This window comes from Lactobacillus pasteurii DSM 23907 = CRBIP 24.76 (genome assembly GCF_000297025.1).
GTDB classification, from domain to species: Bacteria; Bacillota; Bacilli; order Lactobacillales; family Lactobacillaceae; genus Lactobacillus; species Lactobacillus pasteurii.
The window spans coordinates 57,672-115,342 of sequence record NZ_CAKD01000001.1; the positions used below are offsets into that span (position 1 = coordinate 57,672).

Annotated in this window: 58 protein-coding genes (2 of these 58 cut by a window edge); 10 read left to right on the top strand and 48 right to left on the bottom strand. The window is 39.8% G+C overall.

The window, feature by feature from the left end:
- The 5 genes from cydD to BN53_RS00300 form a co-directional block, all read right to left on the bottom strand.
- A protein-coding gene (gene cydD, locus BN53_RS00280; RefSeq protein WP_009558855.1) for a thiol reductant ABC exporter subunit CydD crosses the window boundary here: on the bottom strand, positions 1 to 1,119 show its 5' portion. The gene continues 597 nt to the left of window position 1, outside the view; the window shows 1,119 of its 1,716 coding nt (coding positions 1–1,119); the start codon lies at positions 1,117 to 1,119; the stop codon falls past the left edge of the window.
- On the bottom strand, positions 1,119 to 2,144 hold the full coding sequence (gene cydB / locus BN53_RS00285; RefSeq protein ID WP_009558856.1) for a cytochrome d ubiquinol oxidase subunit II: 1,026 nt from the start codon (positions 2,142 to 2,144) through the stop codon (positions 1,119 to 1,121). The genes cydD and cydB overlap by 1 nt, the downstream gene beginning before the upstream one ends.
- Before the next feature lies 1 nt (position 2,145).
- Positions 2,146 to 3,582: a cytochrome ubiquinol oxidase subunit I gene (locus tag BN53_RS00290; RefSeq protein WP_009558857.1), complete on the bottom strand. Its 1,437-nt coding sequence runs from the start codon at positions 3,580 to 3,582 to the stop codon at positions 2,146 to 2,148.
- 170 nt (positions 3,583 to 3,752) lie between these two features.
- Complete coding sequence (locus BN53_RS00295; protein ID WP_009558858.1) at positions 3,753 to 4,445, bottom strand: DUF554 domain-containing protein; 693 nt, start codon at positions 4,443 to 4,445, stop codon at positions 3,753 to 3,755.
- A gap of 51 nt (positions 4,446 to 4,496) precedes the next feature.
- Positions 4,497 to 5,708, bottom strand: a complete 1,212-nt coding sequence (locus BN53_RS00300; protein WP_009558859.1) for an LCP family protein — start codon at positions 5,706 to 5,708, stop codon at positions 4,497 to 4,499.
- Between the two features lie 162 nt (positions 5,709 to 5,870).
- Between BN53_RS00300 and pepF the strand changes: the two genes are divergently transcribed.
- The gene (pepF, locus tag BN53_RS00305; RefSeq protein WP_009558860.1) at positions 5,871 to 7,670 is read left to right on the top strand and encodes an oligoendopeptidase F; all 1,800 of its coding nucleotides are present in this window, start codon (positions 5,871 to 5,873) and stop codon (positions 7,668 to 7,670) included.
- 133 nt (positions 7,671 to 7,803) lie between these two features.
- Here the strand turns inward: pepF and BN53_RS00310 are convergent, their stop codons facing one another.
- From BN53_RS00310 to BN53_RS00345, 8 genes are all read right to left on the bottom strand, one after another.
- Entirely contained in the window at positions 7,804 to 9,036 is a 1,233-nt protein-coding gene (locus BN53_RS00310; protein ID WP_009558861.1) for an alpha-hydroxy-acid oxidizing protein, read from the bottom strand.
- 243 nt (positions 9,037 to 9,279) lie between these two features.
- Positions 9,280 to 10,077 carry a metal ABC transporter permease gene (locus BN53_RS00315; RefSeq protein ID WP_009558863.1) on the bottom strand — a complete coding sequence of 266 codons (798 nt, stop codon included), beginning with the start codon at positions 10,075 to 10,077 and terminating at the stop codon, positions 9,280 to 9,282.
- Positions 10,078 to 10,725 carry a metal ABC transporter ATP-binding protein gene (locus BN53_RS00320; protein WP_009558864.1) on the bottom strand — a complete coding sequence of 216 codons (648 nt, stop codon included), beginning with the start codon at positions 10,723 to 10,725 and terminating at the stop codon, positions 10,078 to 10,080. It abuts the gene before it with no gap.
- Between the two features lie 20 nt (positions 10,726 to 10,745).
- The gene (locus BN53_RS00325; protein ID WP_009558865.1) at positions 10,746 to 11,633 is read right to left on the bottom strand and encodes a metal ABC transporter solute-binding protein, Zn/Mn family; all 888 of its coding nucleotides are present in this window, start codon (positions 11,631 to 11,633) and stop codon (positions 10,746 to 10,748) included.
- 165 nt (positions 11,634 to 11,798) lie between these two features.
- Positions 11,799 to 13,751: a PTS fructose transporter subunit IIABC gene (locus BN53_RS00330; RefSeq protein ID WP_009558866.1), complete on the bottom strand. Its 1,953-nt coding sequence runs from the start codon at positions 13,749 to 13,751 to the stop codon at positions 11,799 to 11,801.
- An 18-nt stretch (positions 13,752 to 13,769) separates the two neighbouring features.
- Positions 13,770 to 14,684, bottom strand: a complete 915-nt coding sequence (gene pfkB / locus BN53_RS00335; protein ID WP_009558868.1) for a 1-phosphofructokinase — start codon at positions 14,682 to 14,684, stop codon at positions 13,770 to 13,772.
- Between the two features lies 1 nt (position 14,685).
- Complete coding sequence (locus tag BN53_RS00340) at positions 14,686 to 15,444, bottom strand: DeoR/GlpR family DNA-binding transcription regulator (RefSeq protein ID WP_009558869.1); 759 nt, start codon at positions 15,442 to 15,444, stop codon at positions 14,686 to 14,688.
- Between the two features lie 195 nt (positions 15,445 to 15,639).
- A complete protein-coding gene (locus BN53_RS00345; protein WP_009558870.1) occupies positions 15,640 to 17,622 on the bottom strand; it encodes a sucrose-specific PTS transporter subunit IIBC in 1,983 nt (660 codons plus the stop codon).
- Positions 17,623 to 17,847: 225 nt separating this feature from the next.
- Here BN53_RS00345 and BN53_RS00350 point away from each other — a divergent pair, with 225 nt between their 5' ends.
- A complete protein-coding gene (locus BN53_RS00350; RefSeq protein WP_009558872.1) occupies positions 17,848 to 19,278 on the top strand; it encodes a sucrose-6-phosphate hydrolase in 1,431 nt (476 codons plus the stop codon).
- A 10-nt stretch (positions 19,279 to 19,288) separates the two neighbouring features.
- Positions 19,289 to 20,284, top strand: a complete 996-nt coding sequence (locus BN53_RS00355) for a LacI family DNA-binding transcriptional regulator (RefSeq protein ID WP_009558874.1) — start codon at positions 19,289 to 19,291, stop codon at positions 20,282 to 20,284.
- Between the two features lie 50 nt (positions 20,285 to 20,334).
- Here the strand turns inward: BN53_RS00355 and BN53_RS00360 are convergent, their stop codons facing one another.
- The 15 genes from BN53_RS00360 to rsmG form a co-directional block, all read right to left on the bottom strand.
- Entirely contained in the window at positions 20,335 to 20,652 is a 318-nt protein-coding gene (locus BN53_RS00360) for a hypothetical protein (RefSeq protein WP_009558875.1), read from the bottom strand.
- A gap of 8 nt (positions 20,653 to 20,660) precedes the next feature.
- Positions 20,661 to 20,855, bottom strand: a complete 195-nt coding sequence (locus BN53_RS00365) for a hypothetical protein (protein WP_009558876.1) — start codon at positions 20,853 to 20,855, stop codon at positions 20,661 to 20,663.
- 163 nt (positions 20,856 to 21,018) lie between these two features.
- Positions 21,019 to 21,768, bottom strand: coding sequence for an aspartate/glutamate racemase family protein (locus tag BN53_RS00370; RefSeq protein WP_009558877.1), 750 nt, complete (start codon positions 21,766 to 21,768; stop codon positions 21,019 to 21,021).
- Between the two features lie 8 nt (positions 21,769 to 21,776).
- Positions 21,777 to 23,348: a UDP-N-acetylmuramoyl-L-alanyl-D-glutamate--2,6-diaminopimelate ligase gene (locus BN53_RS00375; protein ID WP_009558878.1), complete on the bottom strand. Its 1,572-nt coding sequence runs from the start codon at positions 23,346 to 23,348 to the stop codon at positions 21,777 to 21,779.
- 50 nt (positions 23,349 to 23,398) lie between these two features.
- A complete protein-coding gene (locus tag BN53_RS00380) occupies positions 23,399 to 24,550 on the bottom strand; it encodes a sensor histidine kinase (protein ID WP_009558879.1) in 1,152 nt (383 codons plus the stop codon).
- Positions 24,551 to 24,553: 3 nt separating this feature from the next.
- Positions 24,554 to 25,240, bottom strand: coding sequence for a response regulator transcription factor CroR (gene croR / locus BN53_RS00385; RefSeq protein WP_040537224.1), 687 nt, complete (start codon positions 25,238 to 25,240; stop codon positions 24,554 to 24,556).
- 168 nt (positions 25,241 to 25,408) lie between these two features.
- The gene (locus tag BN53_RS00390) at positions 25,409 to 27,253 is read right to left on the bottom strand and encodes an ABC transporter ATP-binding protein (RefSeq protein WP_040537225.1); all 1,845 of its coding nucleotides are present in this window, start codon (positions 27,251 to 27,253) and stop codon (positions 25,409 to 25,411) included.
- A gap of 19 nt (positions 27,254 to 27,272) precedes the next feature.
- Positions 27,273 to 29,006, bottom strand: a complete 1,734-nt coding sequence (locus tag BN53_RS00395) for an ABC transporter ATP-binding protein (RefSeq protein WP_040537212.1) — start codon at positions 29,004 to 29,006, stop codon at positions 27,273 to 27,275.
- 105 nt (positions 29,007 to 29,111) lie between these two features.
- A complete protein-coding gene (locus tag BN53_RS00400) occupies positions 29,112 to 29,888 on the bottom strand; it encodes a DUF1129 family protein (protein ID WP_009558883.1) in 777 nt (258 codons plus the stop codon).
- Between the two features lie 9 nt (positions 29,889 to 29,897).
- Complete coding sequence (gene ychF, locus BN53_RS00405) at positions 29,898 to 30,998, bottom strand: redox-regulated ATPase YchF (RefSeq protein WP_009558884.1); 1,101 nt, start codon at positions 30,996 to 30,998, stop codon at positions 29,898 to 29,900.
- A gap of 1 nt (position 30,999) precedes the next feature.
- Positions 31,000 to 31,290 carry a DUF951 domain-containing protein gene (locus BN53_RS00410; protein WP_009558885.1) on the bottom strand — a complete coding sequence of 97 codons (291 nt, stop codon included), beginning with the start codon at positions 31,288 to 31,290 and terminating at the stop codon, positions 31,000 to 31,002.
- Positions 31,283 to 32,167 carry a ParB/RepB/Spo0J family partition protein gene (locus tag BN53_RS00415; protein ID WP_009558886.1) on the bottom strand — a complete coding sequence of 295 codons (885 nt, stop codon included), beginning with the start codon at positions 32,165 to 32,167 and terminating at the stop codon, positions 31,283 to 31,285. The genes BN53_RS00410 and BN53_RS00415 overlap by 8 nt, the downstream gene beginning before the upstream one ends.
- Complete coding sequence (locus BN53_RS00420; RefSeq protein WP_009558887.1) at positions 32,145 to 32,924, bottom strand: ParA family protein; 780 nt, start codon at positions 32,922 to 32,924, stop codon at positions 32,145 to 32,147. The genes BN53_RS00415 and BN53_RS00420 overlap by 23 nt, the downstream gene beginning before the upstream one ends.
- Before the next feature lie 12 nt (positions 32,925 to 32,936).
- Entirely contained in the window at positions 32,937 to 33,776 is an 840-nt protein-coding gene (noc, locus tag BN53_RS00425; RefSeq protein WP_162129748.1) for a nucleoid occlusion protein, read from the bottom strand.
- A 14-nt stretch (positions 33,777 to 33,790) separates the two neighbouring features.
- Positions 33,791 to 34,513: a 16S rRNA (guanine(527)-N(7))-methyltransferase RsmG gene (gene rsmG / locus BN53_RS00430; protein ID WP_009558889.1), complete on the bottom strand. Its 723-nt coding sequence runs from the start codon at positions 34,511 to 34,513 to the stop codon at positions 33,791 to 33,793.
- 153 nt (positions 34,514 to 34,666) lie between these two features.
- On the opposite strand from rsmG, the gene BN53_RS00435 reads away from it, so the two are divergent.
- Complete coding sequence (locus tag BN53_RS00435; RefSeq protein ID WP_009558890.1) at positions 34,667 to 35,203, top strand: CvpA family protein; 537 nt, start codon at positions 34,667 to 34,669, stop codon at positions 35,201 to 35,203.
- Between the two features lie 40 nt (positions 35,204 to 35,243).
- Here the strand turns inward: BN53_RS00435 and BN53_RS00440 are convergent, their stop codons facing one another.
- From BN53_RS00440 to BN53_RS00465, 6 genes are all read right to left on the bottom strand, one after another.
- Positions 35,244 to 36,173: an FAD:protein FMN transferase gene (locus tag BN53_RS00440; RefSeq protein ID WP_040537226.1), complete on the bottom strand. Its 930-nt coding sequence runs from the start codon at positions 36,171 to 36,173 to the stop codon at positions 35,244 to 35,246.
- A gap of 17 nt (positions 36,174 to 36,190) precedes the next feature.
- Positions 36,191 to 36,985 carry a tyrosine-protein phosphatase gene (locus BN53_RS00445; RefSeq protein ID WP_009558892.1) on the bottom strand — a complete coding sequence of 265 codons (795 nt, stop codon included), beginning with the start codon at positions 36,983 to 36,985 and terminating at the stop codon, positions 36,191 to 36,193.
- 95 nt (positions 36,986 to 37,080) lie between these two features.
- Positions 37,081 to 37,617 carry an NADPH-dependent FMN reductase gene (locus BN53_RS00450; protein ID WP_040537213.1) on the bottom strand — a complete coding sequence of 179 codons (537 nt, stop codon included), beginning with the start codon at positions 37,615 to 37,617 and terminating at the stop codon, positions 37,081 to 37,083.
- A gap of 12 nt (positions 37,618 to 37,629) precedes the next feature.
- The gene (locus BN53_RS00455; protein WP_009558894.1) at positions 37,630 to 38,169 is read right to left on the bottom strand and encodes an NADPH-dependent FMN reductase; all 540 of its coding nucleotides are present in this window, start codon (positions 38,167 to 38,169) and stop codon (positions 37,630 to 37,632) included.
- Between the two features lie 76 nt (positions 38,170 to 38,245).
- On the bottom strand, positions 38,246 to 38,836 hold the full coding sequence (locus BN53_RS00460) for a TetR/AcrR family transcriptional regulator (protein WP_009558895.1): 591 nt from the start codon (positions 38,834 to 38,836) through the stop codon (positions 38,246 to 38,248).
- A 104-nt stretch (positions 38,837 to 38,940) separates the two neighbouring features.
- Positions 38,941 to 39,147, bottom strand: coding sequence for a hypothetical protein (locus BN53_RS00465; protein WP_009558896.1), 207 nt, complete (start codon positions 39,145 to 39,147; stop codon positions 38,941 to 38,943).
- Positions 39,148 to 39,275: 128 nt separating this feature from the next.
- On the opposite strand from BN53_RS00465, the gene BN53_RS00470 reads away from it, so the two are divergent.
- Positions 39,276 to 40,682: a C69 family dipeptidase gene (locus tag BN53_RS00470; RefSeq protein WP_009558897.1), complete on the top strand. Its 1,407-nt coding sequence runs from the start codon at positions 39,276 to 39,278 to the stop codon at positions 40,680 to 40,682.
- Between the two features lie 231 nt (positions 40,683 to 40,913).
- Here the strand turns inward: BN53_RS00470 and BN53_RS00475 are convergent, their stop codons facing one another.
- The 9 genes from BN53_RS00475 to yaaA form a co-directional block, all read right to left on the bottom strand.
- Positions 40,914 to 41,279: a hypothetical protein gene (locus BN53_RS00475; protein ID WP_009558899.1), complete on the bottom strand. Its 366-nt coding sequence runs from the start codon at positions 41,277 to 41,279 to the stop codon at positions 40,914 to 40,916.
- A gap of 151 nt (positions 41,280 to 41,430) precedes the next feature.
- On the bottom strand, positions 41,431 to 41,730 hold the full coding sequence (locus BN53_RS09775) for a hypothetical protein (protein ID WP_236695129.1): 300 nt from the start codon (positions 41,728 to 41,730) through the stop codon (positions 41,431 to 41,433).
- Between the two features lie 24 nt (positions 41,731 to 41,754).
- Complete coding sequence (locus BN53_RS09780; protein WP_236695128.1) at positions 41,755 to 41,949, bottom strand: hypothetical protein; 195 nt, start codon at positions 41,947 to 41,949, stop codon at positions 41,755 to 41,757.
- Positions 41,950 to 41,976: 27 nt separating this feature from the next.
- A complete protein-coding gene (locus BN53_RS00485; RefSeq protein ID WP_133286384.1) occupies positions 41,977 to 42,219 on the bottom strand; it encodes an ATP-binding cassette domain-containing protein in 243 nt (80 codons plus the stop codon).
- Positions 42,220 to 42,352: 133 nt separating this feature from the next.
- On the bottom strand, positions 42,353 to 43,027 hold the full coding sequence (locus BN53_RS00490; protein WP_009558903.1) for an ABC transporter ATP-binding protein: 675 nt from the start codon (positions 43,025 to 43,027) through the stop codon (positions 42,353 to 42,355).
- 2 nt (positions 43,028 to 43,029) lie between these two features.
- The gene (locus BN53_RS00495; RefSeq protein WP_009558904.1) at positions 43,030 to 44,091 is read right to left on the bottom strand and encodes an ABC transporter permease; all 1,062 of its coding nucleotides are present in this window, start codon (positions 44,089 to 44,091) and stop codon (positions 43,030 to 43,032) included.
- A 1-nt stretch (position 44,092) separates the two neighbouring features.
- Complete coding sequence (locus BN53_RS00500; RefSeq protein WP_009558905.1) at positions 44,093 to 44,617, bottom strand: TetR/AcrR family transcriptional regulator; 525 nt, start codon at positions 44,615 to 44,617, stop codon at positions 44,093 to 44,095.
- A gap of 96 nt (positions 44,618 to 44,713) precedes the next feature.
- A complete protein-coding gene (locus tag BN53_RS00505; RefSeq protein ID WP_009558906.1) occupies positions 44,714 to 45,313 on the bottom strand; it encodes a histidine phosphatase family protein in 600 nt (199 codons plus the stop codon).
- A gap of 17 nt (positions 45,314 to 45,330) precedes the next feature.
- The gene (gene yaaA, locus BN53_RS00510; protein WP_009558907.1) at positions 45,331 to 46,092 is read right to left on the bottom strand and encodes a peroxide stress protein YaaA; all 762 of its coding nucleotides are present in this window, start codon (positions 46,090 to 46,092) and stop codon (positions 45,331 to 45,333) included.
- A gap of 55 nt (positions 46,093 to 46,147) precedes the next feature.
- Between yaaA and BN53_RS00515 the strand changes: the two genes are divergently transcribed.
- On the top strand, positions 46,148 to 46,789 hold the full coding sequence (locus tag BN53_RS00515) for a hypothetical protein (protein ID WP_009558908.1): 642 nt from the start codon (positions 46,148 to 46,150) through the stop codon (positions 46,787 to 46,789).
- Between the two features lies 1 nt (position 46,790).
- Here the strand turns inward: BN53_RS00515 and BN53_RS00520 are convergent, their stop codons facing one another.
- Positions 46,791 to 47,594, bottom strand: a complete 804-nt coding sequence (locus BN53_RS00520; protein WP_009558909.1) for a DUF4931 domain-containing protein — start codon at positions 47,592 to 47,594, stop codon at positions 46,791 to 46,793.
- 145 nt (positions 47,595 to 47,739) lie between these two features.
- Between BN53_RS00520 and BN53_RS00525 the strand changes: the two genes are divergently transcribed.
- Positions 47,740 to 48,948, top strand: coding sequence for a L,D-transpeptidase family protein (locus BN53_RS00525; RefSeq protein ID WP_009558910.1), 1,209 nt, complete (start codon positions 47,740 to 47,742; stop codon positions 48,946 to 48,948).
- Positions 48,949 to 49,003: 55 nt separating this feature from the next.
- Here the strand turns inward: BN53_RS00525 and BN53_RS00530 are convergent, their stop codons facing one another.
- Both BN53_RS00530 and BN53_RS00535 read right to left on the bottom strand, forming a co-directional pair.
- On the bottom strand, positions 49,004 to 50,497 hold the full coding sequence (locus BN53_RS00530; RefSeq protein ID WP_009558911.1) for a peptide MFS transporter: 1,494 nt from the start codon (positions 50,495 to 50,497) through the stop codon (positions 49,004 to 49,006).
- Positions 50,498 to 50,638: 141 nt separating this feature from the next.
- Positions 50,639 to 52,087, bottom strand: a complete 1,449-nt coding sequence (locus BN53_RS00535) for an acyl carrier protein (RefSeq protein ID WP_009558912.1) — start codon at positions 52,085 to 52,087, stop codon at positions 50,639 to 50,641.
- A 68-nt stretch (positions 52,088 to 52,155) separates the two neighbouring features.
- On the opposite strand from BN53_RS00535, the gene BN53_RS09785 reads away from it, so the two are divergent.
- Entirely contained in the window at positions 52,156 to 52,380 is a 225-nt protein-coding gene (locus tag BN53_RS09785) for a hypothetical protein (protein ID WP_009558913.1), read from the top strand.
- 107 nt (positions 52,381 to 52,487) lie between these two features.
- Here BN53_RS09785 and BN53_RS00545 read toward each other — a convergent pair whose 3' ends face one another.
- On the bottom strand, positions 52,488 to 55,013 hold the full coding sequence (locus BN53_RS00545; RefSeq protein WP_009558914.1) for a M1 family metallopeptidase: 2,526 nt from the start codon (positions 55,011 to 55,013) through the stop codon (positions 52,488 to 52,490).
- A 186-nt stretch (positions 55,014 to 55,199) separates the two neighbouring features.
- On the opposite strand from BN53_RS00545, the gene BN53_RS00550 reads away from it, so the two are divergent.
- Positions 55,200 to 55,565: an aggregation-promoting factor C-terminal-like domain-containing protein gene (locus BN53_RS00550; RefSeq protein ID WP_040537215.1), complete on the top strand. Its 366-nt coding sequence runs from the start codon at positions 55,200 to 55,202 to the stop codon at positions 55,563 to 55,565.
- Positions 55,566 to 55,648: 83 nt separating this feature from the next.
- Here BN53_RS00550 and BN53_RS00555 read toward each other — a convergent pair whose 3' ends face one another.
- Positions 55,649 to 56,605, bottom strand: coding sequence for a hypothetical protein (locus tag BN53_RS00555; protein ID WP_009558916.1), 957 nt, complete (start codon positions 56,603 to 56,605; stop codon positions 55,649 to 55,651).
- 127 nt (positions 56,606 to 56,732) lie between these two features.
- Here BN53_RS00555 and BN53_RS00560 point away from each other — a divergent pair, with 127 nt between their 5' ends.
- Positions 56,733 to 57,671, top strand: the 5' portion of a protein-coding gene (locus BN53_RS00560) for an MFS transporter (RefSeq protein WP_009558917.1). It continues 291 nt past the right edge of the window; only the first 939 of its 1,230 coding nucleotides appear in the window; its start codon is at positions 56,733 to 56,735; its stop codon lies beyond the right edge, outside the window.

Genomic DNA, 57,671 nt, shown 5'->3' on the forward strand with positions numbered 1-57,671 from the left:
GTTGATCAAACTACTCTTGCCTGATCCACTCATGCCGATGATACCAACTTTTTGATATCCTTTGAGCTTCAAAGCGATTGGCCCGATCTTGCTGCCTTGTGCATAAGCAAAGTTCAAATCGTCAATTTCAAGTTCTGAATCAGCGCTCCAGTTAGTCAAAACAAGTTCTTGAACTGGTTCTTTTGGTGCGTCAATCAACTGATTAATTCGCTTAAAGGCATTTTTGCCATCAAGAGTGGCATGATAGTCCCCGGCAAAATTTCTAATTGGCAAGAAATATTCTGGTGCCAAAATCAAAATTCCTAAAGCTGGGAAAAGCGTGATTTCGCCTTTTAGCAGACCAAATCCTAAATAAACGGCCACAACCGCAATTGACAAAGTAGTAAAGAAATCCAAGGCAAAAGTTGAAAGCATCGCTACTTTAAGCACATTCATAGTCTTCTTGCGGAAGTCTTCGCTCAAGTTGAAGATACTCTTTGAGTAACGCTTGCTTAGGCCAAAATACTTCAAAGTATCGATTCCTCTAAGCGAATCAATGAAGTTATTAGACAAACGCTGGAAATTGCCAAATTGACGGTCTGCCTTGCTTTGCGCAGCATAACCCAAAATGATCATAAATAGCACAATCAATGGATACATGATCAGCAAAATTAGGGCCGATTGCCAATTTAGAATAAACATGGCGATCAAGATCAAAACCGGCACAGCCATCATGGTTAGCACTTTGCTGTAGATCAATTTAATATAGTTTCGAACTTCATCTATTCCATCTAGCGCCATTGTAATCAAGCTACCAGTTCCTTGCTTTTGAACTAAAGCTTGGCCTTCATTGAAGACCTTAACTAATAAATCTTTTCGCAATTCTTCTGATACTTGGCTTGAATAATTTTCCAACCAGCCTCCTCTTAGCCAATCCAAAAATTGTCGTCCAGAAAAGCAGATGGCAAAGGCCAATAATAAAAGCCAATCAATTGCATGTCCTTGCCAAAGCTTGGTTAATACTGCTGTCAATGAAAGTGCCTGTCCGATAATTAAAAAGGCCTGCAGAACCTCAAGCACTGCAAGCCTTCTTACGATCGAGCCAGCACCTGTTAAGTGAAATAGGTGTCGATCAATCATTAATATCCTTCTCCTGCTTCTCCCACTCTTGGCTTTTCAATCCGCCGGCGGAAAATCCAATATGACCAAGCAGTATATGCCAAAACAAGTGGGACAAAAATTACAGTCGCAATAGTCATAACTACTAATGTATAGTGTGATGATGATGCGCTTTGGATAACTAAGTTGTATTTACTGCTGATTGAAGAAATCATCAATCTTGGGAATAAACCAGTAAATAATAAAGCAACCAAAGCAACCAAAGTCAAACCACTAGCAATAAAGGCGTGACCTTGGTGGTTAGTAAAGGTAGAACTATGAGCGTAAATTGATAATGCCACAATTACTAGCAAGCAGATCAAAGTTGACGCTGGGTGAACGCTAATAAAGTCTGTTTGGAAAATCAAAAGCAAAGCAAAAATCAATTCGCCCACGTAGAGTACCCAGTAAAGAGCTTGAGCATAGTTTTGTGCTCTTTGTGAAACTGGGCCTTTTGTCTTTAAAGTAATGTAGTTCAAGCCGTGCAAGTAGCAAAGCAAAGTCAAAGCAATTCCGCCCACAACTGAGAACCAATTGAAGTAGTCAAAGAAGTGTGCGCTCATGTTGCCTTGAGCATCGATTGGCATCCCTTTAACCATTGAAATAAACATTACTCCAAATAGAAATGGTGCCAAAAAGCTACCTAGGGCCATCATATTTTCCCAAAGATCCTTCTTGTTTTCTGGACTCTTAGCACGGAATTCAAATGATACACCGCGAATAATCAAGCAGAGCAAAATCAACAATAGGATTAAGTAGTAGCCGGAAAATAGTGAAGCGTACCAGTATGGGAATGATGCAAACATTGCACCACCAGCAGTAATCAACCAAACTTCGTTACCATCCCAAACTGGTCCAATAGTAGAAATTACCTGACTTCTTTCTTCACGATTGTGGGCTACGGTTTTAACCGCCATTCCAACGCCAAAATCAAAGCCATCGAGGAAGAAAAAGCCTGAGAATAATACTCCGATTAAGATAAACCAAACGATTTGTAATGCTGACATTTTAGAAGGCCCCCTTTGCAAATGGATCAGTTGCCTTGCTTTCAGCTTCCTTAGCCATGTATGCTTCTGGGTCGTTGCTCTTCAAGAAACGAACAACTAAGCCGATCATCACGATTGCCAAACCAGTAAAGAGGCAGAAGTAAACGATGTTTGAAGTTAACAATGACGCAGCTGAAACGTTTGGCGAAACACTTTGTTCAATTGTAAATAATCCATAAACAGTCCATGGAGCACGACCAAGTTCAGTGATAAGCCATCCACACGTATTAGCAATAAATGGGGTAAAGGTCATCAAAGCCACTACCCAAAGCATCCAGCGGTGTTTGTAGAGAGTTTCTTTCTTCTTTCTAGTCGTAATCAAACCGACGATTGCAACTAGAATCATCAATGCACCAAATCCTGCCATAAATCTAAATGACCAAAATAGAGTATTAACTGGAACGTAGTAGTTCATCTTGTGGCCGTCGATAGTAGTACCATACTTCTTTTCAAGTTCGGCATTAACTTCTTCCATACCCTTAACTGAACCGGTAGTCTTGCCATATGAAAGCAAACTAAGCATGTATGGAACTTCAATCTTTCCCTTAACTTCATGAGTCTTAGTATCAGCAATACCAACTACAGTCCATGGAGCACTCTTGCCAGTAGTCTTGTAAAGAGCTTCAGTAGCAGCGAACTTCATAGGTTGTTCGTTGATCAAGTACTTCATTTGCAAGTCACCAGCAGTTACTGAACCGATTGAGAAGATCAACATCATGATCAAGCCCAAACGCATTGACTTCTTGTAGATCTTGCTATCAGCTTCTGACATACTTCTCTTCTTCAAGAATTGGAAAGCTGACAAACCAGCAATAATAGTTGCACCGGTTAACAAAGCACCGATAACTACGTGGCTGTATTCAAACATTAATTGCTTATTGGTAAGCAAAGCCGCAAAGTCAACCATTTCTGCACGGCCATTGCGGATAGTAAAGCCAACTGGATGTTGCATAAATGAATTGGCAGCCAAAATCCACAAAGCGGAAGTCATAGTACCAATTACTACCATCCAGATAAAGAATACGTGGAGTTTCTTGCCCACTTTATTCCAAGTAAACATCCACAATCCAATAAAGGTTGATTCCATAAAGAATGACAATAAAGCCTCAAATGCTAATGGAGCACCAAAGATGTCACCCATAAATCTTGAATAATCTGACCAGTTCATACCGAATTGGAATTCTTGGATAAGCCCTGTAACAACACCCACCGCGAAACTTAGCAAGAAGACATTGCTCCAAAACTTAGCCATTTTCTTATATTCTGAATTGCCAGTATGAACATAGATAGATTCCATTACGGCAACAACGAAGGCTGTTCCGATTGAAAATGGAACAAAGAAAAAGTGGAAGATCGTTGTCATCGCAAACTGGAATCTTGCTAAACTAACAATGCTCATTAACTACACCTCCAAAAAGTAATTGAGCTGTCCCATTAAATAACAGCTATTATTTAATGACCTACTTATAGTTTATAGCTAATAGTCTGCACTTACAAGTGATAATCTAAATCGCTTTCAAAAAATTTTCGATTATCCCTTTACGGCCTACATCACTATTATAGCAATTTTCACAAAAAAAGCCGGAATATAGTCTTGAAAATAAAGAAAATAATTGGAATAGCCAAAGCTGGTAAAAAATTCAATGACTTTATGTCTTTAATTTTCAGCAATGCTAGACCCGTGCATGTGATTAAAAAACCACCTACGATAGAAATTTCCACAATGACCGCCCCGGTAAAGAAACTAGCAGATAAATACTTGGCAATCAGATATATCATCCCCTGCCAGCAAAATAAGACTGGCGGCACAACCAGCATCCCCCAGCCAAAGCTAGCACCAAAGACAATCGAAGTCACAAAATCCAAGGTCGCATTGGTATAAAGCATGGTATTGTCGCCTTTGACTGCTGCCATGACTGGCCCAACAATCGACAAAGCCCCAATGCAGCAAAGCAAAATTTCTGTCGCTAAGCCCTTGCCTAATTCTGATTTGCCCATTTTAGCCACTAAATGATTGAAATGACCGTCAATATCCAATTTATGGCCAATGATCGCGCCAAGCGCCAGACTAATAATAAACAAGACATGATACTGGCTTTTGGGCAAATTATTGACTACATTCTCTAAGCCGATTCCTAAAGCTGCTAGTCCCATAGCTTGATAAAGGACATTTTCGTATTCTTTTTTCAAGCCATGCTTGATTAAGGCACCAATACTAGTTCCCACCACTAGCGCTAATGTATTAGCAATTGTTCCTAACATTGTTTTCTCCTTTTTTCCAAAAAAATATCACGTCAATCGACGTGATATTGACTATTTAAACAAGCCACCAAAAAGACCCCCATTTGATGAGCTGGATGATTGCTCTGCATTTGTATCCGCAGAACTGCCATTAGTATCAGATGAGCTCTTGTCGTAAACCTGATAAGTGGTAAAGGCATTTGGATCATCCCAGTTTACGTTGTTTTCGTTTAGCTTATTTTGTCTAGTTTCTTCATTATTCAAAGTTTCGGTTTCAAGATTCAAGTTCTTGCGAACCATGTTTGAAATCTTTTGCAATTCAGATGTTGGCGCAACTTGAATCGATGAGCCATCGATCCACGCATCGTGGCCTTGAATGTAGCCGCTCTTCAAGTTCTTCATAACTCCGCGGTAGTTGAGCGCTAAGAAGATCATATCGTTAAAACTCAAGTTAGTCTTAACGTATTTAGAAAAGATCGTCACAAGCTTGCGGTAATTGCTCAAAGTATTGACTGACATTGCCTTCTTGGCAATAGCTTCAATTACTTGACGCTGGCGCAATTGGCGGCCATAGTCACCACGTGGGTCTTCTTTTCTCATTCTGACATAAGCTACTGCATGGCGGCCATTTAAGTGCTGCTTACCCTTGTGGAAGTCGCACCAATCATAGCTAAAGTCAAATGGGACCTGAACATCTACCCCGCCAAGCGCATTAACTAGGCTCTTTAGAGCTTTCATGTTAACCTCGACATAATATTGAACTGGCACATTTAACAAACTGGAAACCGTCTTGACAGCGGCTTGGCTGCCGCCAAGTTCATAAGCAGAATTAATTCTAAAAATATAATACTTGTCGCCAGGATCGCCCTTGATATCCGCCAAAGTATCACGAGGAATCGAAGTCATCGTGGCAGTATTTTTGCCAGGGTTAGCGGTGGCCAAGATCATCGTGTCGGAATTACCGCGGTCGTGTCTGCCTTCAATTCCTTGATCAACTCCCAAAACCAAAATTGAAATCGGCTGCTTGGCTGCAATCCGGGCTGAGGTTGCTGTATGGCCACTTACCTGATCGATTCCGCTATGAATTGCAAAATATAAGTGAGCTGCCCAAGCAACGGCAAAACTAACTGCTAACACAGCAGTCAAAGCGATTATTCTAGCAACTAAATTCTGTGGTGCTTTCACACCATCAGCAAGAGCAAATGCCTGATTGCGACTCAGACTAGCTGATGAGCGCAAATGATGTTGCTGTTGATATTCTCTACGTTTAGGATGTTGCTCCATACCTACTCTCGTTTCCTTTTAAAAATTCCATAGATCTATTATTAGCACTTTTAGCGCCATGTTAACAGTTCTACTTGCAAAAATTTACCATTATTTAGATTTTGTCTTTTCGATCTCAATCAATTAGAATTAGGTCAAAGACTAATATAAAGGAGATTTTTTATGACTATTCCAACTAGAAATGAAGTTCCAGAAGAATTAACCTGGGATCTTACTCGCATCTTCAAAACTGACCAAGATTGGGAAAACGCCTTGGCTGAATCCAAGGATGAAATCGCTGGTCTTAAGGATTTGCAAGCTAATTTTACCCAATCTGGCAAACAACTTTACGCAGCACTGACTAAAATTTTAGCAGTTAAGCGCAAATTTGAAAATATCTATGTCTATGCTTCAATGTCAAGCGACGTTGACACTGCTAACACCCATTATCTAGGCTACGTAGCTAGAGTGCAATCTTTAGCATCACAATTTGAAGCCAATACTTCTTTTATCAATCCAGAAATCTTGTCTTTGACTAAAGAACAACTGGCTGAATTCAAGGATGAAGAACCACGCTTAGCCGAATACGAGCACTTGATCGAACAAATCACTCGCAAAAAGCCACACACTTTAAAGGCTGAAGAAGAAAGATTGGTTGCCGATGCTAGCGACGCTTTATCCAATGCCGAAAATACTTTTGGCGTTTTGACCAATTCAGATATGGAATATGGCTATGTGCTAGATGAAGATGGCGAAATGGTTCAATTATCAGATGGTCTTTACTCACTTTTGATTCAATCACCTAACAGAGAAGTTCGCAAGAATGCCTTTGACGTAATGTATGCTTCTTATGACCAATTCCAAAACACTTTGGCTTCAACTTTGTCTGGCGTAGTTAAGGCGCACAACTTCCAAGCTCGCGTCCATAACTACAAGTCAGCTAGAGAGGCTGCTTTAGATAGCAATGGCATTCCAACTGTGGTTTATGATACTTTGATTGAAGAAGTCAACAAGCATCTAGACTTGCTTCACCGCTACGTAGCCTTGCGCAAGAAGCTTTTAGGTTTGAAAGACTTGCAAATGTGGGATATGTACACGCCTTTGACTGGTGAGTCTACTCTGACTTATAACTTTGAAGAAGCTAAGGCTGAAGCTAAAAAGGCCCTGGCACCACTTGGACAAGACTACTTGGAACATGTAGATTACATTTTCAATAATCGAGTAATCGACGTAGTCGAAAGCAAAAACAAGCGTACTGGTGCATACTCTGGCGGAGCTTACGATACTGATCCATATGAATTGTTGAACTGGGAAGATACTCTCGATAATCTTTATACCCTAGTTCACGAAACTGGTCACTCCATGCATTCTTGGTACTCTCGCCACTACCAACCATATGTTTATGGCGATTATCCAATTTTTGTGGCTGAAATTGCTTCAACTACTAACGAAAACATTTTGACAGAATACTTCTTAGATCACGTAACTGATCCTAAGACCAGAGCCTTCATCTTGAATCACTACTTAGATTCATTCAAGGGAACCCTCTTCCGTCAAACTCAATTTGCGGAATTTGAGCAATTCATTCACGAAGCCGATGCAAATGGCGAACCACTTACGGCCGAAGTATTAGATAACTTCTATGGCGAATTAAACCAAAGATACTACGGCGATGCGGTTGAACCAGGCGGCGACATTGCGCTTGAATGGTCAAGAATTCCGCACTTCTACTACAACTTCTACGTTTACCAATATGCGACTGGCTTTGCAGCAGCTACTGCTTTAGCTAACAAGGTCGTTCACGGCAAGCCTGAAGATGTTGAAGCTTACCTCACTTACCTTAAATCAGGTTCTAGCGCCTACCCAGTTGACATCATGAAAAAGGCCGGCGTTGATATGACCAAGAAAGACTATCTAGAAGATGCCTTCAAGACCTTTGAAAAACGATTAAATGAATTTGAATCATTGATTGAAAAGCTTTAATTTTCAACCTGATAAAAAATTAATTTGACTATCGGCCCAAGTAAATATATAACAGTAAAGGAAAGAAATTTTCTCACATCACAATAAAAGCTCAGGACATCTATCCTGAGCTTTTTTGTTTGTTCATGTCAAATTAGTGTTTTGATGCACCTGAAGTTGCATCTGCATCTGCTTCAACCTTGATTTGGTTTTCAGCAGTCTTTGGATAAGCTTCTCTTCTAGTTGGGTCAGTGTTTGAAGGTAAGTTATCAGCTGTGTAGCGAATGTTAGAGATTTTTGCATGCTTTACATCTTCAATGGTCTTGCAACCAGTCAATTGCATGTTGATAATCAATTCTTCGTTCAATTCATCAATTACGCTTTCAACACCCTTAGCGCCACCAAGTGCCAAGCCGTACAAGTAAGGACGACCAATACCTACTAAGTCAGCACCCATAGCTAAAGCCTTGAAAATGTGTGAACCACGACGTACACCTGAATCAAAGATGATTGGAACGCGGTGGTCAACAGCTGCAGCAATTTCTGGCAAAACGTCGATAGTTGCTGGAGCAGTATCAACTTCACGACCACCATGGTTAGTTACGTAAATACCATCTGCGCCGGCACCCATAGCAAGGTAAGCATCTTCTGCACACATTACACCCTTAACAAAGACTGGCAAGCCTGATTCTTCCTTGATTCTTCTTACATCAGCAGGACCAATCTTTTGAGCTGATGAAGCGTACATTTGGGCAACACTTTGACCTTCGCCCTTGCCACCTAAGTAACGAGTAAAGAAGTCTAATGGAACTGGGTAAGTAAAGTTGGTTCTTAAGTTAGCCTCACGGTAACCTGAAATTAAAGCATCAACAGTCAAGAAGATTCCCTTGTAGCCAGCCTTCTTGATTGCGTCAAAGACCATGCGGTTGAATTCCCAGTCTTTACTCAAGTAAAGTTGGAAAAAGCGTGGTGCTTCAGGAGCAGCTGCAGCGATTTCTTCAACGCTCTTGTTAGCGTAAGTACTTGATGAGAATAATGCCCCAGCAGCGGCAGCACCTTGTTGAGTAGCTATTTCGGCATCTTTATGTGCAATACCATGGCAAGCTATTGGTGAAATCATAATAGGGGTCTTGAGCTTCATACCCATAAATTCAGTTTCAGTTGATGGGTTGTCCATATCAGTTAAAGCTCTAGGCACGATTTGATAGTGGTTAAAGGCAGCAGTGTTGTTACGCCAAGTCCATTCATTTTCTGAACCTGAAGCAATGTAGTAATATGCACCTTCTGGCATGACGTCTTTTACACGTTCTTCAAGTTCTTCAACGTTAACCATGTCAAGTTTTTCATTGCGATCGCTTTGTGGGAAACCATTGTAATAATATGTCATTTCAAAAACCTCTTTTTACTAAATTTTAGTACCTTTCACAAACCATTATACATGAAAGCGGTTATAATAGTTAGTGAAATTATAAAAAAATATCTCTTATACTGCGATACTATTTGTTTTATAATTCACAAAATATAGCATAATCTTCGCTATACCACTTTTTAAAAATAAAAAAATCGGCTGGAATCATCGGATTCACGCAAGCGAACCTATTGATTTTAGTCGATTTTTAATTAGTTAACTTTATAATTTGTGCCTTATCAAATGAATAAAATAAACTACTAAATAAATTACTACTTCGATCATTGCAATAAAGAAAGTTACTGGCCAATTGGTGATAAAGCCAAGATATAATCCTAGCCAAACCCCAACTAAAGCAATTCCTACTGCCCAAAGCAACATTGAAGGCACCGATTTGCCTAAATAGCGTGCAGATGAAGCTGGCAAAGTTAGCAAAATAAATACCAGCAACGATCCAACAATCTGGGATCCAATTGAAACAGCCATTGCCAAAGAGATCAAAAAGACAAAGCTGACTAATCCTACTTTTACGCCATGGGCAACTGCGCCGATGTGATCAAAAGAATCAAAATTAAGTTGTCTTTGAACTAGGCCTAACAGCAGCAATACAATGACTGATAAGGCAACTAGTCGAATTACTCCTTCTTTGTCAACGCCGATAATGCTACCAAACAAAATACTGGTAGCGTAGCGACTGTTGGCATTGGAGATTGCTAAAAATAGCACACCTAGCCCAATAAATAAAGCAGAAATCGCACTGATTGATGATTCTTTTTGGTCGCTATGCAAGGACAATTCGCCAACGCTAACTGATCCTAGCAAAGTAAATAAGAGCATCCCCCATAAAGGATCAATCCCTAAAAATACGCCAAAAGCTGCACCGGCAAAGCCAATTTCTGACAAAGTATGGGCCAAAAAGCTATAGTTGCGCGCAACAACATAAACACCAACTACCCCGCAGGTAATAGCAATAAAAGTACTTGCTAAAAAAGCGTACCGCATAAATACAAATTCAAACATCTATTCATAATCCCCCACAAAATCGCCCATTTTTCCTTGTTCAATCTTGCCATGATTCAAATAAAGATATTCCTTCATGAATCTTTTGGCTAAAGGCAAATCATGAGTCACGAATAAAACAGTCATTTGATGCTTTTGATTTAAATGGGTAATCAATTGCATTAATTCTTCTTTAGCAACCGGATCCAAACTAGCTGTTGCTTCGTCCAAGATAATCATGTTTGGCTTGTCTAATAATGCTTGCGCTAGATATGCTCTTTGTTTTTGACCACCGGAAGCTTCACCCATTCTGATATTTTGGATATCGGCTAAATGCACTTCTTCTAGTTCTTCTTGAATTGTTTGCTTTACCTGCTTATTTTTGAAAAATGGCGTATTCAAAGCTACGAAGGACTTGATTGACAGCGGATATTCCGAATCGATATTTCTAAATTGTGGCACATAGCCTAATTTGACATCATCTGAAAATTTAAAGCTGCCACCAGTTGGAATCAAGAGCTTCATCAAAATATTGATCAAAGTCGTCTTTCCTGTACCGTTTGGGCCAAGCAAGGCGGTCATTGAACCTGGTTCAAGTTTAAAGTTGATATCTCGAAAAATTTCTTTGTTGTCGAACTTCATCGTTAAATTTTTTACTTCTAGAATCAACTCTCCAGCCCCCTTTCTTGCTATTTATGCATCTTTGCAGCTGCTGCCAGATTTTGGTAATTTTGCTTCATCCAAGCCAAATAAGTCGTATTGTTTGGAATGGTTTCGCGCACGTTTAAAACTGGAATGTCATGTTCTTTGGCCAATTTAACAAAGCTTTTGACAGTTGAACTGCTTGCTTGAACATTGTTAACGAAGAAGGCAATCTTTCTTTGCTTAATAGCCTTAGTCATTTGATTGATTACTTTAGCTGATGGGTCGGTTTCTTTTTCGATTGCTTCTTCAAATTCTTGGTTGCCAATCTTAATGCCAGCTTCTTTTAAGCCATAGTCAAAGACTGGCTCGCTGACAAACACTGGCTTGTTGCCTTTAGTATCGATACCTTGGGCAATTTGCTTAATTTCGTTAATCTTAGCTAAGTATTTTTGGCCTTGAGCTTCAAAATATGCTCGATGCTTTGGCTGAAGCTTGCTTAATTTCTTTACTAAGTAGTTAACGTACTTGTCTGGCATACTCAAATTGTACCAAATATGTGGATTGTCACCGGACTTTAAATGCAATAAGTCTTCGCCAACTAACAGTGGCTTCTTATTAACTGAGCTAGCTAGCTTATTCATCCAAGAATCGTAGCCTAAGCCGTTAGCCACAACTAGATCGGCTTGCGACAAAGTCTTGGCATCATTGCTAGTAGGCTCAAAGTCATGTGGATCAATGGCGCTATTGTTGATAATTGCGACCGCTGTACCATATTTTCCAACAATATTTTTGGCAATATCAGCATAAACATTAGTTGTAGTTACGACTGAAATTTTGCCATTACTTGAATTATTTTTAGTTTTGCCACAGGCAGCTAAAGTAAGGCTAATTGCTAGTAGCAATAACAGGGTAAAAATTCTCTTTTTCTTCATTGATATAAGAACACCTATTTCTAATTTTTAATGATTATAATTTATAAAAAGTGGGCAATATTATAAATTAGAATATACCCCCTCTACTTCGGCTCTGTCAACTAATTGCATCCAAAAAAAATAGCCCGAAGGCTATTTTTTCGATCTAGAGTAATTTAAGTTAAGTTATTTTTCAACTGGTTTCTTCCAGAGACTAAGTACAAGAGCAGCTACGATTGAGCCAATGATAGTTGCTGCAAAGTAAAGGCCAATGTTGTTGGCAAGTGGTGACACCCAAAGTCCACCGTGAGGAGCAGGAACTTGGATATGCCATAAACCAACTAAAGCACCTGAAACAGCTGAACCAAGAACACATGAAGGAATTACGTGAGCTGGGTCGGCAGCAGCAAATGGAATGGCACCTTCAGTAATGAATGAGAAACCTAAGATCCAGTTTGAAACACCTGCACGACGTTCGTCAGCAGTGTACTTGTTCTTAAAGAAAGTAGTACCGATAGCAGTTGCAAATGGTGGAATCATACCACCTACCATAACTGAAGCCATCAAAACAGCAGCAGTTGCTGAATGTGGATCGTTAGCAAAGGCACCTGAAGCAAAGACGTAAGCAGCCTTGTTGAAAGGTCCACCCATATCGATTGACATCATACCTGCCAAAACTGCAGTCAAGACTGCTAAGTTAGCAGTACCCATGCCGTTTAGGAAGTGGCTGATTGCCAAGTTCAATGAACTAAAGATTGGGTTAACGATGTAGAACATGATTGCCGCAATCAAAAGCAAACCTAAGATTGGGTAAATAAGCATTGGCTTCATACCTTCAACTGACTTAGGCAACTTGCTAAAGAGCTTCTTCAAGCCAACCATTAAGTAACCTGCGATAAAGCCGGCTGCAATACCACCTAAGAATCCAGCTGGAGAAGTTGCGTGAGATTGAACGTTAACTTGAACGCCGCCAGCTACGTTAACAATTGAAGCCATGTAACCACCGACTAAACCAGGCATCAAAGCTGGCAAGTCGCCGATTGATTCAGCGATGTAAGCTGCCAAGATTGGAACCATGAAGGCAAATGACAAGTTACCAGCTGAGTTTAAGAAGATGAAGGCTGGTGACTTTGGACCACCGGCATAGTTTTCCACGATGAAGGAGATAGCCATCAAGATACCACCACCGATAACGAATGGCAACATGTGACTAATACCGCTCATCAAGTTCTTGTAAATTGAACCCCAAACGCCTTGCTTAGTTTCAGTAGCACTTTCGCTTTCTGAAGCGTCTGAGTGGTAAACGCCTGCAGTTTCATTAACGATTGAATCGATCAATTCATCTGGCTTGTTGATACCATCTACTACAGGGTGGTTAGTTAAACGCTTGCCGTCAAATCTAGGCATGTCAACCTTCTTATCTGAAGCAATAACAACACCAATAGAACGCTTGATTTCGTCAGGAGTCAACTTATCCTTAACGCCTTCAGAACCGTTAGTTTCGATTCTTACTTCGATGCCGCGCTTTTCACCGGCCTTAATCAAAGCTTCTTGAGCCATGTAAGTGTGGGCAATACCGTTGATACATGCAGTAACACCAACGATAAGTGGCTTTTGTGAGTCGCTAGCTGCTGCTTTTTCAGCTTCGTGCTTAGCCTTAGCTGCTGCATCTGCTTCATCCTTAGCAGTTTCAGCCTTTTCAAATAAGTCGATAACTTCTTCTGGCTTGGTTGCTGCCTTCAAAGCTTCAACCAAGTTAGGGTCAATCAACAAACCTGACAATTTTGCCAAAGCTTGCAAGTGAGTGTTGTCTGCGCCAGCTGGTGCAGTAATCATGAAGAACAAGTTGACTGGAGCGTTATCTAATGAGTTGTAGTCAATTCCCTTGCTACTTTTTGCAAATAAAACTCTAGCCTTGTTGATGTATTCATTGCGAGCGTGTGGCATCGCAATTCCGCCACCGATACCAGTGGTTGATTCATTTTCACGAGCCCAGATTGACTTAATGAATTCATCTTCATTGTTGACAATTCCAGTAGCAACTTCCAAATCTGCCATTTCTTTAATGGCTTCTTCTTTGGTTGTTGCTTTCAAATCCATGATCATGGATTCTGTGCTTAAGATATCCTTGATTCTCATATTCGTTCTTCCCCTCTTTTAGGAAATTTGTTCTACCTTAATTTGTGGCAAAACAGCTTCGATTTGGCTCTTAACTGCAATGTCCTTGGTAAATGCAGTAGCTGCGCCACATGCCATTCCGATTCTGAAACTTTCTGCTGGATCGCCAGTCTTGAAGTAAGTTCCCACAAAACCTGCGATCATTGAGTCGCCGGCACCAACTGAGTTAACAGCTGTCCCAACAGCACCCTTAGCATGGTAAACGTGGTCCTTAGTAAGCAAGAATCCACCTTCGCCAGCCATTGAAACCATCACATTTTGTGCACCCATAGTCAAAAGCTTTTGAGCGTATTCAAGCATTACGCTGCTTGAATCAAAGCTAGTGTTGAATAAGTCTGCAAGTTCATGATGGTTAGGCTTGATTACCAATGGGTGATATTCCAAAGTATCAAGCAAAGCTTGACCAGTTGTATCAACAACAAATTCAGCGCCAGCTTCCTTGATAGTTGGAAGCATTTCTTGGTAGAAATTGGTTGGCAAGCTTGGCGTAAGCGAACCACTCATTACCACAATGTCGCCTTTCTTTAGATCAGATAAGCGATCCTTAAAAGCAGTAATTTCTTGCTTGGTAATTTGTGGACCAGCTGCGTTGATTTCAGTTTCCTTTTCAGCGTGAACTTTAACATTAACTCTAGTTAAATCTGAAATGGTTACGAAATCATTTACAATTCTCTTTTGGTTTAATTGTCGAACCAATTCCTTGCCTGTAAAGCCCCCTACAAAGCCCCAAGCAGTATTGTCGATATCTAATTGATTAAGGATTTGTGATACGTTAATTCCTTTACCACCAGCAAGGAAAACGTAATTGTCTGTACGGTTAACTTCTCCTGAATTAACCTTTTCCAAACTCATTACATAATCCAAAGCTGGATTGACAGTAACGGTGTAAATCATATTATCCTTTTACCTCCTCTAGTTTGATCATGGCTGGTAATGCCTTCTTTTGACTTGAATTAAGCTGATTGCTTATCACAACTACATCCCTTGCATCCGCAAAAGCTGCAAAGGATCGCTGCCCGAATTTGCTAGCGTCCGCTAAGACATATGCGTGTTTAGATTGCATAATCTCTGCTCGCTTGATAGCTGCTTCTTCTGTATCAGGCGTGGTCAATGACCCAGCTTGATCAATTCCGTTCACTCCAACAAAACATGAATTAAAATTCATCTCCCGGAGTTGATCAATCGCTACTTGCCCAACGACTGCGTGTGTGTCCGTTTTAACTGTTCCACCAATCAAAATCGTCTTCAAGCCATGATTCAATCCGTTCAAAGCCGTCTCAACACCATTTGTCACAATCATTAAGTCAGGCACAGCCGCTAGAAAGGGAATCATCTCATAGGTTGTCGTTCCAGCATCGATAAAGATGTTATCACCCGGATGAACGAAATGTTCCGCAACATATTTGGCAACTGCTACCTTAGCATCATGATTGATACTAAAACGAACACGTTGTGATATATCTTGTGAAAATTTCTGAATCGATTGCGCTCCACCATGTATACGCTTGATCACCCCAGAATCTTCCATCTGAATCAAGTCACGTCTGATCGTTGATTCAGAAGTAGAGGTTAACTCACAAAGTTCAGCAATCCGACATAACCCATGTCTATCAACATAGTTGCGGATTATTGAGTGGCGTGCTTCCGTCAGCATATCTTTCACCTCGATTAATATTGTATCCGTTTTCTTGATCAAAATCAATCATTTTTTATCAAAATAATTCATTTTTGATCATAAAAATGCAAAAAGTCGTCAAATAAACAAAAAAGATTGGTGCAGAATATTCGTTAAACATTGCTACATCAATCTTATTAAGCTTTTTATTCAAAAATTCAATTTGCTTCAAATTTAATTATGAGCAGTCAAAGCAATCAACTTATCGCCATGCTGGCCACTTGTTTCAGTGATTCTATCTACGCCAGCATAATCAGCTGTGTTAGTAACAACTACCATTACAGTTGGATCGTAGCCTGCTTCTTTGATAGCTGCCAAATCAACTTCGGCAATCTTTTGACCTTGCTTGACGTGGTCTCCTTGACTGACAAAGCTAGTAAAGTGCTTGCCTTCTAAGTTCACCGTATCTAGGCCAATGTGAATCAAAATTTCTGCTCCAAGATCACTCTTAAAGCCATAAGCATGCTTACTGTCGTAAGCTACGGTAATTTCACCTGAAACAGGCGCGTAAATATTGCCGTCTGCTGGGACGATTGCTGCGCCATCCCCCATCATCTTAGCGCTGAAGACCTGATCGTTAACCTTAGTCAAACTTTCGCTTGCACCGTCAACTGGTGCCAAAATAGTTTCATCTTGCAAAGCCAATTGCTTTTGAGCAACTTCAGTAGCTTTTTGTTCAGTTTCAGTTGCAGTATGTGCATCAACAACTGCAGGTGCTACTTCTTGTGGCATATGATTTTTGCCCCAAAGGTAAGTCAAGGCAAAAGCTAAGCCAAAGGAAATAAGTTCACTCAAAACATACATTGGAATGGTACGTGGGAAAATTGACAAGAAGCCGATAAATCCGGCTGCACCCATTGAAGCTGCAATAACATGGGTAAGTCCTGCTACCATACTTGCCACGCCAGAAGCAATCAAAGCGCAAAAGAATGGGAACTTGTACTTCAAGTTAACCCCGAACAAGGCTGGTTCAGTAATTCCCAATAGGGCAGAAATACCAGCTGAACTTGCTAGACCCTTCATCTTCTTATCCTTAGTCAAGAACCAGATGGCAAAAGTAGCAGCACCTTGAGCTACGTTAGCCATTGAAGCAACAACAAAGATAAAGTCGCCGGCACCCTTGCCGCTAGCAAAGGCTGAAACCAATTGCGTTTCAATGGCTGGAAAACTTTGGTGAAGACCAGTCGTAACGATAGCTGAATAAGTCAAACCAAAGATACCCATGCCGATAAAGCTAGTAGCATCGTATAACCAAACAATACCGTTGGTAATGCAGTCTGAAACGAACTTCAAGACTGGTCCAATAACCGTAAAGGTCAAAAATCCAGTAATCAAAATTGACAATAATGGCGTAAAGGTAAAGTCAACTGCACTTGGCAACCATTTATGGAATCTCTTTTCAAGAAACGCTAGTAGCCATACAGCTGCCAAAACTGGAATAACTTGGTAAGTATATGAAGTTTGCGTTACATGCAAACCAAAGATATCCCAGAACTTGGTGTAGCTTGCAATCGTTGCAACCTTGCTCAAATCAGTTGCACCAATAATGTTAGCAGTACCTGGCGCTACCATAATCATACCGATAGCTGCTGATAGGAACTGGTTAGCGCCAAAGCGCTTGCCGGCACTAATTGCAACTAAAATTGGCAAAAACCAAAATGGCGCTGCTGACATCAATTGAATCATGTCGCTAAGACCCTTGATCTGTGGGTAAAGCTCTACCAAAGCCTTAGGTCCAAACAAACCACCTTGAGTCAAGAAGTTGTTAAGTGCCATTAGCAAACCACCCGCAACTAGGGCTGGAATGATTGGAACGAAAATATCGCTTAGCAACTTGATGAAGGCCATAACTGGGTTGGTCTTTTGCTGACCATTAGCCACATTCTTCAAATCGTCGGTTGACAATTCTTTTAGGCCAGTGATCTTGATAAATTCGTCATAAACGTCATTAACATCCCCTGGTCCAATGATAATTTGATATTGGCCTTGGGTCTTAAAAGTACCCTTAACATCTGGATCGCCGTCCAATCCAGCTTGATCAATTTTATTATCGTCTTTTAAAACCAAACGCAATCTTGTAGCACAGTGGGCGCCGGCAATAATATTGTCGCGTCCCACATATTTTATTACACGCTCGGCAACTGCTCGATGATCCATCTTACATTCCTCACTTTTACTTGAAATCGGTTTAAATATTTTCTTCACGATCTATAATAAGCGCTTTCAAGTTTTCTGTCAAACGTTTGACAGAAAATAATTAATTATTTTTAGAATGTGATAAAATATAGGTAGCGTTAATCTGCTATTCGTTTGACATAAAACTTATTTCATCATAAAATTAGTTCAAATAGATAACGCTTTCAACAGAAAGGAAGTTTGCTTATGGAATGGTCAAAAGCCCAGCGCTATTTACCATATGACCAATGGAGCGCGGCTGAGCTACTCAAATTACAGGCTCAAGCCACAAATTCTCCATATCAATTGCAATATCATATCAGGCCACAATCAGGATTGCTCAATGATCCTAACGGCTTTTGCTACTTCAATGGAAAGTACCATGTCTTTTACCAATCTTTTCCATTTGGGGCAGTTCACGGCTTAAAATCCTGGATGCATGAAGCCTCTTCGGATTTGGTCCATTGGGAAAACTTAGGCTTGGCAATTCTGCCTGATGGAAAATATGACAGCCACGGGGCCTACTCTGGTAGTGCGATTGCCATTGATGACAAGCTATTTTTAATGTACACAGGCAATCATCGCGATCAAAATTGGCAGCGAACTGCCTATCAGCTTGGAGCATGGATGGATAAACAAAACCAAATCACCAAAGTCGATCAACCATTATTTAAAAACGATCAGGCAGTGACCGAACATTTCCGCGATCCACAAATTTTGCACCAAAATGGTCGCTATTATGCAATCATCGGTGCCCAAGATGCCCAGACTAAAGCTGGGGAAATTCTGGTCTATGAAAGCCTAGATCTAAGTAGCTGGCAAAAAGTTGGCCGGCTCAATCTAGATCCTTTAGGTTATATGATCGAGTGTCCTAACTTAGTTTACGTCGATGGCCGACCTGTCTTATTTTTTTGTCCACAAGGCTTAGACAAAAAACAAGTCCATTATGACAATATCTACCCTAATATGTACTTAGTGCTTGATGAGATCGATCTAGCAACAGCCACAGTTAAGGTAAGCCAGCCATTAAGACAGCTAGATTTTGGCTTTGACGTTTATGCCAGTCAAGCCTTCAATCAAGGTACGGATTGTTACCTGATTAGCTGGGCGGGGCTGCCTGATATAACTTATCCAACTGATTCAGAAAACTGGGCCAATTGTCTCAGTCAGGTCAAGGAACTTCATTTAAAAGACAATCAATTGATTCAAAAACCAGCCAAAGCCATGAAGTCCTTGCGCCAAAATGGGGAAGTTTTCAAAGATCAGACAAGCTTATTCAAACAAACAGACAATCAATATGAACTATCCTTAACCATTGATAAAAATCAGCTTGCTAGCTTGGAATTAGCTAAAGATTCTACTAGCAGCCTAAAAGTCAAATTTGATACAATAAATGGGAAATTAACTTTGACAAGAGATCAAGGTGCATTTGCTCAAAAATATGGCTTAAATCGAGCTGTCAACTTAGAGGCTAACAGCGACATTAAAGTCGATATTTTCGTTGACCATTCCTTAATCGAAATTTTTGTTAATGGTGGCCAAGCCGTCCTAACTAGTCGTTTCTTCAATTTGGGAACTGGAATTGAGTTCTTGGCACCTTGCAAATATCAGGCTACATACTGGCCAATAGTAAAGTAAGGTTTTATCAATGAAATTAACTGATGTTGCAAAAGAAGCTGGCGTATCACCTACTACAGTTTCAAGAGTAATCAATAATCATGGCTATTTAAGCGAGGCTACTAAGACTAAGGTCTTTGCAGCGATGAAAAAATTAAATTACCAGCCTAATACCCTCGCCCGTTCACTTCAGGGAAAACAAACTCATTTCATCGGCGTAATTTTTCCTACCATTAAGAATCCTTTTTTCGCTGAACTAGTCGATGAAATTGAACGCATTTTGTTTGCTCATGGTTATAAGATTATCCTTTGCAACGCAAATTACGATAAAGAAAAAGAAAGAAATTATATCGGCATGCTGCTGGCTAACCAAGTTGATGGAATTATTGCCGGTGCGCATAATTTAGGAATTGAAGAATACGAGCAAATAGGTTTACCGATTGTTTCTTTTGACCGTAAGCTTTCCCAGAATATTCCGATCGTTTCTTGCGATAACTACCACGGAATTGAACTTGCTTGTCAAGATCTTTATCAAAATGGCTGCCGGCAGATTTATTTCCTTGGAAATTCTCACCGCCAAGGCAATCCAACTGATGAACGTTTGCAGGCTTATGAAGATACCATGCAAAAATTCGGCTTAACTAAGCATGTCCATTCAATTGCCTTTTCTGATTCAAGCAACCTAAAGCGGATTGCCATTGACGAGATTCTAAACTCAAAAAAAGCCGATGGCATTGTTGCTACCGACGACTTAACTGCCTTATTGGTCTTAGAAGAAGCCAAAAAACTTGGCCTAAGCGTGCCGGATGACTTAAAGGTAATCGGCTTTGACGGCACCAATTTGGTGCAAACCTACCATAGCGAATTATCGACTGTAGCCCAGCCAATTAGCGATATTGCACAGCTACTGGTTGAGTTATTGCTACACCGGGTTGAAAAACGTGAAGACATCACTCAGCAACATTACAAGCTGCCAGTTAAATTGATCCACAGTCTAACATCTACCCAAAGTCATCCACAAAAATAAAGAAAAGAAAAATGACTATCAACTTTTTTGCTGGTAGTCATTTTTTATTCCTAAAATGTGCGTTTGCGAACTGTGTCATAAATTAAGCCGCCTAATGACCCTATCCCCAAAGTCAAACCAATCGTCAGCCATAAATTGCGATAATTCTTATCGCCAGACACAATCAAGTTATTATGTTTATTAACTTGCTTCACAATCTGCCCAATTTCTTTATTCTGTTGTAACTCATTTCTTCGGCCCACTCGCTCAGTTGTAGCTGCTTCTACAGGTTGGTTTTGCAGCTGAATTAACGGTATCCCCAGTAAAGACGCAGCCAGCAAAATCGCAGCCATCCAGCTATGGCCATAATTCATTATCTTCTTCATCATATTACCCTCTAATCAAACAGATCGCTCATCTTCAAAGGTATGTTGTTATGCAAGACAAAGTACTTGATAAAGCCTTCTTTGAAGCTAATTTGATCCTGCTTTTGATTAATCAAGGTATCATGAATTGCCCAAAAGCTTGTCACCGCAAGATCGACGATTAAGATAATTAAAAATCCAATCAAAATATAAAATAAATATTCCATGCCAACCTCCTCCAAAGATTTTGCATTTTCCTTACTGTTATATTCAACTAATACACTAATATAATTAAGGCGTTTTGTCAATACCTTGTACCTAACTGGTTAGTTTTTGTACCTATCTGGTCAAAAATAAAAAAGCTTCTTGCGAAGCTTTTTCTTGTTATCTTTACTTATATAGATATTTGCTGCAGGCCTCTTTAGGGTCCATGCCATTACGGATCTTCAAGGCAAGCTCAATTGATACGTCAGCCAAGATGGATTGTGGATCGATCACATTGTAAGGATGATCTGGAGCCTTTTCTTGGGCTAGAGACAACTCTGTACAACCTAGCAAAATTACATTGCAGCCATATTCATCATGCATCTTTTGCAAAATGCGATGGTACAACTTGCCATCCACAAAACCTTTTTCTTTAATGTCTGAGTAGATCAATTCATTAACCATTGGCTGTATTTCTGGTCCGCCAAATTCTACTTCTCGGTCAACGCGGTGGATTTCATCTTCATACAAATGGTCATAAATCGATCCTTCAGTTGCAATCAAGCCAATATTAGTTTCCCCAGGATATTTTTCGACAAATTGGTGCACCGCAATTCTCATCATGTTCAAAAATGGAATTGGTGTTAATCTCGACAAATCTTCATAGAAATAATGGGCTGTGTTGCATGGCATGACATAAAAGTCAGGTCCCAATTTAGCTTGTCCTAGGACATCGTCGCGCAAATCATAAAAGAAATTAGGCTTGGTATGATCCTTGATATACGAAGTTCTGTCTGGAACTTGAGCATCATTGACCAAAATGTAGTTTAAATAATCTTGGTCGCGGTTAATTTTTACTCGGTGGTTGAGCAAGCGAACATAGCTTTCAGTCGCAATGGTCCCCATCCCACCGATAATACTAAAAAAATGTTTCATTTTATTTTCTATCCATTAAAATGTGCACTCGTACCTTCGATTTCGTTAATTGCGTTTTGGGCAACTACAATATCTGAAGGATATGGCGTATCAACGCCGCGAATCTTTTGGAAGGAGTCGGCACCTTTTCCACAAATCAAAATTACATCGTCTTTGCCGGCTTCAGAAATTGCTTCATGAATGGCCTTTTGGCGGTCTAATTCAATTGTGACTTCACATCTTGAATGATCGATTCCGGCGTCAATTTCTTCAGCAATTGATTGTGGATCTTCAAAACCAGGGTCATCAGTTGTCAAATATGCCTTGTCCGCATATTCGCTCAAGCTTTCGCTAAAGCCAGGACGCCGTGAAATTCCCTTGTCTCCAGGAGCACCAACTACGACAATAATTCTTGGATTGTCGAATTCTTTGCGCATGAAGCGCATCAAAGCAGTCATCGAAGCCTTGTTGTGGGCGTAGTCAACGACTACCATTCCATGCTCTTTGGTCATTTCGGTTTGCATTCTTCCTGGGATAGTCACATTGCGGATACCCTTAGCAGCATCATCATGACCCTCGCCGGCTAGTCCTGCGCCGATAATAGCTGCAGTACCGTTGGTTTGGTTAAAGTCGCCTAGCATCTTCAAAGTATAGTCGCCGCCAATTGCAAGTGATTGAGCCTTGTCGCTAGCACTGTAAACCTTGAAGCTAGTTTCGCGCAAATCGCTTTCTCTTGATGCATATCTGAAGTCAATTGACGTCTTTAGGTTAGGATTTTCAAAGCCTTCTCTAGCAAAAAGATAAATACTATCAGGATTGGTGGTAGTAGTAGCGGCTGCATAAACTTCATCAAAGTGATCAGTTTCGGCATTGATGATGCACTTGCGTGAGTTGACTAGCAATTGCAACTTGCAATGCAAGTAGTCCGCAAAGTTAGGGTGCTCATTAGGTCCGATATGATCTGGCGAAATATTTAAGAAAAAGCCCAAATCATAAGTCAATCCAAAGACTCTGTTCTTCTTATAAGCTTGACTTGAAACTTCCATTACCAAGTGAGTCATGCCATTATCAACTGCTCTACGCATATCTCTGAACAAGTCTAAGGATTCTGGCGTAGTCAAACTTGACTTAAAGCTATCTTCTGGCTTAGTTCCGACAATGTCATTGACACTTGATAATAAAGCAGTTCTGCCGCCATTGATTTGATCAAGCATCCCCTTCAAAAAGTATGCTGAAGTAGTCTTTCCCTTAGTTCCAGTAAAGGCCACAACAAACAAGTCATCTTGTGGGAAGCGGAAAAAGGCTGCAGATAATAAAGCCATAGCCTTAGCTACATCGCGCACGATCAAAGCGTGCATGCCTTTGCCTTCTGGAAAAGGTTGTTCTGCTACATAGCAGATTGCGCCATTGTCTTTAGCCATTGATAAATAAGTTGGCCTAAAGCCAGCTCCCTTACAGAAAAACAATGTGTTAGTTTGAATGTCGCGCGAATCATATGAAACATATTCCATCTTCGTTGCAACGGCATCTTGAACAGCACTAGACTTGAGCAAGTGGTGTTCTTTCAAAATTAAAATACAGGTATTTAAAGAAATACTCATGTTAACCCCTCGAATAGATAATTATAGTCTCGTCAAAAATTATATCACAGCTATGTTAAGCGTGTTTTCTTTGGATCTAATGGTAAGCGAATAATGAAGCTGGTCCAATTATCATCGGATTCGCATCTAATCACCCCGTGGTGCAATTCAACGATGCTTTGCGTAATTGACAATCCCAAGCCGGTCCCACCAGTCAGCTTATTGCGGGATCCTTCAACCCGATAAAAGCGTTCGAAAATCTTTTTGAGAGCTTTTTCAGGAATTCTAGCACCATTATTTTCGACCCTAAGTTCTACTTCGGTTTTGTTGACTAAATTAGCCACTAGTTTGATTTTATTGGCGCCTTGACCATATTTAAAGGCGTTATTGATCAAATTGTTATAAACGCGCACCAACTTTTCTGGGTCGGCCTGAATGGTCAAACTCTTTGGCCGAGCCTCAATTTCAAACTTGATGCCCTTTTTTTCAGCTTCAAGCTCAAAGCCAGCTTCAACTTGCTCAAGCATCGAATAGATGTGAAGCGGAACTAGCTGCAACTTGGTACTATTGGATTTCAAAGTCGTATATTCCAGCAAATCATTGGCCAAAGACTTCATCTGTTCTGCTTTGGTATAGGCAATATCGATGTATTTTTGGGAGTCTTCTGGACTAACGTTGCCTGTTTTAAGCAAACCCAAATAACCAATAATTGATGTTAACGGCGTTCTAATATCATGAGAAACATTCGTTATCAGTTCGTCCTTGGACTTCTCGATTGCCCGCTCTTCATTGATCGAATTCACCGTACTATCAACTAAAGAATTAATCGAATCGATCACCCTTTGCAAGTCCGTTCTAACTGCAAAAGAAATTCGATGATCAAAATGGCCATCAGCTATATAGTGAAGTTCTGAAATAACATGCCTTAATTGCATCTGATGATAGCGTCTGATTAAACGCCAATAAACGACAATCACGTCCGCAATAGCCATCATCATAATAAAAATTCGCTGCCAAGACCAAATATGATAGTTGCCAGCAAAGGTCATATTCATCTTGATGAAATAAATCCCATTGACCAAATTTTCATCTTGAAGAATTGCCAGGTGAATCAAAATAATGATCGACAAATTTAGCAATAACAAAAGAACAACGGTAATTACGCCCTCCGCAAACAGCTCGCTTTTTTCGGCGGCGGTTAATTTTACTCGTTCTTTCTTCATCTTCTAGGCCTCAACCTTGTAGCCAACTCCCCATACAGTTTGGATTACATCTTCGCCATCGGTGGCTTTTTGAATCTTATCACGCAAGTGAGAAACGTGAACCATAACCGTCTTTGCGGAAACAATTGATTCTTGTTGCCATACGCGTTCAAAAATTTCATCAGCTGAAAATACTCGATTTGGATGGCTAGCAAGCAAATACAAAATACCAAACTCTAAGGCAGTCAATTGGATCATCTTGCCATCTAAAGTCTTGACTTCATGTGAGTCGCGGTTGACTACCAATGGTCCTACTTCCAAAACGTCTGGTTTTTCGTCTCGAACTTGCTTTTGGCTGCGGCGCAAAAGCGAACGAACTCTAGCCATAACTTCTAATGGGTTGAATGGCTTGGAAACATAGTCATCTGCTCCAGTAATCAAGCCTTGGATCTTATCCATATCGCCAGTCTTGGCAGATACGATAATAATTGGAATATCGGAATCTTTTCTAACTTCTTTGATTACATCTATTCCTGACATATTTGGCATCATTACGTCTAAGATCATCAATGCAACATCAGGAGTAGTGGTTAATTTAGTAATTGCTTCTTTACCACTGTATGCCGCGATTGGTTCATAGCCTTCGTTTTTAAGGTAGATACTTAATAATTCTACGATTTCTTTATCATCGTCAACAACTAAGATTTTCACCATGAAAACCCCTCTCTTGATAATTGTTAGTAATAATTTTTTGCATACTACTTATAGTTTACTACTTGTCTTATATTTTAACTATTGTCAGTTATTTTAGACTATGCTTTTTGACAATTTTTAGAAAAAATACAAAAAATCTCAAGACTTTCGCCTTGAGATTAAGCATTATTCGATTTCTTTTTTGCCAGTATAGAGTTCGTAGTAGTAGCCCTTCTTGGCTAGCAATTGTTCATGGTTACCAGCTTCAATAATGTGACCATGATCAAGTACTAGGATCAAGTCTGAGTTAACGATTGTGGATAATCTGTGAGCAATAACAAAACTAGTTCGGCCTGCTAGTAAGTTATCCATACCAGCTTGAACCATCTTTTCAGTTCGAGTATCGATACTTGAAGTTGCTTCATCCAAAATCATCACTGGTTCATCAGCGATCATCGCTCTAGCAATACTTAACAATTGCATCTGACCTTGAGACAAGTCGCCACCATTACCGTCGATAACAGTTTCATAACCGTCATCTAATTCATGGATAAATTCATCTGCGTGCGACAATCTAGCTGCTTGATAGACATCATCATCGCTTGCTTCTGGATTGCCCAAGCGAATGTTTTCCATAATGGTCCCAGTAAACATGTGCGTTTCTTGCAAGACAATCGACAAGGATCTACGCAAGTCGTCCTTCTTGATCTCCTTAAGTGGAATGCCATCGTAAGTAATAGTTCCAGAATCGATTTCGTAGAAACGGTTAAGCATGTTGGAAATAGTCGTCTTGCCGGCTCCAGTTTCACCAACTAAGGCTACCTTCATACCTGGCTTAGCATCAATTGAAATATGGTGCAAGATTTGATGACCAGGCACATAAGAGAAGTTCACGTGATCAAACACAATATGACCACGAACTGGCACCTTCTTAACTTGGCCATTCTCAGTTACGTTCCAATCCCATGCACCCTTGACTTTAGGATTGCGCGAAATAGTAACTGTACCCTCATCAACTTCAACCGCTTGATCTTGCAATTCGAAGATTCTTTGAGCACCAGCAATTGCCATAACGATTGAGTTCAATTGTTGAGAAATTTGCGCAATTGGCATACTGAACTGCTTAGACAATTGCAAGAATGATGCAATTGCCCCTAAAGTTAGTGGAGCCCAGCCATTAATGGCAACCATACCACCAACAAAGGCAATCAAAACGTAAAGCAAGTTACCCATATTACCCATAATTGGGAACAAAATTGTCGCAAAGGTGTTAGCATTGCCTGAAGCTTTGCGCAATTCTTCATTATACTTATTGAAGTCTTCTTTGATCTGCTCTTCGTGAGAAAATACCTTGATAACTTTCAAACCACTGAGCATTTCTTCGTTGTAACCGTTGATCTTACCAAGTTCTTTTTGTTGGAGCTTGAAGTAGTGACTTGACTTAGTCGTCAAATAGCGCACGATTCCAAATGACATCGCAAAAATGATCATTGAAAAAAGCGTCAACTGCCAACTAAGCGAAATCATTGCTGTAACAACAAAGACCAAGGTCAAAGCCGAATTGACAAATTGCGGAATTGACTGCGAAATCATTTGCATCAAGGTATCAATATCGTTAGTGTAGCGCGACATGATATCGCCGTAGTCGTTTTGGTCAAAATATGAAATTGGCAAACTTTCCATATGGGTAAACATGTTGTTACGTACCCGGTATTGAACTTTTTGAGCCAAAATTGCCATAATTACCGTAAATAGATAATTTGAAATAAAGCCAATTGCATAAACACCTAACATTACTAAAATGGCATAGGTTAATGGACCATAATCAGGACTTTTGCCGTTTTGAACCTGTTTAACTAGTGGAACAATATAATTATTTATCAATCTCTCAATAAACAAAGTTCCAGCGACATTAGCACCAGCAGCAAGGATAATAGTAATTGCCGAAACAATTAACATCCATGGACTAGTTGATAAAACCAATTTAAACAGTCTGGTTAAAGTCTTTGATTTATGAGGCTTAGTTGTCATTTGTTCAACTTGATCCAAATTATTCACCTCTACTTCCTTGTTCGGCTTGGAATTTAGCAATTGAACTATAAAGTTCATTTCTTTGCATCAATTCTTCGTGATTGCCGATATCTTCAATCTTGCCGTGATTCATAACGATAATTCTGTCAGCATCTTTAATTGACACGATTCTTTGCGAAATAATAATCTTAGTAGTTTCAGGCAAATCTCTTGCAAGTGATTCGCGAATTTCGCGTTCTGTACTGGTATCAACAGCTGAAGTTGAATCATCCAAAATCAAAATCTTTGGCTTCTTGAGCAAAGCACGGGCAATTGTTAGACGTTGCTTTTGACCACCAGATACGTTGTTACCACCTTGTTCAATCATGGTGTCGTAGCCATCTGGCATTTCTCTAACAAAGCCATCTGCATGGGCAATCTTAGCAGCTGCAATAACTTCTTCATCAGTTGCGTTCTCATTACCCCACTTCAAGTTTTCTTTGATGGTTCCTGAGAACAAGACATTCTTTTGCAAAACAACCGCTACATTATCGCGCAAAGTCTTCAAATCGTATGACTTAACATTGTGACCAGCAACTCTGACTGCACCGGCAGTTACGTCATACAATCTTGGAATCATCGAAACTAAAGTTGACTTTGAAGAACCAGTTTCACCGATAATTCCGATCGTCTCACCTGGACGGATATGCAAGTTAATATCATGCAAAGCTTCAACGCGATCAGCTGGATCGTATTTGAAGCTAACGTGATCAAATAAGATTTCGCCGTTAGTAAGATGATCAAGCGGCTTGCGCGGATTTTCGATGGCAGGCTTTTCGTTGATTACGTCGGCAATTCTGCGACCACTAGCACCAGAAATAATGATCTGAGTTGAGATCATGGCCAAAATGTTCAAACTAAACAAAACAGAGTTTGAGTATGAGAACATGGAAATCAATTGACCAGTTTGCAAGCTGCCGCCAACTATTTCATGTGCACCAAACCAGCAAATTGCCAAAGTAGCAATGTTCAAAACTGCCATCACAACCAAGGCGTTCAATGAGATCAACTTTTGAGCAGTTGCGAACAACTTGTAGATAAAGCCAGATGCCTGCTCAAATTTCTCAATTTGTGCATCTTCTTGTACATAAGTCTTCACTTCGCGAATACCACGAACGTTTTCGCGGACAACTTGGTTCATGCGGTCATATCCCTTGAAGATCTTAGGGAAGTATGGATATGCACTCTTGATAATCAAAACAAGAAGCAAAACAAAAACAGGTGCAATTACCAGGAAGATCAAGGACAATCTAGGGCTGATAATGACTGACATTATCACTGATACGACTAGCATCATCGGTGCTCTAACGGCAATTCTGATCAACATCTGATATGACAATTGTACGTTGTTGACATCAGTTGTCAAACGAGTTACCAAACTTGAACTTGAAAATTTATCGATATTTTCAAAAGCGTAATCTTGCATATGATAGAACATATCCTGACGCAAGTTAGCTGCAAAGCCGGCTGCTGCGTGTGCAGATACGTAACTGGCTGAAGCACCTAAAGCAAGAGAAATAATCGTCAAGACAAATAAAATTAGCCCCCACTTGTTAATGTAGGTCATATTTCCCTTCATAATTCCTTCGTCGACCAATAAACCAACTAGATAAGGAATCAGCATTTCTATTATTACTTCGCAAATAACGAATAATGGAGATAGAAGCGACAATTTCTTATATTGGCGGATCGACTTACTAAGCGTTTTTATCACCTGAAAGCCCCCTTCGTACAACTATAAAAAAGGATAAATGGGTCTAGACTCATTTATCCTTTAAAACTAGTAACTATTGTAAATAAATTTGACAAGAATTGCAAATTATTTGTTCTGTCCGCCTTGTGTAGTAGTTGATGAAAAGGCTGAACCAACAATATGATATTGCTTTCTGAACCAGTAACGGATTCCGTAAGTTGCAACAGCAATAATCAAGTAAACCATTCCTGGAAGAACTGGGTTTAGCATGCTTAAGCCTGGCAAAGTAAGTAGCCAAATAATTGCAACTAAGCCCAAAATAAAGGCCAAACTGATCAAGATCATCTTCAAGACCTGTGGACGAGCGCCCTTAGCAGGATCAAGCCATTCATTATATTTAGCCATTGAAATACCAAAGAGAGTTGAAACAACCAAAATTACCAAAATACCATTTTGGCCAGTAGTATTCTTGGTATCAAACAAGCCCATTACCCCGTACAAACCTGTGAAAATCACAATCATGAGCAAGGCGTTGTCGACTGCTTTTTGCCAAAAGGCAGTTTCCTTTGGTGGAACATATGGATGCAATAATTCATCAGCCTTAACCTTAGGCGAAGCGTTGAACAAGCTATTAGCAGGTTGACCCTTTCTTTGAGCAATTACGATTTCTGGCAACAAGTCCGCAATCTTGGCAAAAGCTGCATCAGCAGTTAGCTTGCCTTGAGTTTCTAATTCTTTTTGCAAACGAAAAACGTAATCTGCGTTCTTGTTACTAAGCATTGAGCGCAATTCTTCAATGCTAGCATTCTTTAGTTCTTCTTCTTGCGTATTTTTGATTGCAATATTCTTTAATTTTTCTTGTTTGTTATTATCAATCTTATTTTCTTTTGTTTCTTCAGTCATTTAGAACCTCTAAACGTTAAATCTAAATTCGATAATATCGCCATCTTGAACTTCGTATTCCTTACCTTCAAGACGAACGCGACCTGCTTCTTTTACCTTTTGCATTGTTTCGTACTTGTCTAAGTCTTCGTATGAAACAACTTCTGCTCTAATGAATCCACGTTCAAAGTCAGAGTGGATAACACCGGCAACTTGTGGGGCCTTCATGCCTTCGTGGAAAGTCCAAGCACGAGTTTCAGTTCCACCTGCTGTAAAGAATGTTCTCAAGCCCAAAATGTGGTAAGCAGCTCTAATCAAACGGTCAAGACCAGATTCTTCTACGCCTTCAGCTTCAAGAAATTCTTGCTTTTCATCATCGTCTAAGCCAGCGATTTCTTCTTCAGTCGCTGCTGAAATACCCAAGCATTCAGCACCTTCTTTTTCAGCGTGAGCCTTAACGATTTGGTAGTACTTGTCGCTTTCTGGATCAGCCATTGAGTCTTCAGCAATGTTAGCTACATAGATGATTGGCTTAGAAGTCAATAAGAACAAGCCCTTAACGATCTTTTGTTCGTCAGCGTTAAACTTGATTGAACGAGCTGCGCCACCTTCTTCAAGGACTGGTTGCAATTTTTCAAGTACGGCTAATTCTGCCTTAGCTTCCTTATCGCCTTGCTGAGCAACCTTCTTCACCTTGCCAATGCGGCGGTTAACTGCATCTAAGTCGGCAATCGTCAATTCAAGGTTGATGGTGTTGATATCTTCCTCAGGGTCAACTTTGCCAGTAACTGAGGTAATATTGTCATCGTCAAAAGCTCTAACTACGTGAACAATCGCATCAGTTTGACGGATATTTTCTAGGAACTTGTTACCAAGACCTTCACCCTTAGAAGCACCCTTAACAAGACCAGCAATATCAGTAAATTCGAAAGTAGTGTGTACAACCTTCTTGGCTGGAATCAATTCTTGGATTCTAGCTAAACGACTATCTGGCACTTCAACCATTCCAACATTTGGTTCAATGGTAGCAAATGGATAGTTGGCCATTTCAGCTCCAGCTTTAGTAATTGCATTAAATAGAGTTGACTTACCAACGTTTGGCAAACCAACAATACCAGCAGTTAATGACATATTATTCCCCTTTTTCTTTATCTAAATTATTAACAACTTTTGGACGAGCAATCTGATCCTTAGGCAAATAGAATTCCTTCTTTGCATTTACCGGATCATTTGCTTTGGCAAGAACTTTCTTCACCTTTCGGTTAAATTCTGAACGTGGAAGCATCACTACTCGACCGCATCCCATACATTTTAACCGAATATCCGCGCCTAGTCGCAAAATTTCCCAATCATTTTTTTGACAGGCGTGGGGCTTTTTCATCTGAACAGTATCAGCTAAATTATAATCTTCATTCTTAATCATCGAGATCAACGCCTAAAATATCTAAAATTCGGTTAAGGTCTTCAATTGAGGCAAAGTCAATCGAAACATGTCCCTTACCTTGCTTGCTTTCAGAAATATTGACATTAGCACCAAACTTATCAGCCAATCTGCTTTCGCTTGCTCTAATAAAGGCAGACTTCTTAGCAACCTTTTTGCGCGGCTTTTTAGCGTTAATTGCAGCTACTAAGGCTTCAACCTTGCGAACAGGCATCCCTTCCTTGACTACGCGCTTGGCAATTTCATCAATTCGGTCCTTATCTTTTAAACCAAGAAGCGTTCTAGCTTGTCCCATTGACAACTCTCCATGTTGAAGCAAGCGCTTGGTCTTGCTTGGTAAGGTCAACAAGCGCAAGTAGTTGGCAATATATGGACGAGACTTGCCCATACGCTTAGAAACTTCTTCTTGAGTAAGACCCAAGTTCTTTTGAAGCATTTCATAAGCTTGTGCTTCTTCAAGTGGAGTCAAATCTTCACGTTGCAAGTTTTCTAGGACTGCAACTTCCATCATTTGACTTTCATCGAATTTGCGCACGATCGCCGGAATATTTTGCTTTTTGGCTAATTTTGATGCTCTAAAACGTCTTTCACCAGCAATAATTTCATAGCCAGTAATCGATTTGCGCACAATAATTGGCTGAAACACGCCATTTTCGCGAATTGAATCAGCCAATTCCTTTAAGCTTTTATCGTCAAAAGTCTTTCTAGGTTGGTAAGGATTAGGACGAATTTCAGACAAATCAATTTCTTGAATTTCTTCAGTTTCATCAATTTGTGGCTCATCTTCAAATAAAGCTTCGATTCCTCTACCAAGACCACCCTTTTTTCTTGGTTCTTTACTTCTTGAGTCTCTTGCCATGAGCTTTCAACACCTCTTTTGCCAAATCATCGTAAACCTTCGCTCCGCGAGAGCGTGGTGCGTATTCATTAATTGGTTGACCATAGCTTGGCGCTTCTGCCAGCTTGGTTATTCTAGGGATAATTGTCTTGTAAACCTTCTTGTCAAAATAAGCCTGAACTTCTTTGACAACTTCGGCCCCTAGATTTGTTCTTGCATCAAGCATTGTCAGCAAGACGCCTTCAACTCCAAGATCCTTGTTGAAGTGCTTTTGCACTAAGCGAATTGTGTTCAATAATTGGCTTAGACCTTCCATTGCGTAGTATTCACTTTGAACTGGGATCAAAATTGAGTCAGAAGCAGTAAAGGCATTGATTGAAAGTTGGCCTAATGACGGCGGACAATCAATGAAGACAAAATCGTATTTGTCACTAACTGTATCTAAAGCTGACTTCAATCTAGTCTCACGTGCTATCATGCTGATCAATTCTGTTTCTGCCCCAGACAAGTTGATGGTGGCTGGAACAGCATCTAACCGCTTAACAGAAGTATGGTGGATAGTTTCTTCAAGCGGAACTTCATCGATCAACACATTGTAAATGTCCTGGTCAATCTCTGATTTTTCAATTCCTAAACCAGAGGTGGCGTTGCCTTGCGGATCTATATCAACAATTAAAACGCGGTAACCACGGTCGGCAATCGAGGCTGCTAAGTTAATAGTCGTCGTAGTTTTACCTACTCCTCCTTTTTGGTTAGCAACCGAAATTACATTTACCATATGTTTTTCTCCTTACTTTCTCTTCAATTCAATCGTAATCCGATAATCATCAGGATCGTTATTTTCCTGAACCTTTACCTTGATACCTGAATCTTTAGCTAATTTAATTGCTTGCTTGATGGTATTGATTTGAACTTTCAGATCCTTTGGAATGCGGTTGACAACCCGCTTCTTGCGTTCTTTAGTAGCAAGATCCTTGGCCTTTTTGGCAAAGTAGCCATCGACATCAAGGGCGATCTGTTCTGTTTCTTTAACCGTTAAGCTATTGGCTAAAATTTCATCGACTACTCGGCCTTGATCCTTTTCGCTTAGCCCAATTAAAGCTCGGCCGTGGCGAGCCGTAATTTGCTTGCTAGCCAAGTAGTTCTGTACCTTAGGAGTCAATTTGAGTAGACGCAATTTGTTAGCAACGTAAGATTGCGACTTACCCACATTCTTAGCTAATTCTGACTGAGTCAAGTTGTTGAGCTTCATCAAGTTGCTGTAGGCGTTAGCTTCGTCAATTGGGTTGAGGTCTTCACGCTGCAAATTTTCGATCAAAGCTAAAGATGCTGCTTGATCGTCGCTCATATTATTGATAATAGCAGGGATCTTTTCCCAGTTTAAAACTTGAGCTGCTCTAAAACGACGCTCACCAGCGATGATTTCGTATTTATCGTCTTTTTGTCTTACAACGATTGGCTGCAATAGCCCTTCCTTGTCAAGAGTCTGGGCCAATTCGTTGATTGACTCTTCAGAAAATTGGCGCCGAGGTTGATAAGGATTAGCTACCAACTGACTAAGTGGTAAATCCTGAATTTGTTTATCTTTAGGTATCTCTTCATGGTGTCGATTGAAAAAGAATGCCATAATAATTCACTTCCTCACTACTGAATTGGTTTGCGTCTAGGCATCCCAGCCTGTCTTGGGTATTTCTTTGGCGTAGCCTTGATCTTTTTGAAGATTAATAAGCTACGATCTTCCTGACTAAGCGGCAAGGTAAGTTCTTTAGACGCTACTAGTTCTGCTCCTAGAACATCGACTGCTTTTTGGCTTTCCTTTAACTCATCTTGAGCCTTAGGACCCTTTAAAGCAACAAAATAGCCACCTTCTTTAACCAAAGGTAGACAATATTCGCTTAAAACAGTCATATTTGCAACTGCTCTAGCTGTAACTATGTCAAATTGCTGACGATACTTAGGGTTTTGACCAATATCTTCGGCTCGGCCATGAACTAGCTCTACTCCATCAAGGCCCAACTTTTTGGTTAAATTGTCTAAAAAAGTCAATCGCTTGGCCAAAGAATCGACAATCGTCACCTTAAAATCTGGCCGCAAAATCTTGAGCGGAATTGATGGAAAGCCTGCCCCGGCACCTACATCGCATAAGCTAGCATCTTGACCAAAGAATTGGGCAAAATGAAGCAGCGGCGTTACACTATCATAAAAATGTTTGAGATAAACTTCTTCTTTTGAAGTGATTCTAGTCAAATTGACATGCTTGTTAGTCTCAATCAAATCTTCAAAATAAAGATTAAATTGTTCGAGTTGCTGATCGCTTAAAATAATATTTTCTTTTTTTAGTTCTTCTACAAATTGTTCAGGATTCATTTTTCACCCGTGAAACCGTGTTTCACACCTTATAATTCTACGCTAAAATGTGCATTAGTAAAGTTAATCATCCCTACAATTATGAAGTATTTTTGTTTAATCGTCAAAGCTTAGTTGCCGTGGTATAATTTTAAACAATCAAAGGAGATATATATGATTGTAACTTTAATTGTTTTAGCCTATTTGGCTTTGCAAGCTTATAAGGGCTTCCAGACAGGCTTTACCCGCTACATCGTTAATTTAGTTTTTGGGGCAATTGTCTTTATCATTGCGATTTTCTTCCAAAATGATCTGGGCAACTGGCTTTATAGCGAGATTTCTGGTCAGCAAATTCAAACCAATTTAACCACGCAAACTGATCTAATGCTGTACCGCTTTGCAGCTTTCTTTATCATTTTGTTCGTTGGGCGAATGGTCGTTAAAATTTTCAAAAGTTGGATGCCAAGCAAAAATCCTCACTCTACTAGTCTAGGTAGCATTCTAGACAGCGTGCTTGGGGCAATTGCTTCATTTGTGGCGGGATATTTCTTCGTTTACGTAGTTTTATCGATGTTAAACGCCTTGCAAAATCAATGGTTCATCCAGCAAACCATCGATTCTAGTTTCTTGCGCTTCATTATCTATGATACGCCGGGACTATCAAACGGAATCTTCAATAGTATTTTTAATATTTCAAGAACAGCTGCTTAGGCAAAAAAGGGATGTAACTTTTCGTTACATCCTCTTTTGTTTATTTCTTAAAATTGTCGTATTCAACGTGCTCATCATTGTAAACAAAGACTGCGCCAATTCGATCCGGATCCTTGCTCCAATCAATAATTGGATGACCAGCAAAGAATAATCTCTTACATTCAATCTCTGCATCAACGCTTCGTCTAGTAAAAGTGGTTACCCCAGCCAATTCTGTTTCAACTGGGTAGCCTGTTCTTGGATCGATTAAGTGGTGATACTTCTTGCCGTTAACTTCTAAATAGCGCTCATATACCCCACTAGTTACAGCTGAACATTCCTTGACCATAACTGAGGTAATATTGCCGCCGCGCTTGGCCTTAGGGTCTTGCACGCCAATTGCCCAAAGGCCGCTAGCACGCTTAGGCGAATCGCCAACCAGCAAAATGTTCCCACCTAAGTTGATAATGCCGGCTCTAACTCCGCAGCTTAACCAAAAGTCGCGAATTCGATCAGCAATCCAGCCCTTGGCAATACCGCCAAGATCTAGTTCCATGCCTTCTTTAGTCAAGAAGACTGTTTGATCATTGTCATTTAATTCCACATCAAATGGATCAGTTAGCGCCATCTTTGCCTTGATTTCATCATCAGTTGGGACATGGGCACCCTTAAAGCCAATGTGCCATAATTTTACAACTGGGCCAATCAAAGCATTAAAGCCGAAGTTTTCGCGGCTCTTTTCAACGGCCAGCTTAACCAAGCTATAAGTTGGACTAGAAACTTGAACTGCGTGCTTGCCAGCAGCATGGTTAATATCCATTACTTCAGACACATCCCGATTAACAGTCAAAAGGTCCTCATAATGATCGATCAGCTCAAAAGATTTATTGATTACATAATCATCTTTTGCGCCAAAAATCTGTAAAGTAATCGTTGTTCCCAGAGCATGGTGCGTACCTACTCTAGACTCTAAAGCTAAATCTTTAACTATTGTATTATTTTCCATGATTAGTTCTTTTCTAAATATAAATCTTGCAAAGCAGCCTGAAAATCAGCTGATACATCAAGCTGGTTGCGAATAAAGGCATCTAGGCCCCCGAATTCTTCATTAATCGTGATCAAGGTCGTATCCAAAAAGGCATCAGAAACTGACCCAAGTACTCGCATGTTGGCACGGAACTTGTCATTTTCGCCTTCAAGGGCAAATTGCTTGTCTCTTTTTGCGCGGTAGTCGCTCAAGACCAAGTTGGAATATAGATAGTCTTGGCGAATCACTTCTAAATCAACACCCAAAATGTAAAGCAAAATCAAAGTTACAAAGCCAGTCCGATCCTTGCCTTCTGAGCAGTGATACAAAGTAGCGCCTTGACGATTATTGACTAGGGATTCCAAGATCTTATGCATTGAATTTTGCGAATGTTCTTTTAAAACATAATCACGGTAGCGTTGGCACATCAAATGAAAGCCTGCGTATTGATCTTGGCGGTACATCTTAAAGGCCTTCTCCAAATCATTGATACCGCCTTTAGTATTGTCTTCATTAGAAACAGAATAGTCAAAATGTTCAACTTGCTCAATTGCGTCATCTGGACAATTTTTGCGTTCCATTGGCGAACGCAAGTCGATAATCGTATTCAAGCCATATTCGCGTAAAACTCGCTTATCTTCAGCTGAAATTCCATTGACCTTGCCTGATCTAATCAAACGGTGAGCCTTAATCTTTCGACCGTCTAAGCCAATGTAGCCACCTAAGTCTCGTGGATTGCGTACAGTTCTAAGTGGTAGAACGATTGGTTTAACCATTAAACGAATCACCTTTTCTAAAATAAAAAAGTCCAAGACGATAGTCTCAGACTTAATTTTACAACTCAATTGTATATAATAGCAAAATTATTTGCCTACTTAACAAAGTTAATGAAGTTATCCATCATTGCATCCAATTGCTTGATGTAAGCTTCGTTAGTCAATTCGTGACTTTCCTTGTCAAAGTTAGCAGCAGCGCCACCGATCAAAACTTCGTTGCCTGGCAAAACATTAGCGCTCATATCAGGTGAAAGCAAAATTTCGCGTGCCTCTTCTTGAGCTCTTGATGAACCTTGAATACCATATGAAGTTCCGACTACAGCAACTGGCTTCATCTTCATTACATCAGGACCTGCGTGCGAACCTAGCCATTCAAGCGCACTCTTTAAGGCAGCCGGAATACCATGGTCATATTCAGGCGTGGTCAAAATTACGCCATCTGCTTCTTTAACTGCTTGAATCCATTCCTTAGTAACTTCATCAGCTTCTTGTGAACGACTAAAAGGCTTGATTGGGTCAATTTCTACTACTTCAATATCTGCCTTATCGCTGTATCTCTTAGCGATATATTGTGCCAAAAAGCGATTGAAAGAAAATTCAGCATTAGTACCTACAACAGCTAATAATTTCATCAATTCCACCCCTTACTTAGTAATTTGTGCATACCAGCTATCAACTTCGTCAAAGAAGTGATCCAAGAATTCAACTGTCTTGACATTAGTCAAGTTGCCTTCTTCATCGAATTGACTTGGAGCTGTTCCCATCATGAATTCATCACCATTGAAAATTTCAGCGCTAAATCCTGGTGCAGTCATAATGCTCTTCAAGCGGCTCTGTGAACGAGCTGCACCTTGAGGCATTGGTGAAGTGGAAATGATAACAACTGGTTTGCCTTTGAATGGGTGAACTACACTTGAAAGCCATTCTAAAGCACTCTTAAGTGAACTTGCGACAGAGTGTTGTTGTTCAGGACTTGCAATAAGCACCATGTCGCTTTCTTCGATCTTCTTGCTTAAGGCTAACACATCAGCTGGTGCATCAACACCTTCTTTGTAAAGCGGTAAACCTTTTACTGTTTCAATTTCAAAATCATACTTACCAGCAAAGTGCTTAGCAACAAATTGCAACAATGCCATATTAAATGATTTATCAGCATTTGAACCTGATAATGCTAGAATCTTCATAAAAAACCACCTTTCAAAAACCGTTATGAGTTTCATTATACCCCAATGTTGGAATAAATGTATGCACTTTCATAAATTAGCTGAGGTTAAGGGGGTTGCTTTCGTCAACTGCAAATTCATCGTTATTTATTGCTTGGCTTATTTGTGATTGCAAGACGTTGATAACTTGTTCTTGTTCAAAATGCGCAATCTCATTAACAATCAAAGCAGTCAAACCAATTGTGTTGATCCAGTTAAACACAATGATCTGGTGCAATTTTTCATCATCGAAATTCCTGTCTGGGTATTGTTCTTTGAACTTTTCAGTTCCAAGTTCCAGCAAAGTTCCTTCAATAATTTCGCTACCAAATTTACCATCGACAAACATCGCCTTGAAGAGCTTAGTATGTTGCTTCGAAAAATTAATATAAGACAAATCCAAATCAATCAAAGGCTTGCCGGTAAATTTCTTTTGCAAAGTATGTTCCTTTAGATCAGTTGAAATTCGTCGAAGAATTTCGCTTTTGATCTCATCCATATTTTCGAATTCTAAGTATAATGGTTGAGTAGAGAAGTGACCTGCCTTTGCAATATTTCGAGCTGTAATGCCATCCAAACCGTCATTGATGGCCATCTTATAAGCAATATCTAAAATTTTCTCTCTACTTACCTCTTTTTTTCTAGCCATTCCTAATTCGCCCAACTCTCACAAATAAATTCTTCACATCTACTACTATTATCATAAAAGCCTTGGATCATAAAAACAAGGATATCGCCTTATATCGTTACTATTTATTTTTGATCAGCTATTTGATCGTAGTAATCATTAACCATATTCATAACATCTTCCTTGCTTAAGCCCTTTGAAGCTGAATAAGAAAGAAAGGCTGCTGACAAGATGTAGCCTCTTTCTTCGTCCTTGGTTAAATTATCTGAAAAGGCCATATTCAATTCGCCATTGTCAAAATTCAAATCAATCTTGATTGATTTAGTGTTCATTTTCAACATCCCCTTATTTTAAAAAATATCGTCATTAATTACAGATTATATTACTTACCATGCTAAAATTATTCTATCAGATTTTGAGGGATATTTATATTTTTTAACAGAAAAGGAAGTTATTTTTTATGTCAAAAATTGGAAGATCATCCTGCACATCAATTCTTATTGGCAAAAAAGCATCTGCTACTGGTAGCGTTATTATTGGCCGCAACGAAGATGCCAAAACTGCCTGGCCAAAACACCTTGCTTTCAATCCGCACCGTACAATTGAAAACAACCATTTCAAGTCAAAAGACAACAAGTTCGAAATGGACTTGCCTGCAACTTTATTTGCTTATTCATCAACGCCTGAATGGACTAACAAATATGGCGAGTTTGAAGAAGATGGAATCAATGAATATCATGTTGCTATGAGTGCCACCGAAAGTGCCTATGCTAACGATCGCGTTTTGGCAGCTGACCCATTTGAAACTGAAACTGGCATTTTAGAAGAAGCAATGGTAACAGTTGTCTTGCCATACATTAAAACTGCTAAAGAAGGCGTGCTTCGTTTAGGCAAGATCGTTGAAGAGCACGGCGCAGCAGAAGCTGACGGAATTTTATTTGCTGACCGGGATGAAGCTTGGTATTTAGAAATTGGTTCTGGTCACCACTGGGTAGCCATGCGCATCCCTGACGACTCATACGCAGTCGTAGCTAACCAATTATCAATTCAAGAAATCGACTTTGACAGCGATATCTTCTTGACTTCGCCTAACATTCGCGAATTCGTCTACGACAACAAGCTCTGGCCAAAAGATGCTCCATTCAACTTTAGAGAAATCTTTGGTACTCGCTCAGATAGCGACTTGCACTACAATACGCCAAGAGTCTGGATCGGCCAAAAGCTCTTGACCCCATCAGTCAAGCAAGAACCTCAATCTTTCAACTTGCCATTTGCTCGTCAAGCTGATAAGCCAATCACGATTCAAGATGCGCAAGACGTCTTGACCAACCACTACCAAAATACGCCTTACGATTTGACCAATCCAAAGAATAAGTCAAATGCGACCTTCCGTCCAATTGGCGTAGCAACTTGCCAAGAATCACACTTACTTGAATTAAACAGCGAAAAGATGGTTCACTGGCTAGCCATGGGAATTGGCGGTCAAAGCGTTTATGTTCCATTTTATCCACAGGGAACCAAAGTTCCGACTATGTACAAGTACGGCAAAGAAACTTATTCGGCTAACTCTGCCTACTGGGTCTTCAAACTGGCTAGCACCTTGGTTGACCGCGATTGGGGTAAGTATGGCAGCTTGCTAACCAATGCTCAAACTGATGCCAAGGAAAAGGTTCTTCGCATTCGCTATCAAGCTGATCAAAAACTTACAAAAGAAACTGATAGCCAAAAACAGCTAGCAATCGTTGATCAAGCCAACTTAGATATGGCTGATGCGGCTATTAAGATTTATCAAAAACTTATCGCTGAAGTGATTACTTTACAAACTGCTGATTCTCCATTGAAATTTAAGATGGATCCTAATTTATAAAATTCTTATCATCGAGCAATGTTTTTTCATTGCTCTTTTTTGTTGGGCTAGCAAAAAGAATCAAGTCGCTAGCAACTTGATTCTTTGATTCTTTAATTGTCCTGATTTAAAAATTTTCGATTCAACAATTTAATTGAAATAAAGCAGATTAATGTCCAAATCAAACTCTTAGCAATACAAAATAATAAGCTAGGACTTAAAAAATTTGGGCTAGAAATCACATCCAATAGATCATTGACTGGAAATAAAATCGCCAGCTAAAATAAGCACTTCAATTGCAGAAACCACACCGGCAATTATTAGCTTGGGAAGCCAATATTTAGAAAACCTTGGTCTAATTGATAAAATATCATCATAAATACCAATGTTCTGATCATAAACTGATGACGCATTAACAATTCCCATGCTCGTTGCAATGCCGGAAGTGGTAATTGTTCCTAGCAGAATTCGGGAATAACTTTGATGAGAATCAAAAGCTATCAGCAAAAACATGATCAGAGAAATAAGTGGCAGGGCAAAATAATGCAGCAAAATAATTTGTAGACCACTTAGATTATAAATTGAGCTGAGTACAACTCGATAGGTCGAAGGTTTCAAAAGATATTCAACCTTCCCTCTTTAAAAGCCCTTTTAATGACGATATTGGTCAACAATTTTGAAATGACAACAAACAACAAAACAATTAGTAAGTATGAAATCATAAAATCTCATCGAAAATTATGATGATAGATAATCCTAATTGGGAAACTTAATGGGCTAAATAACCGAATTGGTTTGATAAAAGCAGAATTGGCAATAAAATTAATTCTTCGTATTCAAGAGCATTTCTACTCAAAATAAATAGTAGGCTAATAAAATAACTCAAAACTGTTGATGCAAACCAAAATAAGATAATACCTATTAATAATTGCAGATCGAAATAATCAACAGGAATATTTAAAATTTTAACTTCTAATCCTGCAATCGGAAAAGAAATCAACCCATACAAGGCAGCTGGCGATAGGACGGAAATTAGCACTTTCACTGAAGAAAGACCAGAATTCAACAAATGGGCCAAGGTTCCCTGCCACTGCTAAAAACCTAAGGCTCCAGCACTAGTTGTACAAGAAGCCCACATCCCCATAATTCCAGCTATCAGCCACTCTTTTCCAGAATAGGACTGGTTGGTGAAATTTGCCAAATATTGGTATAGTAGCATTGAACTTGTTTCGATCAAAACTAAACTAACGAAATAAGAGTTTTTCACATAGAGCTTCAGTTGAAACAAAATCATCCTCAATAGCTTCATCAATAATCACCCTAACTTTCGCTTTAAAGTAGGTGCGATTGCTAGATATGCATCAGCTAAGGAAGCACTATCTGGTACTGCAGCATACTTTTTTACATCTGAAACAGAACCACGGTAATGTATTCTGCCATTACCAATTAAATATATACGATCAGCCGGGGTTTCAATATCTGTCATGTTGTGACTAGTAAGAACAATTGCTCGTCCACTTTCAGCTAATCTTTTAATCAACTTTCGGACTGCAATCACAGACTCAACGTCCAAGCCCACAGTTGGCTCATCCAGCATTAAGATTTGAGGTCGGTTAATGTATGCAATAAAAAAAGCTACCTTTATAGGTAACCGTTTTCACTGAAATTCAGGAGATTAGGTATAACTTCTTTTAAGCCTCCTTACTCAACTGACCATCCATCATCTCATAAATGTGATCCGCATATTCCTTAAGTCGTGGATCATGCGTCACTAAGATGACAGCCTTATTCCTCTCTTTAGCCATTGTCTTAAATAGCTGACCTACTTCTTTGACTTTCTCACTGTCTAAGGAAGCAGTTGGCTCATCTGCCAAGATAATTGCCGGATCAGCATACAAAGCCCGCGCAATCGCTACTCTTTGCTTTTGACCACCTGACAATTCGCCTGGATACTTTTTGGCTAAGTCGCTGATGCCTAATTGCTCCATCAGCTTGGCTAACTCTTCTTTGCTCAGGTTGCCTTGCCTTTTTACCTTATCAACCAAGACAAATTGATCTTGCACTGTTAAATAAGGTACTAAGTTGTAAGCTTGCAAGATAAAGCCTATCTTGTTCAAACGCAAGGCACCAGTCTTTTTAGCAGATAGCTGACTGATTTCTTCTCCATCAACTTTAACGCTACCAGAAGTTGGCTTTTGCAAAGAACCAATAATTGTTAAAAATGTACTCTTGCCCGCACCTGATGGTCCCATAATCAAGACAACTTCGCCACTTTCTGCTTCAAAGTCAACGTCCTTCAAGGCTCTTACCTGAGCGCCGCCTTTGCCATAAACTTTATTTATCTTTTCTAATTGAATTGCTGCCATACTTATTCACCAATCGCCTTTACTGGATCTACTTTCAAAATAGATCTTACTGGAATCAAACTTCCGATAATTCCCATCAATAACATGCCACCTACTCCTGCAAGCATAATCGCTGGCGTAAAGTCCATTGGCACGCTCTTTGGCATCATTAAAATTGTCAATTCCATCAACAACAAACCAATGACTGCGCCTGTGACAACCAAAATTACTGCCTGGCCAATCGTAGCTGCTACCAAGGTCTTAGCTGGAATGCCTTGTGCGCGCATAACTGCATAATTCTGCATCTTCTGCATAGTCAAAATGTATAAAAAGACTGCAATGATAATCAGCGAAATAATAAACAAGAAGCCAATCATCAATTCAAAAGTCATATTCTGAGCCGTGTAGCCTGGCAACTTGTTGATAAAGGTCTTAACATCATAAGTTTTGGCATTTTTATGATTTAACTTGTAATCAGCATTCTTAGAAATTATTCCTGAAGCAACAACGTTAGGCATGGCTACCTTTAGCTTTTTCCAAGTCGCTAAATCTCCATAGATAATTGGCGCAATATTGATTTTGGCATTTTTGACAAAACCAACAATTGTGTACTTTTGCTTTGAATCATTTAGCTTGATCTTGTCGCCTAATTTGTAGCCTTTCAATTGCAAGGCTTGATCGGCGGTAACTTCGCTCTTATTCTTAGATTTGCGACCAGCAATCAGTTCTTGATCTTGATAGATAAATTGATCGCGCTTGACGCCTAAAAATTGGGCCGAAATCGAGCTACGCTTGTTAGCCTTGACTACTACTGGGACTTGCCCTAAGTAAGCTTCATTTTTGCTTAAAGAAGCATTCTTTAGGTCATCTTTATTTAGGACTGACTGACTCAAACTAATGTTGGCATTTTTATTCAAAACAACCTTCTGAGTCTGCCAAGATTCAAGCGCTTGCGTATTTTCCTCAGCTAGGCCAATTGCTAGCGATGACAACATGAAAATCAAGTAGCTAATCAAAAAGATCATCATAACGATCAAGCCATAGCGTATTTTCTCATGTTTAATTTCTTTAAATGCTAAAAACATTCTACTTCATTCCTTTAGCTATTAATTCTAAACTAGTTCTTAATCGCTCAAGGATTTCATTGGTGTGATCAGGATCATTGAAGCAGGCATTGATTGCATCATGGCTTAAGACCATGGCACTCCACATCTGTGGCGGCATTTTCAGCATCTGTCCAGGATTGCCTTGCATCGTACCCAAAACTATTTCATTGCGGGTCATATGCAATTTCATCAAGGGCCAATATTGACTATTTTGGGCCTTTTCGACAAAATTCTTCACCCTTTGATAGTAGAAATCTGGATCGAATCCACTTGATGGCCTGATCCCCGTATGAATTTCCTTGATTGCGATCTTATAAACGTACATATAAGCATCTGTTAAATCATCGAAATATTTATAAAAAGCTCCCCGAGCGATTTCGGCATCTTTGACGATTCGACTAACTTGGGCGTCAGTTAAAGGGTACGTACTAAATTCCTTTAAGACGGCTTGCGTTATTCTTTGCTTTTTTTCGTCCGGTAAATTTAAAAATGTTGATTTAACCATATTCTTCCTTTCCAAGTAACACAGTGTCACTTGACGGTATAAATAATATAACCTTGGTGACACTGTGTCAACTTTAAAACTCTATTTTTTAAAAAATTATGCTAAAACGCGGTTGTAATAAAGCATTCTGCTGGTATTTTTCTTTACTTCGAACTTAGCTAAGCCGCAATTGTCCATAGTCTGGAAATTGCTCATCTTGCCCGCTTCAACTAAACAAGCAGCCATCATTCTAATCAAAGTTCCATGCGCTACTACCAATACTTTGCCATCAGGGTACTTCTGCCTTAATTCATCAATAAACTCTTGGCAGCGTTGACCTAAATGCACTTGGCTTTCGGCATCAGTAGCATAAGTCAGATACTTGTCTGTGACCTTGCCCCATTCATCAAAGGCATCTGGGTAATTTGCTCTTAACTCGCTAATTAATTGTGCATCCCAGCTGCCAAAATCAAACTCCTTAATTCGCTCGTCAGTAATCAATTCCTTTTGACCCTTAGTGAAAATTTTGGCTGTTTCTTGGGCTCTAGCCAAAGGGCTGACAAAGACCACATCATACTGACTAGGGTCAAAATTAGCAGCTGCAGCTTGCGCCTGACTTCTTCCTTCTTCATCCAAAGGATAGTTGGTTGCTGAACCTTGAATGCGATTTTCCTTATTTAAACCAGTTTGTCCGTGACGAATAAAAGTTAACTCCATATTTACTTCCTCAAAAATTATTTCCTAGTAAAATCAAAATCTGTCCGAAAGACATAATTGTCTTCGCTACTCTCTTCTTCATTATAACTGAAAGCAAAATCATTAAAATCCTTCAAGCCATCTAAGCTATCAATTTGGTTTTGGCAGATGAAACGGGTCATTTCGCCTCTAGCCATTTTGGCGTGAACGCCAACTGTCTTCCACTTGCCGGCCTTTAATTCTTGAAAATCTATCGTGACCATTTTTCGATTTTCAGTTAAATATGGGGCAATCATGCGCGAATATTCTTTTGAAGCTAAATTGATGATGGTGGTTTCATCTTTGAACAATTCATCAGCCACTTGTCCTGCCCAAAAATGATAAAGATTGCCATCTTGAAAGCCTGCCACTTTATTTTTGACTTCTAGCCGGTAGGGCTGCACCCCATCAAAGGGACGCAAAATACCATAAAGGCCTGATAGAATTCTTACATGTTCTTGCAAAAAGTCCAAAGCTTCCTTAGATAGTAAATCCGCTGCCATGTACTGATATTGGATTCCCTGATAGGACATAATTGCTGGCGTTAATTGCCGTTCAAAATCTAGCTGCTCTAGCTGCTTTTGCCCTTGGGCTACAATCCGGTCGCTTGCCTCCCAGATTTCCTTTAACTCTTTGGCAGTTCTACTCTTTAAAAAATCAGCCAAAATCCTGGCCTGCTCAAGCATCACAGCTTGAGTCAACACTGGAAAGGCATCCTGATCAACGACCATTTTTTTGGCGGGAGAGATAATTATTTTCATAATTTTTCCTTTTACTGTACAATTTGATAAGTTACTAATAGAGAGGACCAATAAAATGAATCCTGATTTTGCAATCATTTTAAATTTCGACTTAAAAACTAGCAATGTCGATCAAGACTACTTGGTAAAAGAAGCTCGCAACATTGGCGTGCGTGCAATCATGGCTGATGACAGCTTCTTAGAAGCTTGTCAAAAATACAGCATTGCCTTGTTAGACAAGCAAGCTGGCCTTGATTTAACTGCTGAAAACGTCATCGACACCATCGTCGAAAATCGCATCAAAGGCCAAGCAACCATCATCAATCTTGCAGTTGAAGCTGATGGCAAACTAGCTGATGACAATTTGAAGATGCTATCAGCAATCAACGATTGGATGCACTTGTTCGGCCATGCTTTAAACGAAAGCGAGCCTAGTGAGCTTAAGACTAGCTATGGCTATATTTTAACCAATCGTCACGCCACTTATCAAAAATATATTTTCGTCAAAACTCCTCTACCAGACAAACTAACTGTTTCTGGTTTAAAGCAAGCACCAAACCGCGTGGAATGGATTGCAGACCGCACTGAAGCTAAATTTAGCTACGACAAGCAAGAATTGACGATTGATTTATCTGCTTCTAATAGCGAATTTGCTTGGGAAATCATCCGCATTCAAGCTCACCGCCCTGAAGACGACTTAGGCGAAACTAAATTCTAAACTAGCTAAGGCTAGTTTTTTTATTTTGCTCAAAAAACTCCCTAAAACGCTTGGCTTCTTTCACTAAAGCTTCATCATCATTGACTTGCGATAACTTATAGCCAACAAAATAAGGCGGTGCATCATAGCGCGTAATGTACTTGGCACAAATTCCCCCATCTGCGCGCGGGTAAAAGAACAAGTTATATGATTTAAAGCGGCCATTGTACATCACGTTTAGCAAATACTCAGCCCCAGCCTGAATCCAATCAGCCCATAGGTCTAGATCAGATAGTTCTAGGGCATTGATATTGATTTCGGTGTAGCCTTGCACCGGATGAGTAGCAATATTAACTTCAACTTGATCATTTTTGAATAAGCTATGCCCTTCAAAATTGTTTTGATGAAGATACTTGTAGGCATCTTCTTTTTTGAAGCCAACAATCTGCATATGCGGATGAATCAAGGAGCCTCCTGAATGGGGGCCATAATTTTTGTACCAGACAACCGAGCGATATTGCTTATCCTTTGCCATCTCCAAATACGCATCCAGGGCAAAGCGCATCAACTTGCGATTATGCTCTTTAGAATAAGTGGAAATATCCCCCAAATGATCATGCGATTCAATCAAAACGGTTTGCGTCGTGTCTCTAAGCGTTGGGAACTTATTATGCAGCCAGATGAATTCTCCATCTTGACGGTAAATATCCGTTAAATGCTCCGTATCACAAAAAGGACAAACCTTGACTTTAGGCTTATCTTTGCGATAAGAGTGCGGCTTATTTTTGGCAATACTCAATTCAAAAACTATCGGATCATTGTTCAATCTTTTCGCCCTCTTCAATCAAAAAATTCTAGGAGCCTTCATTATACCGCTAATAGACTCAAATCTTTACTAATTAACTTATAGATGATAAGCTTACATGTAAATGGACACTTTTTACATTCATCAGAATAAGGGTTGATTTATTATGGAATCTAGAAGAAATTTACATAAACGCAACAACCGCAACAATATCATCTTGGTCCTAGTTGGCCTGGTTGCGGTCCTTGCATTGATCTTCGGCGTAGTTGCCCATAATAAGCGCGTTCAAGGCGAGGCCCGGGCACGCAAGTTTGCTACAACTCACTTCAATCCCAACGTTACAATCTATGGGGTTAAAGTTGGCAATTTAACTGTAGCTAAGGCAACTAAGAAGATTAACGAAAAAGCTAATAACACTGCAAGCTTAGTCGATAACAAGGTTGTCTTATCAAGAAATGCTGCTAAGACAACGATTAGTTCGGCCGAAGTTGCCAAATACTTCAAAAAGCAGCACACTGAATCACCAAATAACAAGACCTACACTTACGAATCAGCTAGCTTAAATGAAGCTAAAAGCAAGCTAACCGCTCTTGATCAAGCAAGCGTAGAATTCAAGGTTAACGGCAAAACTTACGACTTGAAAGCTAAAGACTTAGTCAACAAGGTCGAATACCAAGATGGCAAGTTCAACTTCAAGGATGACAAGAAGTTAGCTAACAAGCTTGAACAGATCGATCGCGAAAATACCACGATCAAAAAGAGCTATAAGTTTACTGTTCCATCCGGCAGTTCTGTCAAGGGCAAGACCATCACCGTCAAAAACGAAAGCTACGGCTGGGGCGTTTACGTTAAAAAAGCCCGCGAGGCAGTCAAGGAAGCTTTTGCTAATGGAACTAAGCAGTTAGATGGTGGAAACTACCTCTATGGCTTAGGCTACAGTACTTATCCACACGGTTATCAAGAATCTAACCACGGCATTGGTCAAAACTATGTCGTTGTTTCGCTCAAAAAACAAGAGCTTTGGGTTGTTCGCCATGGCCAAGTTGCTGTCCATCTAACAGATGTCGTTACTGGAACTATGACTGGCGACAAGAGCGATCAAACTCCAAAGGGCGTATGGTACATCCACTATAAGGAGTCCCCAAGCGTACTTAGAGGCTACAATGACGATGGTTCAAAATACGCTTCTAAAGTTCAATACTGGATGCCATTTACTTTAAGTGGCTGCGGCTTGCATGATGCTAGCTGGAGAACTGACTGGTCCAAGACTGCCTACCTCAAGGGTGGTTCACATGGATGTGTCAACATTAAGCCAGGCGAAGTTAAGAAGGTCTGGGATAACGTAATCAAGAACGAACCTGTCATCGTTTACTAGAAATAAGTACTAAAAAAGGAGATATCGGCGATATCTCCTTTTTTGATAGTCAATTTTAGTTAATTCCGGCCATCAAAGCATGAATTCTCTTGCTTAATACAAGCATAATCAAACCAAAGACTACGCTGACAATTCCAACAATCAAGAAATATTGAACTTCTGTATTTGCGGAATAGTACTTAACGATCTGAGAGTTGACTGCTTGACCTGTTGCATCAGCTAAGAACCACATACTCATCATCTGAGATTGGAAGGCTTTTGGCGCTAATTTAGTTGTTACAGATAAACCGATTGGAGAAATTAGCATTTCGGCAATTTCAACGATAAACCATGAACCAACTAGCCATAATGGACTAACTCGACCACTTGTACCATAAAGCATCCCTGGCAAAGCCATCCAAGCATATGAAAGTCCGGCAAAGACTAAACCAATAGCAAACTTCTTTGGTGCAGTTGGTTGACCCTTCCAGTGTTCCCAAAGCCAAACAAATAATGGCGTCAAGATCATGATAAAGACTGGGTTCAAGGTCTGGAAGTTGGCTGCTGCAAAGTGCCATGAGCCAATATGCAAGATAGTTCTTTGTTCGGCAAAAAGTGCTAAAACTACGGAACCTGATTCTTCAATTCCCCAGAAAATAGCCCCAGCGATAAATAATGGAATATAAGCCAAAACTCTAGAACGTTCTGTCTTAGTTACCTTGTCGCTTTTAAGCATAATGGCAAAGTAGTAAATTGGAATCGCAATAGCCAAAATGGTAATCAAAGAAATAATGTTGTTGATGTTCAACTTGCCCAAAAGCTGCATTGCTACTAAGACAATTGCCAAAATCACAAGTGCTACAACTATCTTCTTAATGATTGATTGCAATTCTTCCTTGCTGATTGGATCGTTAGGCTTATTGCTATCTTTAGATAGGTGCTTTCTACCACCGTAGTAGTATTGGATAAGTCCTAATAACATACCAAAGGCTGCTAAAGAGAAGCCAGCGTGGAAGTTAGTAGTATTGCCAAAAGCATGGAAACCAAAACCATCAGCTGCCCAAGGAACTAACCAAGGTGCAATTGCTGACCCTAAGTTGATTCCAAATACAAACATACTAAAACCGGCATCTCTCCGGCGATCTTCTGGACTATAAAGTCCACCAACCATATCTGAGACATTTGGCTTAAGCAAACCTGTTCCGGCAACAATCAAAGCAATTGAACAGTACAAAGCAGCTGTACCTAGTGGCAATGATAAGACAATATGACCAAACATGATCAAGACGCCACCAATAAAGACTGTCTTGCGCGAACCCCAGATTCGATCTGATAGCCAGCCACCTACAGTACTTGATAGATAAACCAAGGAACCATAGATAGACATAATTGAGGCGGCGGTAACCTCATCCATTCCCAAACCGCCTTTATCTACTGCATAATAAATGTAAAAGAGCAGGATCGCTCTCATGCCGTAGTAACTGAAACGCTCCCACATTTCAGTGAAAAATAGAGTCGATAAGCCTTTAGGTTGTCCAAAAAAGGCTGTATCTTCACTTTTTTGCTTCATTTAAAAATTTTCCTTCCTAGTCAAATAAGAACACAATTAAGTATTTTATAATTTTTTATCGACTCTAGTCAAATTATGACAAGAAAAAATCCCTAAGTGTTATAGCACTTAAGGATCTAGCTCTCTTAATTTTATTTTTAATTAGCTATGCCGACTAGCTGTCGTAATAGTGACTATCTCATCACCAAGCTTAACTTTATATTCCTTCTTTCTCAACAATTGACCATAGGAAATACAGTATAAAATACCATTTTTGCTAACCAGCGTAACGTAATTTGCCTTAAACGGTAACCGCAAAATTTCTGCTATAATTGCATCCACGTCTTCAACTTCACCAAGATAATTTGGTGAAATATTCATACTTTTCCACTTCTTATCTAATTCAGGTAAGTATTGCAAATTCTTACCTACAGCGTTAAAAATGCAATAACGATAATCTATTCCCTTTGTATAAATATTTAGCCAATCTTTATAGCTATTGGCAAAATCAGTAAAACTATCCTGCTTGTTAACCTGCCAAGGCAGAGTAGCATGAACATCACCAATAACATTATTAGCATCAAATTTGTCAAAACTTCTAATATTCAAGGCAATTTTACCAGTGATCTTATGCATCTTATGATCTTGCATCATAGCTTGTGAAAGCAGATAGATTCCTTGTGTATATACCTGATCTGTTGTCTTAGCAGAGCAAGCAAATTTGCTAATGTATACATAGGTATCCTTTTTCGTCAACTGCAAGCTTTGCTCAGTCTCAGAAATTAAACTAATTGCCTTTTTTACATCTGTATTTTGATTAGTTTCGCGTATAAAATCCATGAAATCAGCATATGAACTCGGTTTGATTTGGTCAATGGATAAATTTTGCTGATATAAGTCAACAAATAGCTGTTTGAACTTGTTAGATGACGATGCATCCAGCGTGTGATGTGAAAATACGATCTCCAACTGGCATCTATTTAGGTTAAAGATTAAACAATATATTGGTCTGCCTTGTTTAGAATACATCACTTGCTCTAAATTATCATTAGAGAACCCATTCAATGAAACAAAAGAAATCGGATAAACATTTTTTGCTTTTTTAAAATATAGTCTATCTTGTTCATCTCTAAACCAAGTAAAAGTCAGCAAATCGATTTTAGTAGTCAAATCTACAAAAATCTTTTTAATCTTTTCTATTTCTTGGTAGTTTATTGTTGGCATAGCTATGCACAAACGATCAAATGAGGTTTTTCCCTGCAAAAATAAGCTTTGCTGAGTAGATGATGCTGTAATCTTATATTGTTCATATTGACTTTCAAAATCATCAAATAGCATCTTAAAATTCATCAATTCTGCTTCAATAGTTTGTTGATCTATTGAAGAATCAACCGTTTTTGACCACTTTTTATGTTTGATAAAATCAGCCAAACGTTTAGTTGTAGTTAATAATGCTAATTGTTCATCATTAATATGTATAGTAAAAGCATTTTCTACTTCAATGATAAAACGAACTAAATCAAGAGAATCCAGTTGTGCAATCTCATTGACATGATACTTTGTCAAAAGATTTCTAAGTTTATCGAAAATACCTTCATCACTTTTTCTCATTCAGTCATTATTTTGGCAATTCCAATCATTTTATTTGATTTCTTTTGTCGATCTTTAACATTCAATTTATGACCTTTGTTCAAACAAATACTGACCTAAATTACATCGGTAGAGTCTTTGGCATTATTTTTTCAGTTGCCATCTTATTCATGCCGTTTGGTACTTTCTTCTTCCAACGGATCTTTAATTTGAAGAATCCATTCAATTATTCAATTATTGGTCTTGTTCTGATCACTGTATCACTAGTTACACTACTTTTAAATATTGCTCTTTCAGCTACTACTAAAGATTAATAGATCTCATTAAATTAAGTACTTGATAATTGTTCAACTCAAGAAGCAAATTGTTTTTCTAATTCCACACAAAAAAGCGACTCAAACGAGTCGCTTTTTCTGATACATTATAAACTTGCTTCGACAGCCTTGTTAACAGCTGCTTTTTCGCTTTCAATCAAGTCAACGCGAGCAGCGATAAACTTAATATCCATCTTAATTTCACGAGTAAGCATAGCTTGTGACAATTTTGGTTCAAAGAATTCCTTGAATTCTGCTAGACGCTTAGCGGTTCTGAATTGACGAGCTACTACTGTAATGAAGGTAGCAAATTCCATGTCGCCACCGATCTTTTCATCTAGCCAGCTCCATTCATCGCGGATCCAAGTCCAAGCTGCTTCTTCTGATGCATCATTTGCAAGCATTCCTGCAAACCAACCGCGAAGGTCTTGTGGCTTAACTACGTCTGCATCCTTGAAGTAGCCGATAATCTTAGCAATTTCAGCTTCATCCTTGGTCTTAGTAATTGCAACGCGCAAGTCTAACTTGTATGAAGCATCTGAAGTCTTCTTGTATTCGTCAATCAATTGATCAATTAAACCAGCTGCTGGGAAGTTCTTGACTTCGTTCATGATGACATGAGCACGAACATCAGCATTCAAGCTGTACAAGTCATCCTTGTGTGCTTCAAATAATTCATGAGCTTCCTTAATTGAGGCAGCATTTTCAGCGTAAAGGCTAGCGCTTAAAACGTCTTGACGAACTTGTTGGTCATCATCGCTGTCGCTATCCTTAACTTCCCAACCAAGGCGTGCAACTTGACCTGCAGAAAGCTTGTCGTACAACTTCTTCAAGTTCTTTTCTTCATCGCTACCAACTTCAACGAATTGACGCAACTTAGCAGCAGTAGTGTATAAAGCATCGTTTACTAAACCTGACTTGTCATCTGCAAGCTTAGTCAACAATGGCACGATTTCAGCGTATGAAATTTGACGACCTTCAGCAAGCAAGCGCAAGTCTTGAAGCAATTGCAACTTAGCGATTGGGTCAAGGCTGGCTACATCAGCTAAAATATCCTTCATTAAAGTATCGTCGTACTTAACGATGAAGTGTGAGCTGTTGCCTACGTTCAAGCGCAAAGCTTCACCTGCTTGCTTACGCAAGTCTTCGTAGTTGCCAAGGTCAAGTTCAGTTTCAGACATGATTTGTGGTGCATCAAAGTTAGCGTTCAATGGAATAGCCCACTTGCGGCCTACTTCTTCGCCTTCACCAACGAAGAATTGCTTTTGAGTCAACTTCAAGTGACCATCTTCAACAAAGGCATTAACTACTGGGTAACCTGGTTGGTTAAGCCAAGTATGCATAATTTCGCCAATGTTAAGGTCAGTAGCAGTTGATAAAGCATCCCATAAGTCGTCACCAGTAGTGTTGCCGAACTTGTGGTGGTCGAAGTAGTACTTAAGGCCCTTACGTAAAGCTTCATCGCCAAGCAAAGCTCTAACCATAACCAACATTCTTGAACCCTTTGCGTAAACGATCGCGCCATCAAAGAGGGCATCAATTTCTGCTGGGTCGTTAACTTCAACGTAAACTGATTGTACGCCGTCAGTTGCATCCCTAGTCAAAGCTTGAGCAGCTTCGCTAGATTGGAACATTTCCCAAATGTGCCAGTCTGGTTCAATTGCGTCAATTGCTACATATTCCATCATGTTGGCGAAACTTTCGTTAAGCCATAAGTTGTCCCACCACTTCATGGTTACTAAGTCACCGAACCATTGGTGAGCTAATTCGTGGGCAATTACAGTCGCAACTAACTTCTTCATTTGCAATGAAGTGTTATCTGGGTCAAGGGTTAAGTATGCTTCACGGTAAGTTACCAGACCCCAGTTTTCCATGGCACCAGCTGAGAAGTCTGGCAAGGCCAATTGCCATGAGTGTGGCAATGGGTATGGAGTTTGGTAGAAGTCTTCGTAGAATTCGATTGAGCGCTTAGCAATATCAAGGGCAAAATCTAATTCCTTAGCTTGGTGAGCCTTAGTAGCAAAGACGCCAATCTTAACGCCGCTCTTAGTTTCAGTCATCTTTGATTGCAAATCACCAAAGGCAAAAGCAACAAGGTAGCTGGACATGCGAACAGTTTCTTCGAAGTAGTGAACGCCATCTTCAACCTTGATTTCTGGCATGTTGGCAAGAGCAATTTCGCCTTCTTCTTCATCCCACTTAAGCGCTAAAGTGAAAGTAGCCTTAGCTTCTGGTTCGTCAATACTTGGGAAAGCTTGACGAGCAAAAGTAGTTTCGAATTGCGTACCGATAATTTGCTTCTTTTCGCCATTAAGTTCGTAATATGAAGGGTAAATTCCCATCATTGTATCAGTAAGTGGTGCAGAGTAGTCAATTGCTACAGTAGTCTTGCCAGTCTTTGGCAAGTCAATCTTGATAACTTCATCAGCGTCAATTACTTCAAAAGGTACATCTTGACCATCAGCTTTAACAGCCTTGATTGTCATGTACTTTTCATTGACGAAGATAGTAGTTTCCATAGCTTCACCAGTGATGGTTGAAGTACCAGTGATCAACTTTTCTTTACGGTTGACATCGATAAACAAATCATAGTGTTCTGGATGAAATGTTTCATAAATACGTTTTACTGCCATATTTTTCCTCCTAATTAAGGTATTACAATTAACTAAATTTTACCAAAAACGGCCAAATATTACATTAAAATTAGCTTTTCTGCGGAGATTGTAAGAGCTACGTTTTTGTTTTGTAACAGAGCTGAAACATTCGCCAGGTAGTATATGGCTTGTAAGGTTTAAGAGATTAATAATTAAGTATAGGGAATGAAAACATTGAATAATTTGAAATCAACTTTCGTAAAATTTATCGTGGCTTTAGCCTTAGTCTTAACTGGTGCTTCTGCTACTCAAACTATTGCTACTAACGTAGCTGGTCAAAACAATACTGTTCAAGCAGCTATGTCTAAGAGCGAAAAGGCTGCTAAGCGCTGGATCGCAATGCGCGAATCTGGTGGTAGCTACTACGCTAGAAACGGCGTTTGTTACGGTCGTTACCAATTAAACATCGCTTACTTGCACGGTAACTACTCTCCAGCCAACCAAGAAAGAACCGCTGACAGATATGTTTACGGTCGTTACGGCTCATGGGTTAACGCTAAGAGATTTTGGTTAGCTCACCACTGGTACTAATATTCCAAAGTATCCAATATTTTCCCCAGATATAAAAGAATACCGATTAGGATAATCCTTCCTAGTCGGTATTTATTTTGCTTTTATTCGAATTGATCTTTTTTGATGAAGCGGTATAAAGAAATGCCCATCACCAAGATGGCGCATCCCATCGCTACATAGGCCATCGTGCCGATATTGACGGCATTACTTGCTGCTTGCTGGGACATTTGATTTTCTATAGCATACTCTACAACCCACTTCTTCATTAAGCCAGGCGTCAAAATAAAGCTAATCATTGCAATTAGTGAACTAATTAAGCTGCAGTTGCGCGAATATGGCTCTCTAAAAAATTGGGCCAACACGCAAAAGGCTGGTGCAATCATCAAGAGCAAGACCCAGACCACGATATTTCTACCTGAATCAGAGCTCATCATTTGAGCGCTATTAGTCGCATAGCGGTAAGAACTCCATAAGCTTCCACCGGTAACTGTGTTCAACAAGCTCAAAAAGTATGACCCTTGCTGGCCATAATAGCCATGATTGGACAAAACGCCCTCGATTATTTGCAAACTATCGGTTGAACCAGCAGATGAAAAGTCAACTGAAACTACCTGCTTCATATAAGTAGACAAAAACATCAATAGCGATCCCCCTAGTTGCAAGGAGCGCAGCATGCTCAATTTTCTTGAGGCCTTGAGCCTAAATTCAATACTAAGAATCTGATCTGGGTGGTGGGATTTAGCAATTACATAAATACCAATTGCCACAATAATTCCTAAAATTAGTAGCCCGACCCAGAACTTGATCATCACTAAAAAAATCGCCAAGACAATAATGGCTACTGAAACATATGGTCGGTCTGAGAAGATCTTCCAGAAATTCAAGTTAGTATGAGTATATTCAATTCTTGAGGTATCAATCTGCGGCGCCCGCAAGGGATCCGGCTTTCTCAATTCATCGCGATTAAGTTCTTTTTTGGAATAGCGGCGCCTTCTTTGCATGCTTTCTTTAGCCTTTTGGCTTCTCATGCGATATTCGCGCCGGGACATATTAGTCATAAATTTACCCCTTTCTCTAAGTTATCCTAGCACAATTTTTTAAAAGTAAACTAAAGATCTTGCTAGTTTCAATAAAATTTACAAATCCTTGTGCTAAAATAACGAAGAAAGAAAGGCGATGCATTTAATGGAAAAATCGACAAAATTATCAGCTAACTGGTATCGGGCATTTTATACCCTTTGGGCAGGCTGCTTTATTACTGGAATGGGATATTCAATGACCATGCCCTTTATCTCACTTTTTATTGCTGACTTAGGCAATTACAGCAAGCTAGAAATCAGTTTGTATTCAGGACTAGCCTTTGCCATGACTTTTGTCGCTCAAGCGATTGTTTCTCCTTACTGGGGCAACTTAGCTGACCGCAAAGGCCGAAAATTGATGTGCATGCGCGCGTCTGGCGTTATGGCTTTAACCATCACTTTAACTGGTTTTGCACCAAACGCCATCTATATCGTTATCATGCGCTTTATTCAGGGCTCTTTTTCAGGCTATATCAACAACGCTACTGCGCTAATGGCTAGCGAAACTCCCCATAATAAAAGTGGCTGGGTAATGAGTCAAATGATGACTGCCGGAACTGCTGGCAACTTAATCGGCCCACTACTTGGCGGGGCACTATCTAGCTACTTTGGCAATTTATTAGGCGGAGCCTGGGGCTATCGAATTCCCTTCTTCATCACTGGGGCATTGATGTTTATTACCTTCTTAGGTACTACTTTCTTAGTTCATGAAGACTTCACGCCTATTTCTCGCGAAGAAATGAAGCCAATGAAAGAAATCATGGCCGACTTGCCTAATATCAAATTAATCATCGGCATGTTCATTACTACCCTGATCGTTCAAGCATCGACTTTATCAATTGATCCAATTGTTTCCTTATATGTTAAGTCCATGATGCCGGGCGCAAAAAACGTTGCCTTCATCGCCGGAATTGTTGCTGCTACGCCTGGTCTTGGAACTTTAATTGCTGCTTCAAAGATTGGCCATAAGATGGACGAAGTTGGGCCATTGAAGGTTTTGCGAATCGGATTGATTGTTGGATTTGTTTTATTTGTTCCAATGGCT

Excerpts from the sequence above, each read along its gene's own strand:
- BN53_RS00295 (WP_009558858.1), bottom strand. The coding sequence starts at position 4,445 with ATGTTAGGAACAATTGCTAATACATTAGCGCTAGTGGTGGGAACTAGT.
- BN53_RS00465 (WP_009558896.1), bottom strand. The coding sequence starts at position 39,147 with ATGAACACTAAATCAATCAAGATTGATTTGAATTTTGACAATGGCGAA.
- BN53_RS00460 (WP_009558895.1), bottom strand. The coding sequence starts at position 38,836 with ATGGCTAGAAAAAAAGAGGTAAGTAGAGAGAAAATTTTAGATATTGCT.
- BN53_RS00355 (WP_009558874.1), top strand. The coding sequence starts at position 19,289 with ATGAAATTAACTGATGTTGCAAAAGAAGCTGGCGTATCACCTACTACA.
- BN53_RS00345 (WP_009558870.1), bottom strand. The coding sequence starts at position 17,622 with ATGGATCATCGAGCAGTTGCCGAGCGTGTAATAAAATATGTGGGACGC.
- BN53_RS00445 (WP_009558892.1), bottom strand. The coding sequence starts at position 36,985 with ATGGTTAAACCAATCGTTCTACCACTTAGAACTGTACGCAATCCACGA.
- BN53_RS00420 (WP_009558887.1), bottom strand. The coding sequence starts at position 32,924 with ATGGTAAATGTAATTTCGGTTGCTAACCAAAAAGGAGGAGTAGGTAAA.
- BN53_RS00555 (WP_009558916.1), bottom strand. The coding sequence starts at position 56,605 with ATGACTAATATGTCCCGGCGCGAATATCGCATGAGAAGCCAAAAGGCT.
- BN53_RS00290 (WP_009558857.1), bottom strand. The coding sequence starts at position 3,582 with ATGAGCATTGTTAGTTTAGCAAGATTCCAGTTTGCGATGACAACGATC.
- BN53_RS00495 (WP_009558904.1), bottom strand. The coding sequence starts at position 44,091 with ATGTTTTTAGCATTTAAAGAAATTAAACATGAGAAAATACGCTATGGC.
- BN53_RS00370 (WP_009558877.1), bottom strand. The coding sequence starts at position 21,768 with ATGAAACATTTTTTTAGTATTATCGGTGGGATGGGGACCATTGCGACT.
- BN53_RS00455 (WP_009558894.1), bottom strand. The coding sequence starts at position 38,169 with ATGAAGATTCTAGCATTATCAGGTTCAAATGCTGATAAATCATTTAAT.
- BN53_RS00525 (WP_009558910.1), top strand. The coding sequence starts at position 47,740 with ATGGAATCTAGAAGAAATTTACATAAACGCAACAACCGCAACAATATC.
- BN53_RS00330 (WP_009558866.1), bottom strand. The coding sequence starts at position 13,751 with ATGAGAATCAAGGATATCTTAAGCACAGAATCCATGATCATGGATTTG.
- yaaA (WP_009558907.1), bottom strand. The coding sequence starts at position 46,092 with ATGAAAATAATTATCTCTCCCGCCAAAAAAATGGTCGTTGATCAGGAT.
- BN53_RS00315 (WP_009558863.1), bottom strand. The coding sequence starts at position 10,077 with ATGTTTGAATTTGTATTTATGCGGTACGCTTTTTTAGCAAGTACTTTT.
- BN53_RS00435 (WP_009558890.1), top strand. The coding sequence starts at position 34,667 with ATGATTGTAACTTTAATTGTTTTAGCCTATTTGGCTTTGCAAGCTTAT.
- BN53_RS00360 (WP_009558875.1), bottom strand. The coding sequence starts at position 20,652 with ATGATGAAGAAGATAATGAATTATGGCCATAGCTGGATGGCTGCGATT.
- BN53_RS00470 (WP_009558897.1), top strand. The coding sequence starts at position 39,276 with ATGTCAAAAATTGGAAGATCATCCTGCACATCAATTCTTATTGGCAAA.
- rsmG (WP_009558889.1), bottom strand. The coding sequence starts at position 34,513 with ATGAATCCTGAACAATTTGTAGAAGAACTAAAAAAAGAAAATATTATT.
- BN53_RS00340 (WP_009558869.1), bottom strand. The coding sequence starts at position 15,444 with ATGCTGACGGAAGCACGCCACTCAATAATCCGCAACTATGTTGATAGA.
- BN53_RS00325 (WP_009558865.1), bottom strand. The coding sequence starts at position 11,633 with ATGAAGAAAAAGAGAATTTTTACCCTGTTATTGCTACTAGCAATTAGC.
- BN53_RS00380 (WP_009558879.1), bottom strand. The coding sequence starts at position 24,550 with ATGAAGAAAGAACGAGTAAAATTAACCGCCGCCGAAAAAAGCGAGCTG.
- ychF (WP_009558884.1), bottom strand. The coding sequence starts at position 30,998 with ATGTCATTAACTGCTGGTATTGTTGGTTTGCCAAACGTTGGTAAGTCA.
- BN53_RS00415 (WP_009558886.1), bottom strand. The coding sequence starts at position 32,167 with ATGGCAAGAGACTCAAGAAGTAAAGAACCAAGAAAAAAGGGTGGTCTT.
- BN53_RS00535 (WP_009558912.1), bottom strand. The coding sequence starts at position 52,087 with ATGAGAAAAAGTGATGAAGGTATTTTCGATAAACTTAGAAATCTTTTG.
- BN53_RS00375 (WP_009558878.1), bottom strand. The coding sequence starts at position 23,348 with ATGAGTATTTCTTTAAATACCTGTATTTTAATTTTGAAAGAACACCAC.
- BN53_RS00515 (WP_009558908.1), top strand. The coding sequence starts at position 46,148 with ATGAATCCTGATTTTGCAATCATTTTAAATTTCGACTTAAAAACTAGC.
- BN53_RS00545 (WP_009558914.1), bottom strand. The coding sequence starts at position 55,013 with ATGGCAGTAAAACGTATTTATGAAACATTTCATCCAGAACACTATGAT.
- cydB (WP_009558856.1), bottom strand. The coding sequence starts at position 2,144 with ATGTCAGCATTACAAATCGTTTGGTTTATCTTAATCGGAGTATTATTC.
- BN53_RS00450 (WP_040537213.1), bottom strand. The coding sequence starts at position 37,617 with ATGAAATTATTAGCTGTTGTAGGTACTAATGCTGAATTTTCTTTCAAT.
- BN53_RS00365 (WP_009558876.1), bottom strand. The coding sequence starts at position 20,855 with ATGGAATATTTATTTTATATTTTGATTGGATTTTTAATTATCTTAATC.
- BN53_RS00490 (WP_009558903.1), bottom strand. The coding sequence starts at position 43,027 with ATGGCAGCAATTCAATTAGAAAAGATAAATAAAGTTTATGGCAAAGGC.
- pfkB (WP_009558868.1), bottom strand. The coding sequence starts at position 14,684 with ATGATTTACACCGTTACTGTCAATCCAGCTTTGGATTATGTAATGAGT.
- BN53_RS00530 (WP_009558911.1), bottom strand. The coding sequence starts at position 50,497 with ATGAAGCAAAAAAGTGAAGATACAGCCTTTTTTGGACAACCTAAAGGC.
- BN53_RS00400 (WP_009558883.1), bottom strand. The coding sequence starts at position 29,888 with ATGACTGAAGAAACAAAAGAAAATAAGATTGATAATAACAAACAAGAA.
- BN53_RS00550 (WP_040537215.1), top strand. The coding sequence starts at position 55,200 with ATGAAAACATTGAATAATTTGAAATCAACTTTCGTAAAATTTATCGTG.
- BN53_RS00390 (WP_040537225.1), bottom strand. The coding sequence starts at position 27,253 with ATGACAACTAAGCCTCATAAATCAAAGACTTTAACCAGACTGTTTAAA.
- BN53_RS00410 (WP_009558885.1), bottom strand. The coding sequence starts at position 31,290 with ATGATTAAGAATGAAGATTATAATTTAGCTGATACTGTTCAGATGAAA.
- BN53_RS00350 (WP_009558872.1), top strand. The coding sequence starts at position 17,848 with ATGGAATGGTCAAAAGCCCAGCGCTATTTACCATATGACCAATGGAGC.
- BN53_RS00310 (WP_009558861.1), bottom strand. The coding sequence starts at position 9,036 with ATGACATATTATTACAATGGTTTCCCACAAAGCGATCGCAATGAAAAA.
- BN53_RS00300 (WP_009558859.1), bottom strand. The coding sequence starts at position 5,708 with ATGGAGCAACATCCTAAACGTAGAGAATATCAACAGCAACATCATTTG.
- BN53_RS00505 (WP_009558906.1), bottom strand. The coding sequence starts at position 45,313 with ATGGAGTTAACTTTTATTCGTCACGGACAAACTGGTTTAAATAAGGAA.
- BN53_RS09785 (WP_009558913.1), top strand. The coding sequence starts at position 52,156 with ATGACCTTTGTTCAAACAAATACTGACCTAAATTACATCGGTAGAGTC.
- BN53_RS00500 (WP_009558905.1), bottom strand. The coding sequence starts at position 44,617 with ATGGTTAAATCAACATTTTTAAATTTACCGGACGAAAAAAAGCAAAGA.
- pepF (WP_009558860.1), top strand. The coding sequence starts at position 5,871 with ATGACTATTCCAACTAGAAATGAAGTTCCAGAAGAATTAACCTGGGAT.